The following is a 57,671-nucleotide window of genomic DNA, read 5'->3' on the forward strand; positions in this document are numbered from 1 at the left end:
GCTCGGTGCTGCATTCCGGTTCGCAGATTCCGCCGCTCACCCTGCGCCGCACCGTCGAACTCATCGGCGCCCGCATGGTCGAGTGCTACGGAATGACCGAGACCGGCGCACCCGTCACCACCACCGAGCCGGACGACTGGTCCGCGGACTGCCGCGCCGACGACATCTACGCCAGTGCCGGTCGGCCGATGCATCTGGCGGACGTGCGCATCATCGACCGCGACGGTGCGCAACTGCCGACAGGTGAGACCGGCGAGATCAGCGTCAGCTCGGAGACGCAGTTTCTCGGCTATCTCAACGACCCTGCCCTCACTGCGCAGACGCTCGTCGACGGACGCATCCGCACCGGCGACGTGGGCCGACTGGACGACGCCGGTTATCTGTATGTCACCGACCGGGCGAAGGACATGATCCTGTCCGGTGGCATGAACGTCTTCCCGGCCGAGGTGGAGTCCGCGATGGTGGATGTTCCGGGATTGCAGGAGATAGCGGTCTTCGGCATACCGCACGAGCGCTGGGGCGAGACCGTGGTCGCCGTGGCGGTGCGCACCGACGCCGACCTCGACGAGGCCGCGGTGATCGAGGCGGCGCGCGCCCGGCTCGCGTCATACAAGAAGCCCACGAGCGTGCGCTTCGTCGACGCGCTGCCGCGCACCGCGAGCCTGAAGATCGACAAGCCGGCGCTGCGCCGAGCCTGGGTGGACCTGCCGCCCGAGCCGGACAAGCACTGACCGGGCGGCACACGTCGGCCGGTGGGTTCAGTCCGGCTGACGCGCCAGCCCGCCCTCCCCCAACGGCGCGAAGGACGGCGGGCGGCGTTCCACGAAGCTCATGACCCCCTCATGGAAGTCCACCGACGCCAGCGCGGCGTGCTCGCGTCTCTCGGCATCGGCGACCACCTCCAGGAAGCTGCTCTCGCTGCCCTGGCGCAACTGCTGCTTGATGTGCTGCACCGACGCCGGCGAGCAGTTGAGCGCGAGGTCGCGGGCGTAGGTGAGCACCTCCGCCATGAACTCCGGTGCCGCGATGAGCCGGTGGACCAGTCCGATCCGCTCGGCCTCGGTGGTCGTGAAGGTGCGGCCCGACACCAGCAACTCGGTCGCGCGGCTCGCCCCGATCAGGCGCGGCAGCAGGTATGACGCAGCGTGCAGCGCGGGCAGTCCGCGACGTGCGAAGGCCGTGCTCAGCCGCGCATCCGGGACGGCCAGCCGGACGTCGCACATCATCGTCTGCACGAGGCCGAAACCCGCTGCGGCGCCGTTGATCGCGGCGATCATCGGCTTGGGGACCGTCATGGGATACCAGTCGGGTTGCTCGATGTCGGCCATCTCGGGGTTGAACTCCCCCGTCTGCGTGTAGACCTGCAACTCCTCGGTGTCGGCGCCGGGACAGAACGTGCTGCCGGCCCCGGTGATGACGATGCATCGCACAGAGGCATCCTCGACGCACTGCTGCAACCGGTCGTAGTACCTGCGCTGCAGGGGCACCGTCCAGGCGTTGCGACGGTGCGGCCGGTTCAGCGTGAGTATGGCGACGCCGTCGACGTCGTCGCGCAGGACCAGTTCATCGGACACGGCTGCGACCTCTCATCCATCGGCGCGCGATGCGCCGGAGTCGGGTGGGCACCTCACGGCCGGAAACGGGCTGCCTGGGCTGAGTCGATGTACTCGTCCAGCCGGGTGATCCGCCCGTCCTCGCCGACGAGCGCCACGACGCAGGCGTTCATGGCCAGCTCCTCGCCGCTCGCGCGGTGCGTGCCACGCAGGACGTGCTGTTGCACCACGCCCCCCTCGAACACGTGGATGCGACGGTCGGTGTAGCGCCGGTCGGCCACCCACTCGGCCATCCGGGTCAACAACCGGGCGTTCTGCTCGACCGTCTGCACCCGGTCGTCGTGGTTGTGCCAGATCTGGGCATCCGGAGCGTAAACCTCGAAAATGTCTGTCGCATCACCGGATTCGGCTGCGGCGATGATGCGGTCGAGGAGCTGGATGTACTCGTGTCGGTGCTCGTCGGTCATGCGATGCCCTTCTTCATGTCGCCGGTGCGCCGCGGGTCTGCAGCGTCATACGTCTGGTCATGGCCTCGCGGTATTCGCGCTCGAGACGGTCGACGACAGCAGCGGCGGGCTCGATCCCGTGGATCGTCTGCAGGCCCTGCCCCGCTGCCCAGATGTCCTTCCACCGCTTATGGCCGGCGTCGCTGCCGCTGTTGTAACTGCGGATCGCGGGGGCGCCCATGTCGCCCGGGTCGTAACCGTTGGCGGCGAGGCTCGGCCGCAGCCATGATGCGTCCGTGCCGGTGACGGCCGAACTGACGATCAGGTCGTCGAGTCCGTGGTCGACGACCATCTGCTTGTACTCCTGCACCGCCAGGCTCTCGGTCGTTGCAAGAAATCTCGTGCCGACGTACACCAGGTCGGCTCCTGCGGTGACCGCGCCGGCCACGCCGTAGCCGTCGCTGATCCCGCCACCGACAGCGATGATGCCGTCGAAGAACTCGCGGACCGCGCTGATGAAAGCGAACGGCGACAGGTGACCGGTGTGCCCGCCGGCGCCCGCGCAGATGCACGCGAGTCCGTCAACCCCGGCAGCGACCGCCTTCTGCGCCAGGCCCACGCTGACGACGTCGGCGATCACCAGTCCGCCGTAGCCCTTGACGACCTCCATCACCGGCTTCGGGGAGCCCAGCGCAGTGATGACCACCGGTGGCCGGTGCTCGGCGACGACCTTGAGGTCGGCGGCGAGGCGATCGTTGGTGCGATGCGTCACCAGGTTGACCGCCCACGGCAGCGTCGCGCCGTTGCTCGTGCGTAAGCCCGTGCGAATAGTGGACATCCACTCGTCGAGGTCGTCGACGGTCCGGGCGTTCGGCGCCGGGAAGGCGCCCAGTGCGCCCGCCCGACCGGCCGCAATGACCAGGTCGGGGCCGGTGATCAGGAACATCGGTGCGGCAACCACCGGCACACGCAACTGGCCCAGCACTTCTCTCACCCGACACATCCCCTTCGCGAACCGGATCCGAATGCCTAACACTACAACTAGCAGAGTAACCATGACTTGCGGAAGACCCTGATGTCATTCGGCGTCGACCCTTGCCGACAGCATGAGTGACTGCTACAACTGAAGTATGACGTCGTCGATCTCGGCCCCGGCTCCGGCCTACCGACACCTGGAGTATCTGGTGGACGACGGCATCGTCACGATCGCGCTCAACCGCCCGGAGCAGATGAACACCGTCGGCCCTGACATGCGCGACGAACTCGTCGCCGCGTTCGTCGCCGCCGATGAGGATCCCGAGGTGCGGGCGATCGTGGTGACCGGCCGCGGGCGCGCATTCTGCGCGGGGGCGGACGTGTCCGGCGGTGCCAGGACCTTCCACGCGGAGTCCGCCGGGTGGGGACCGGTCGAGGAGTTCCGCGACGGCGGCGGCCGGATCACCATGCAGATCTTCCGCAGCACCAAACCGGTGATCGGAGCAGTCAACGGCGTCGCGGCCGGACTCGGCGCGACGATGTTGTTGCCGATGGACATCCTGCTCGCCGCCGAAACTGCCCGAATCGGCTTCGTTTTCGCGCGTCGTGGGCTGGTACCGGAAGCATGCTCCACGTGGTTCCTGCCGCGCCGGGTCGGCATTTCACGCGCCGCGGAGTGGCTTTACACCGGCCGGATGATCCCGGCCGCGGATGCTGCAGCCGCCGGACTCATCGGCCGGGTGCTGCCCGCGGACGAATTGCTGCCGGCCGCCTACGCTCTGGCCCGGGAGATCGCCGACAACAGCGCACCCGTGGCCGTCGGCGTGATCCGTCAGATGATCTGGCGGGTCAGCGGAGCCGAGCATCCGATGGCCGCACACCGGGTCGACTCGGCGATGAACCACGCCCTGGGTCAGGGCCCTGACGTCGCCGAAGGCATCCAGGCATTCCTGGACAAACGGCCTCCCGAATTCACCGGACGTTTGCCGAGCGACGCGCCCGCCGGCTTCCCGTGGTGGGACGAGCCGGAGTTCGTCCCGGTGCTGCCACGCCAGGAGCAGCATCCGACGACAGGCTCCGACATATCCGAGGTGACTCAGCCGTGACCGCGCTCCCGGCACTGCGGCAGTTGGTCTTCCTCGCCGCCGACCTCGACACGACACTGGCGACCGCCAGGGCCGAGTTCGGCTTGCGCGAGGGCATCAGCGACGCAGCGGGTATGGCGCAACTGGGCTTCGTGCACCAGGTGCTGACCATCGGGCGCACCCACCTGGAGTTCACCGCGCCGCTCTCCCCCGACACCGGTCCGGGGCGGCTCGTCGCACACCGCGGCGACATCGGCTACATGGTCGTGATCCAGGTCGCCGACATCGACGCGACGATCCGTCGGGCCGCCGCCCTCGACCTGACCCCCGTGCTCGAAACGCCCTACGAGGACAACACGATCACCCAGTGGCATCCGCGCGACTTCGGCACGCTGCTGGAACTGGACCAGATCCGGCCGGCGGACTCGTGGCACATGGCCCCGCGCATCTTCGAGATCGGCAGCACCGACGTCGTCGGCGACGTCACCGGTATCGACATCGCGGTGGCGGATCCGCCAACTGTCGCGCAGACCTGGGCGACGGTCCTCGACATACAGCTGCGGAACCAGGACACGACACTGGACCTCGACGGGCGCACGATCCGCTTCGTTCGCGCGTGCCGGAGTGCCGAAACTGGCCTGGTTGCAGTCGAATTGCCGCTCACCGACCCGTCGGCACCGGCTCGGTCGGTCACCGTGTCCGGAGTGGACTTCCGACTCGTTCCGGCAGCCGCCCCCACCGACAACTCACTTCGTTTACTGTAGGAACATCGACACGAGAAATGAGGCACTGATGGCTGCTCACGGGACTCGGACCTGGGTGCTCGGCGGGTATCAGAGCGACTTCGCACGCAACCTCGCACGCGAAGGCACCGGCATCACCGAACTGTTCGCCGAAACCGTCCGCGGCACCCTGGACGCCTCCCCCGTGCCGGTCGGCGACATCGACGTCATACATGTCGGCAACGCCTTCGGGCAGTTGTTCACGGGGCAGGGCCAACTCGGCGGCATGCCCGCGACCGTCGAGCCCGATTTGTGGGGCCTCCCGGCGATGCGCCATGAGGCCGCCTGCGCATCCGGGTCGATGGCGATCCTGGCGGCGATGGCCGAGATCGAGGCCGGCAGGTATGACGTGGCGCTCGTCATCGGCGCCGAGATCGAGCGCAACGTGCCCGGCGATCTGTCCGCGACCTACCTCGGCGCCGCGGCACACATCGGTCATGAGGGCCAGCAGGCAAGGTTCATGTGGCCCCACATGTTCGACCGTCTCGCCGAGGAATACGACCGTCGGTACGGGCTCGACGACCGGCATGTGCATGCGATCGCAGAGCTCAACACCCGCAACGGCCGCGCGAATCCCCTTGCGCAGACACGGTCCTGGACCTTCACCGATGCCAGCTTCACCGACGACGACGCAGCCAACCCCAGCATCGAGGGTCGCGTTCGACGCACCGACTGCGGCCAGGTCACCGACGGTGCCGCCGGCGTCATGCTGGTCAGCGATCGCTACCTCGCGGCGCACGCCGACATCGCTGCGCGGCCGCGTGCCCAGATCCTCGGCTGGGGTCACCGGACCGTCGGACTGTCCCTGACGCAAAAGTTGCAGCGGTCCGGCGACGACCTCTACGTGCTGCCGCATGTGCGACGCACCATCCGCGACGCGTTCGACCGGGCGAAGATCAGCGACGTCTTCGATCTCGACGCGATCGAGACCCACGACTGCTTCTCGATGACCGAGTACGCCGCGATCGACCACTTCGGCATCACCGGTCCCGGCGAGAGCTGGAAGGCGATCGAGAACGGTGACCTCGAGATCGGCGGCCAGATCCCGGTCAACCCCAGCGGCGGGCTCATCGGTGGCGGACACCCGGTCGGCGCGACAGGTGTGCGGATGCTGCTGGATTCCTACAAGCAGGTGACCGGCCAGGCCGGGGACTACCAGGTCGACGGAGCGCGCCGCGTCGCGACCTTGAACATCGGCGGCAGCTCGACCACCACGGCCAGCTTCGTCGTCGGAGCGGAAACGGAGAACTGAGACATGGTCAAGACAATGGAGATTGAGGTCCTCGGCAGGGCGTTGTCCACGCTTCCCGCTGACGACGACCACCCCTACCGCACAGGACCGTGGCGGCCGCAGACCGTCGAGCGCCGCGTCGCCGACTGCGAGGTCATCGGTGATCTGCCGACCGACCTCGACGGCGTCTACCTGCGCAACACCGAGAACCCGGTGCATCCCGCTGTGTCGATCTATCACCCGTTCGACGGCGACGGAATGGTCCACGTGGTGGGATTCCGCGACGGAAAAGCGTTCTACTCCAACAGATTCGTGCGCACCGACGGCTTCGTCGCCGAGCAGAAGGCAGGTGGGCCGCTGTGGTCCGGGCTGGCCGAGGACCCGGCGAAATCGCCGACCCAGACCGGCTGGGGCGCGCGTGGCCGGATGAAGGACTCCTCCAGCACCGACGTCGTGGTGCACAACGGGGTCGCACTCACCAGCTTCTACCAGTGCGGCGACCTCTACCGGCTCAACCCCACCACCTTGGAGACCCTCGGCAAGGCCGGCTGGAACGGGCGCTTCCCCTCCGACGTGGGCGTGTCCGCGCACCCGAAGGTCGATGAGCACACCGGCGAGATGATGTTCTTCAACTACTCCACGCAGGCGCCGTTCATGCACTACGGCGTCGTCGACGACGAAGACAACCTGGTCCATTACGTCGACGTGCCGCTGCCCGGGCCGCGGCTGCCGCACGACATGGCGTTCACCGAGAACTACGCGATCCTCAACGACCTTCCGCTGTTCTGGGAGCCGGAGGCACTGGCGGCCGGCAAGTATGCCGCGCGCTTCCACAAGGACATCCCCTCGCGGCTGGCGGTGATCCCCCGCAAGGGCAACACCAGTGACATCAAGTGGTTCGAGGCCGATCCGACATACGTGCTGCACTGGGTCAATGCCTACGAGGAGGGCGAGGAGATCGTGCTCGACGGGTTCTTTCAGATGGACCCCGAACCTCCGTCGGGCGGCGGCACGATCTACCAGCGGATGTTCCGGTTCCTCGACAACGAGTTGATGGGCCCGAAGCTGCACCGGTGGCGGCTGAACCTGCGCACCGGTCAGACCAGGGAGGAGCGGCTGACCGAGACCACCAGCGAGTTCGGCATGATCAACGGCCTGCACGGCGGGCGGCGACACCGCTACGCGTATGCGGCCACGGCACTGCCGGGTTGGTTCCTGTTCAACGGCCTGGTCAAGCACGACGTCGAGACCGGCAACGAGGAGCACTACAAGTTCGGCGAGGGCGTCTTCGCCAGCGAGACCGCGATGGCGCCGCGCGTCGGTTCGACAGGTGAGGACGACGGCTACCTGGTCACCCTCGTGTCGGACATGAACCGCGACTGCTCTGAATGTCTGGTCTTCGATGCGGCACGCCTGGCCGATGGACCCATCGCCCGGGTGCAGTTGCCCGAGCGCATCAGCAGCGGGACCCACTCCACGTGGGCACCGGGCAGCGCCATACCGGACTGGGCGACCGCCGACGACCCGGCCACCGCCATCGGACTGTAAGGGAGTACGACGTGACTGCATGGGCTGTCCTGCGGCAGGTGGTGCTGGCGACCGGCACCATCAACGACGACGTCGCCGTGGTGCGCCAGGCCTTCGGATTCGGCGCCGGTTTCGCCGACCCGGAGCTGCGCAAACTCAACCTGGCTGATGCGACGATGCCGGTGTCGAGCACGCGATACCTGGAGTTCGTGGCACCGATCGAGGCCACCGGCCCGGTGCATGCCTGGTTGGCCAAGACCGGACCGCGGGGTGGATTCACCTTGTCGGTGCAGCACCCCGACCCCGACGGGGTCCGCGCCCGGTGCGCGGAAGCCGGTGTGCGGGTTCCGATCGACGACGTGGCCTTCGGCCGGACGGTCCTGCAGTTGCATCCCCGCGACGTCGGGCTGCTGCTGGAGGTGGACGGCATACCCGAGCCGGACGTGTGGTTCTGGGACGACGTCGACCCCGGACCCGAGCCGGGTGCCGGCGTCGACGAGATCGTCGGGGTCGACATCACGGTCGACGACCCGGAATCCATGACCGCTCTGTGGGCCCGGATCCTCGACGTGGAGCCGAGCGACTCCACCGCGTTCGACCTCGGCGGCTCGACCGTGCGATTCGTCGCCGGCGCACCCTCGGCCGACTGGAACATCCAGCTGCGCAGCAGCGGTGGATCGGATCTGCCGGACCTGCCCGGCATCACCTTCACCCTGGTCTGACGGCCATGACGACCATCACGCCCGTCACCGAGTCCGCGCACTTCCGGGCCGTCGAACTGTTCCCGCCGGTCGGCCTCGACGTCGAACGCCGACCGGACGGCGTCATACTTCTGCGCTCGACGACGCCCGGCATGCCGGTGCCGGTGACCTTCGCGGCCGGCTTCGCCGAGCGCGCGGTCAGCCACGCCGGTCAGACCCTCATCGCCGAACGCAACGCCGGCGGGGAATGGGCGCGGACCACGTATGAGCAGGCGTACGACCAGGCCCTGCGGATCGCCGGCTGGCTGCTCGACCAGGATCACCCGGACGAGCGCGTGATGATCGTGACCGAGAACTCCGTCGCCCACGCGCTGATGTTCTTCGGTGCGGCCGTCGCGGGCGTGCCGTTGTGTGCGGTCAGCGCCCAGCACGTGCTCGTCGCCCCGGAGCGGCTGGCCCATGCCGTCGACGTCGTGCGTCCCACGATCGTCTTCGCCGAGCAGGCCACATCGATCGCGGACACCCTCGCATCGGTGCTGCCGCCCGGCACGACCGTCGTCAGCACCGACGGAGCCGGCACCGTGACGTGGGAGCAGGTCCTCGCACACGATCCGCTGCCCGATGCCGAGGCACACATCGCGGCGCTCGACCCGCACGCGCCGTTTCGTTTCATGTTCACCTCGGGCTCGACGGGCATGCCCAAGGCCGTGGTCCACACCAACTTCGGCTGGTGCCGGTTGTTCTCCGGAGCCAACGCGCTGCTGGCCAAGGTCTCCGGCTGGGACGAGCGCACCCTGGACTGGATGCCGTGGAGCCACGTCGCCGGCTTCTCGGTGCTGATCGGCTCGGTGCTCAACGGCGGGGAGTACTACGTCGACGACGGTCGCCCGACTCCCGAGTTGTTCGGTCGCACCCTGCGCAATCTCGCCGAGGTGCAGCCGCTGTTCTTCGCAAATGTGCCGGCCGCGTTCAACATGCTCTGCGACGCGCTCGACGCCGACGAGGCGTTGTGCGCCCGCTTTTTCGAACACCTGCAGCTGTGCCTGTACGGCGGCGCCGGGTTGACCCAGCCGGTCTACGACCGCTTCCAGCAACTGGCCGAACACACCGTCGGCGAACGCATCATGTTCACCACCGGTTACGGCTGCACCGAGTCGACAGCGGGCTGTATGTCGATCACCTGGCCCACCACGCAGGTCGGCGTCGGCCTGCCCTGTCCGGGGTTGACGGTGAAGCTTCTGCCGCTGGACGACGACCGCTTCGAGGCGAGATTCCACGCCGACTTCGTGCTGTCCGGCTATCTGGACAATCCCGAGGCGACAGCCCGTGCCTTCGACGAGGAGGGCTTCTACCGCTCGGGTGACGCGCTGCGCTGGATCGACCCCGACCGTCCGGAGCTCGGCCTGGTGTTCGCCGGGCGGCTGGCCGAGGAGTTCAAGCTGAGCACCGGCACCTTCGTGCGCGGCGGCTTCGTTCATGACGCGCTGCTGGCCGCGACCTCTCCCGTCGTGGCCGAGGCCGTCCTGTGCGGCGAGGACCACACCGAGGTCGGCGCGCTGGTGTGGCTCAATCCGGCAGGCTGCTCGGCGGAGCTCGGCTCGTCATACAGCACGGACGACGCCCTGGACTGGATCGTCGACCGCGTGCGCCAGATGCCGGGAGCCGGATCGGCCGGCCGTGTTGCCCGGCTGGCGGTGCTGACCGATCCGCCGGACATCGCCAAGGGCGAACGCTCGGACAAGGGCACCATCAATCAGGCCATGGCCCGCCGCAACCGGTCGGCCGACATCGACGCGCTGTATGCCGCGGCACCGCACGTGCGGGTCGTGTCATGAGCCTGGCCCAGATCCTGCGCGACGCGATCGCGCGCGACCGCTCGGCGGTCGCACTCGACGGCGACAGTCGCACCGTGACCTTCGGCGAGCTCGACGCCACGTCCAACAGGGTGGCGAACGCGCTCATCGCAGCCGGCGTCGGCCGCGGTGACCGCGTGGTCTTCATCGACCGCAACTCGACCGCCTTCTGGGAGGTCTACCTCGGCTGCCTCAAGGCCGGGGCGGTCATGGTGCCGCTGAACTTCCGGCTCAGCGCCGCCGAGGTTGCGTGGGCGGTGCAGGACTGCGAGCCGACGGTCATCGTTGTCGATGCGACGTTCGCGGACCTCGTGCCTGCGGACTTCCCGACGGTCGTGGTGATCGCCGATGCCCCGGCGCCGGATCCTCGTGAGTCCGGCCGCCCGCGGTACGACGCCTGGCTCGAGGATGCCGCCGACACCGACCCCGGTCGCGATGCGACCGGGGGGGAGTATGTCGGCCTGCTCTACAGCTCCGGCACCACCGGCCGACCGAAGGGTGTGCTGGTCAGCGACGAGCAGCAGGAGTGGGCGGTCCCGGCGTTCGCGTCGTATTTCGACGTCGACTCCGATTCGCGCAGCCTGGTGCCCATCCCCTACTTCCACATCGCCGGTGGTGGCTGGGCGATGGTGACACTGTCGCGCGGTGGCACCGTCATACAGTCGCGTGAACCCACCGCGGAAAGCATGTTCGACCAACTCGTGCGGCACCGCGCGACCCACACGGCGATGGTGCCGGCCGTCATGCGGATCCTCACCCAGTCGCCGGAGGCGCGTGCCGCGGACTTCAGTGCCCTGCGCCAACTGGTGTATGGCGGTTCCCCCATCTCCGAGGCCCTCGTGCGTGCCAGCAGCGAGACCTTCGGCACTCAGTTGTTCCAGTCGTATGGCTTGTCCGAGACCACCGGTGTCACGACCCTGCTCGGCCCCGAGCAGCACCGCCCGGACGGCGACCTGTCGCGACTGCGCTCGGCGGGCCGGGCGGTCGATGGCATCGATCTGCAGATCCGTGATCCGTTCGACGGAAGCCTTCTGCCGGCGGGTGCCTCGGGCGAGATCGTCGTGCGCGGTCCCAGCGTCACGCCCGGCTACTGGCGGCTGCCGGAAGCGACGAAGCAGGCATTCACCGCCGACGGGTTCCTGCGGACCGGCGACGTGGGCACGCTTGACGAGGACGGCTTCCTCTACATCCGCGACCGGATCAAGGATCTGATCGTCTCCGGCGGGGAGAACATCTATCCGGCCGAGGTGGAGTCGGTGCTGGCAGATCATCCGCAGGTCGCCGACATAGCGGTGGTCGGCATACCGGACGAACGCTGGGGCGAGCGCCCGATCGCGTTCGCGGTGGCCAGTGGCGGCGAACTCGACCCGGCTGATGTCGTCGCCTTCGCGCGAGAGCGGATGGCGCACTTCAAGTGCCCGACCGAGGTGGTCGTGCTCCCGGAACTGCCGCGCAATGCCTCCGGCAAGATCCTCAAGCGCGACCTGCGTGAGCCGTACTGGCTGGGCCACGACCGCGCGGTGCGCTGACCGTCACCACACGTGCCGGTACGGCGTGCTCAGCGGTCGCATCACGATGCCGGCGGGAGCGTCGACGACATACGGCAGCGCGTTGACCACGACACCACCCACGCTGTACTGCTCGGCGCCCATGCGTGAGTGGTCGTCCGGGTTCTTGGTCACCTCGGTGCGCAATGTCACGCACGGCTGACCGTCGATCTGGACCGTCCACATCCCTTGGTCGCCACCGAGGTGCGCCTCTTCGACGAACCAGTTGATGGTGAGCACGATCATCGGCGCGCCGCCGACGTGCCCGATCCACCGCCACCGTGTGTGGCTGACCGTGCCCTGCGCGACCAGGCCGGCGGGAAGCGTCAGATCGGTGGTCGCGGGCAGGAATTCGTGCGCGGTCGTGACCGCGTCCAGTCGCATGCCGAGCCGAGCGGCCAGCACCGAGACGGTCTCCTCGTACATCGGGTTCAGCGCAGCAGTCGGCCCCCAGGCCGGGTCGTTCGGATCGTTGTCGACCGAACCGCCGAAACCCAGCATCTCGAACAGGTAGTGCGGATTGCGGATCTCCGCAGCGTCGAAGCACTCGGTGATCCGGATTGTGTCGACCCGGCTGCACAGGCCGCTGGCGGTGGCAGCCAGTTGCTCGACCACCACGCCCGGGTTCATGCCCGCACCCATGAAGGACGCGTCGCCGTCGAGGCAGGCCTGGGCGATCCGGCGGGAGTGTTCCTGGTCCCAGTACGCCGGATTGCTGTAGCCGTTGAGACAGATGACGTTCTTGTGAGACTCCAGCAGGGGCACGAAGTCGTCGGTGTGGTCGGTGTACGGCTTGAGCATGCCGGCGTGCACGACCACATCGGCATCCAGGGCAAGGATCTGCGACAGGTCGTCGGTGGCGAGCACACCCGTCTCCGCGCGACCGGCCAGCAGACCGATGTCCTGGCCCACCTTCTGCGGGCTGTAGGTGTAGACGCCGACGACCTCGACGTCCGGATGGTCGATCATCGTCCGCAGCACCGCCCGACCCATCGCGCCGGTCGCCCACTGGATCGCCTTGTAGGTCATCTGAGGATTCCTCGTCTCGGGAGAAGGGTGCCGACCCTTGCCAAGCTGCCCTGGCGGCGGGTAGAAACGTTCCTTGGAACTACAGTTAGCAGAGTAACTGCGGTCCCGGTCCACGACAACAGCTGGGGAAGGAAATCCATGGGCAGCGTCGATCTGGCTCGCTTCGGGCTCAACCTCGTGATGACCGCCGGCGTTCTCGCCGTCGTGCTGGGGCTGGTCATGTCGATCTCGGTGAAGCGATCCGACCACTCGTTCATCGACATCTTCTGGGGTCCTGGCTTCGCCGTCGTCGCGGTCTGCTCCTACCTGATGTCGATCGGCACCGGCGGCTCGCAGGCGCGCCGGCTGCTGGTGTTGATCACCACCTGCGTGTGGGCGCTGCGCCTCGGCGGTTATCTGGCCCGCCGCAATCTGGGCAAGGGCGAGGACAAGCGCTACACCGCCTTCTTGCGCCACCAGACCGGCAACAGATATTTCTGGCTGATCCGCAACATCTACGGCAAGCAGGGTGTGCTCATGTGGTGCATCTCGGTGCCGGTGCAACTGGCGATGTACGAATCGCGGGGCCTGGGTGCGATCGAGGGGATCGGCTTTGTGGTCTGGCTGATCGGGTTCCTCTTCGAGTCCGTCGGCGACTGGCAGCTGTCCGGTTTCAAGGCCGATCCGGCGAACAAGGGCCGGATCATGGACCGCGGCCTGTGGGCCTGGACGCGACACCCCAACTACTTCGGCGACGCCTGCGTGTGGTGCGCGTTCTGGCTGTTCGCACTCGGCAGCTGGTGGGGTCTGCTCACGGTCTTCTCACCCGTCCTGATGGCGTACTGCCTGGTCTCGCTCGGGGGCAAGAAGCTCACCGAGAAGGGCATGCGCCGCAGCCGTGGCGCCGCCTTCGAGGCATATGCCGCCCGCACCAGCGGGTTCTTCCCACGCCCACCCCGGCGGGTCGACGACCTCACCTCGCCGTCGCAGCGCTGAGCACGCCGGCCCCTCGCACAGAAAGGCACGACCGCAATGCCCGAAGCTCTGGTCTACGACGCCATCCGGACGCCCCGTGGGCGCGTCCGGCGAACCGGCGGCACGCTGGCGGAAGTCCCGTCATACGAGCTGTTCGCGGGTCTGCTGCGAGAGTTCGTGCGCCGTGGGCTGCAGCCGGGCGAGGTCGACGACGTGCTTGCCGGCGTGAGCACCGTGTATGGCGAACAGGCCGGCGACCTCCCCCGGCTGGCGGTGATGTGCGCCGGCTGGCCGGACAGTGTGCCCGGCGGCACCGTGTCGCGGATGTGCACCTCCGGTCTCGACGCGATCGCCACGGGCGCGGCTCACATCCGGGCAGGTATGACGCAGCTGGTGGTCGCCGGCGGCGCTGAATCCATGTCGCGAGTCCCGATGTTCGCCGACCGGCCGGCGTTCGCGATCGAGGACGATCTCGGTGAGCGATCCGGCTTCGTGACGATCGGCGTGTCGGCCGACCTCACCGCGGCCCGATACGGGCTCACCCGGGACGAGCTCGATCAATGGGCACTGCGCTCGCACCAGCGATCCGCGGCGAGCCCGGTGTGGGAGTCGGTCATCCCGGTCACCGTCGACGCAGATGTGGTGCTGGCCGCCGACGAGGGCGCCCGGGCCGACACCACCCTCGAATCGCTGGCAGCTTTGGCTCCGTTGTTCACCGACGACCCGTTGTGGGATCGCGTCGAGCGACGGTTCCCGGGGTTCACCCGACCAGCCGTCGGGCTGCACACAGTCGCGACCGCACCACAGCTGTGCGACGGAGCCTCCGCCGCCCTGATCGGGGGCGAATCCGCCGAGGCAGCAGTCGGGCATGCCCCGATCGGGCGCATCGCCGGGTGGGCGCGCAGCGCGGTCCGGTCACCGGGACTGGACGGCACCGTCGAGGCCGCACGTCGGGCGCTGGCTGTGGCGGGCATCGCCCTGGAACAGGTGGACGTCGCGGAGTTCAACGAGTCGTTCTGCGTGACACCGCTGGTGCTCATCCGCGAACTCGGCATCGACTCCGAGAAGGTCAACATCCGCGGCGGCGCCGTCGCACTGGGGCACCCGCTGGGCGCCAGCGGCGGCATCATCCTGGCCAACGCGTTGGAGTTGCTCGGCCGCACCGGCGGACGCTACGCGCTGCTGGTCATCCCGGCAGCGCTCGGCGTCTCGATGGCGATGGTGGTCGAACGGTTGTGATCGCCCGAGCGTTCGTGATGGGTGGGCGGTTCGTGATGGCTGGGCGTTCGTGACGATCGCGCGCCCACGGACGCGCGACGCGGTCACGGCACCCGGCGCACGGCTCCCACGTCGGCGGAGGTGGCGAGCGCGGCATACGCACGCAGTGCCTTGCTGACCTGACGCTCGCGATCGGCCGGCTGCCACGGGCGGGGCGAGGCTTCCATCGCGGTGCGCCGACGGTCGAGTTCGTCGTCGTCGACCAGCACCTTCAGCGTCCGCGAGACCACGTCGATGAGGATCTGGTCGCCGTCCTGCACCAGCCCGATGGCGCCGCCCGCGGCCGCCTCCGGCGACACGTGACCGACGCACAGCCCGCTGGACCCACCGGAGAACCGACCGTCGGTCACCAGAGCGCACACCTTGCCCAGGCCGGCGCCCTTGAGGAAGGCCGTCGGGTGCAGCATCTCCTGCATGCCCGGGCCACCCGCAGGTCCTTCGTAACGCACGACGAGGACCTCGCCCGGCTGCACCTTCTTGCCGAGGATCACCGACACGGCCTCCTCCTGCGACTCCACGACCCGAGCCGGGCCTTGGAAGTGCCACAACTCCTCCTCGACGCCCGCGGTCTTGATGATCGCGCCGTCGGTGGCGAGGTTGCCGCGCAGGACCGCGAGGCCGCCCTCGACGGTGTAGGCGTGCTCGAGGTCGCGGATGCACCCGTCCGCCTGGTCGGTGTCGAGATCGGACCAGCGGTTCTGCGTCGAGAAGGGTTCGACCGTGCGCACGCCGCCGGGAGCTGCGTGGAACAACTCGATCGCTTCTTCGGTGGCCGACCCTGAGCGGACGTCCCAGTCGTCGAGCCACTGCTCCATCGACGGCGAGTGCACGGTGTGGACACCGTCCTCGAGCAGCCCGGCGCGACGGAGTTCGCCGAGTATGGCGGGGATGCCTCCGGCGCGGTGCACGTCCTCCATGTGGAAGAACGAGTTCGGCGCGACCTTGGACAGGCACGGCACGCGTCGGCTGATCGCGTCGATGGTGGTCAGGTCGAAGTCCTTGACCTCACCCTCCTGGGCGGCGGCCAGAATGTGCAGCACGGTGTTGGTGGACCCGCCCATGGCGACATCGAGCGCCATGGCGTTGCGGAAGGCCGCGGTCGTGGCGATGTTGCGCGGCAGCACCGAGTCGTCGTCCTCGCCGTAGTAGCGCTTGGCCAGCTCGACGACGGTGCGCCCCGCGCGCTCGAACAGCGCGCGGCGCGCGGCGTGGGTCGCCAGGGTCGAGCCGTTGCCGGGCAGCGCCAGACCGAGGGCCTCGGTCAGGCAGTTCATCGAATTCGCGGTGAACATCCCCGAGCAGCTGCCGCAGGTGGGGCAGGCACTGCGCTCGACCTCGTCCAGCGCCTCGTCACCGACGTTGTCATTGGCCGACGCCGAGATCGAGGTGATCAGATCCGAGGACGGGTGGACGACGCCGTCGACCGACACTGTCTTGCCGGCCTCCATCGGGCCGCCCGACACGAAGACCGTCGGGATGTTCAGCCGCATCGCGGCGTTGAGCATGCCCGGGGTGATCTTGTCGCAGTTGGAGATGCACACCAGCGCGTCGGCGGTGTGGGCGTTGACCATGTATTCGACCGAGTCGGCGATGATCTCGCGACTGGGCAGCGAGTAGAGCATGCCGCCGTGACCCATGGCGATGCCGTCGTCGACGGCGATCGTGTGGAACTCGCGAGCCACCCCGCCGGCGGCCTTCACCTGCTCGGCGACGATCTCGCCCATGTTCTTGAGGTGCACGTGGCCCGGAACGAACTGTGTGTACGAATTCGCAATGGCCACAATGGGTTTGCCGAAATCGCTGTCGGTCATTCCGGTGGCTCGCCAGAGCGAGCGGGCGCCCGATGCTGCGCGGCCGACGGTGGTGGTGCGGGACCTCAGAGCTGGCATCGCACCAGTCTACGAGAGTGTCCGAACTATGGGACTGCTATCCCATCAGGCGGAATCGTCGGCGCGAGCGGTGTGCACGGCGACGACCCGGCCGGTGCCCGCGGACAGCTTGGACCACGGCACGTCGACCTCGATGACTGCGGCCGTGCACGTGGGGAAGCCCGACTCGACGGCGCGCGTAGCATCGTCATACGGCTGGCCCTCGCTGAGCACTGCGGCCAGGCCGGGTATGCCGGGTGAGTGGCCGACGAGCACGACCGTGCGGGCGTGACCGGCCTCCTCGCGCACCACCGACAACAGTGTGTCGACGGACGCGTTGTAGATCCGCTGGTCGTGCGCGACCAGCGCGCCCTCGCCGCTGGCGGCGACGATCGCTGCCCAGGTCTCACGGGTGCGGACGGCGGTGGAGCACAGCACGACGTCGGCGACGATGGTCCGCTCGCGCAGCCAGTGGCCCAGCGCGGTGGCGTCGGCGATGCCGCTGTCGACGAGCGGTCGCTCGTGGTCGGAGCCGTCGGGTGCGGCGGCCTTTGCATGCCGTATGACGACGAGTCGGCGGGGTGCGGAGCTCATGTGCGAAGCATGTCAGCCTGCTGTGACGATCGGTCGGTCGGGCGTCGTCCGGCCGTCGCGTTGCGGCCGCTTCGCGAGCGTTGACCTGGCGGCAGATGTCGTTATGACGGCCTCAGAAGGACACCTTCTGCCAGGTCAACGTGGGAAAAGCGGTCACGCGACGATCGCGCGGGTCACTCGCCACCGACCGCGACGACGTGGCGCAACTCCTCACCGGCCGCGAAGGCCGTCAACTCGCGACGCAACAGCGCGAGGGCCCGCGGCTCGAATGCCGTGCTCGCGCCACCCACGTGCGGGGTGACGAGCACACCGGGCGTGTGCCACAACGGGTGGTCCGCAGGCAACGGCTCGGGGTCGGTGACGTCCAGTGCCGCCCGCACCCGGCCACTCGCGCAGGCCGCGATCAGTGCCTCGGTGTCGACCACGCCGCCGCGGGCGACGTTGACCACCAATGCGTCGTCCGGCAGCGCTGCGAGGAACTCCGCATTCACCAGACCGCGCGTTGCGTCGGTCAGCGGCACGATGAGGAAGACCACCTCCGCGTCCGGCAGCAGAGTGGCCAATTCGTCGATTCCGTGCACCGATTCGACCAGTTCGTCGCCCGCGCGTGCTCGTGAGGCGACCGCCGTGACGTGCGCTTCGAAGGCCAGCAGTCGTCGCGCGATCGCGTGACCGATCGCGCCGTACCCGATGATCAGGCAGCGACGGTCGGCCAGCGAGGGGCGACCCGCCATACGTAACCAGTCGCCGTCGTCCTGGGCGTGCACCGCCTGCGGGATCCCCCGCTGCGACGCGAGCGCGAGGGTGACCGCGAGTTCGGCGGTCGACGTGTCGTGAATCCCGTGGCCGTTGGCCAACTGCACACCCGGCGGCAGATAGTGCAGGGCGTGTTCGTAGCCGGCGGTGACCAGTTGCACCGCGCGCAGCCCCGGCACATCGGCCAGCCGGGCAAGGATCGTCGGCTTGCTCAGGTATGGCGGCACGACCACGTCGATGTCGCGACGTGGCGGATCGCTCTTGAAATCCCAGACGACGAATTCGCATCCGTCGATGTCGGCAAGTTCGTGGGCCCAGTTCTGCTGCGGGACGGAGACGATCGCCATGGTCATCGACCGTAGCAACCGCGACTGAGACGACTTCTGCCGCGCACGATGTCGTCATCGTGCGCGGCAGAAGCAGGGTCGCTGAGAGCGAGTGGGGCCGAAGCCGGTACCCGTCAGGACGTGAGTTTGGCCAGGATGAGTTCGCGCGCCTTGGCCGCGTCGGCCTGGCCCTTCATCTCCTTCATCACCTGTCCGATGAGGGCGCCCGCAGCGTTGAGCTTGCCCTCGCGCACTTTGTCGGCGATGGGGCCGTTGGCCGCGATCACCGCGTCGACGGCGGCCTCGAGCGCGCCGGTGTCCTGCACGAGTTCGAGCCCGCGGGCGTCGGCCACGGCCGTCGGCGAGCCCTCGCCGTCGATCACTCCCTCGAGCACCTGGCGGGCCATCGAGTCGTTGAGACGGCCGCCTCGCACCATGCCGTCGAGTTCGGCGATGTATGCCGGTGTCACGCCGAAGTCGTCGACGCTGCGCCCTTCGACATTCGCGCGACGCGCGAGCTCACCGGTCCACCACTTGCGGGCAGCGGCCGGGGTCGCGCCTTCGGCCACGGTCTGTTCGATCAACTCGAGCGCGCCGGCGTTGATGACATCGCGCATCTCCAGATCGCTGTAACCCCAGTCGGATTGGAGTCGCTTGCGCCGCTGGGCGGGAGGCTCGGGCAGGGTGGTGCGCAGCTCCTCGACACGCTCGCGCGCGGGCGCGACCGGCACCAGATCGGGCTCCGGGAAATACCGATAGTCGTCGGCGTCGGACTTGGGCCGGCCCGAGGTGGTGATGCCGGTGTCCTCGTGCCAGTGCCGGGTCTCCTGGGTGATGTTGTGCCCGTCGTTGAGCAGCGCCGCCTGGCGGCTGATCTCGTAACGGATCGCGCGCTCGACCGAGCGCAGCGAGTTGACGTTCTTGGTCTCGGTGCGGGTGCCGAAGGCGTCGGCATCCTTGCGCATCAACGAGACGTTGGCGTCGCAGCGCATCGAGCCCTGCTCCATCTTCACGTCGCTGACGTCGAGGGCCTTGAGCAGATCGCGCAGCGCGGCGACATACGCGCGGGCCACCTCAGGTGCGCGCTCCCCTGCACCGACGAGCGGCTTGGTCACGATCTCGATGAGCGGGATGCCAGCACGGTTGTAGTCGACCAGGGAGTATTCCGCGCCCTGGATCCGGCCGGTGGATCCACCGACGTGCAGCGACTTGCCGGTGTCCTCCTCCATGTGCGCGCGCTCGATGTCGACGCGGAAGGTGGACCCGTCGGCCAGTTCGACGTCGAGATAGCCCTCGAACGCGATCGGCTCGTCATACTGACTGGTCTGGAAGTTCTTGGGCATGTCCGGATAGAAATAGTTCTTCCGGGCGAACCGGCACCACTGCGCGATCTGGCAGTTCAGCGCCAGCCCGATGCGGATCGCCGACTCCACGGCCGTCGCATTGACCACCGGCAGCGCGCCGGGCAGCCCCAGACAGACCGGACACACCTGGGTGTTGGGCTCGGCCCCGAATCCGGTCGCGCACCCGCAGAACATCTTGGTCGCGGTGCCGAGCTCGACGTGCACCTCGAGTCCCATCACCGGGTCGTATGTCGCAAGCGCCTCGTCGTAGTCGACCACTGCGTCGGCCATCACATTCCTGCCTTCCCGGCGAGTGCCGGCGCTTTGTCGAGGATCGGTCCGCCCCACTGCGCGAGCAGGGCGGCTTCGAGTGCGGCGCCGACTTCGTAGAGCCGCTCGTCCTTGGCCGCAGGGGCCAGGATCTGGAAGCCGCTGGGCAGACCGTCCTCGTCCGCGAGACCGTTGGGCAGCGACATGCCCGGCACCCCGGCCAGGTTCGCCGGGATCGTCGCGACATCGTTGAGGTACATCGCCATCGGATCGTCGAGCTTCTCGCCCAGCTTGAACGCAGTGGTCGGTGCGGTCGGCGTGACCAGCACGTCGGCCTGCTCGAAGGCGCGCTCGAAGTCGCGCGCGATCAGGGTGCGGACCTTCTGCGCCTGCCCGTAATAGGCGTCGTAGTAACCCGCCGACAGGGCGTAGGTGCCCAGGATGATGCGGCGCTTGACCTCGTCGCCGAAACCGGCGTCGCGCGTCGCGGCCATGACCTGCTCGGCGCTCGGGCTGTCGACACCCTCCGGCCCGACCCGCAGGCCGTAACGCATGGCGTCGAACTTGGCGAGGTTCGAGGACGCCTCGCTGGGCAGGATCAGGTAGTACGCCGCCAGACCCTTCTCGAAACTCGGGCAGCTGACCTCGACGACCTCTGCACCACGGTCGACCAGCAGCTGCACGGACTGGTCGAACAGCTTCTTGATGCCGGGCTGGAATCCCTCGCCGGAGATCTCTTTGATGACACCGATCTTCATGCCGGAGACGTCGGCGCGCGTGGCCGCCTCGACCACCGGCGGGACCGGCGCGTCGATGGACGTGGAATCCATCACGTCGTGTCCGCCGATGACCGCGTGCAGCAGGGCGGCATCGAGCACCGATCGGGTGCACGGGCCGGCCTGGTCCAGCGAGCTGGCCAGCGCGATGAGGCCATAACGCGAGACACCGCCATACGTGGGCTTGGTGCCGACGGTGCCCGTCACTGCGGCGGGTTGGCGGATCGAGCCACCGGTGTCGGTGCCGATCGCTAGCGGCGCCTCGAAGGCGGCGACCGCGGCGGACGAGCCTCCGCCGGATCCACCCGGGATGCGCTCCAGATCCCACGGGTTGTGGGTCGGTCCGTATGCCGAGTGCTCGGTCGAACTGCCCATGGCGAATTCGTCCATGTTGGTCTTGCCCAGGATCGGCATGCCGGCGGCGCGCAGGCGGGTGACCAGGGTGGCGTCATACGGCGGGACCCAGCCCTGCAGGATCTTGCTGCCGGCCGTGGTCGTGAGGCCCTTGGTGACCACGACATCCTTGACGGCGATCGGCACGCCGGCGAGAGGTCCGAGCGACTGGCCCGCGGCAAAGGCATCGTCGACCGCCCTGGCAGCAGCCAGGGCACCCTCTGCGTCAACTTCGAGGAAGGCGTGAACAGCACTGTCAACACTGGCGATTCGGTCGAGGTGCGCCTGAGTCACGGCGACCGAGGTGGTCTCGCCGGAGGCGATCGCGGCAGCGATCTCGGCAGCGGTGGATCGGGTGTAGTCGGTCATCGGTGCGTCTTCACTCACTCTTCGTCCAGGATGCGCGGCACCGCGAAGCGGCCGGCTTGGGCATGCGGTGCCGCTGCGAGCGCCGCGTCCGCGGTCAGGCTCGGGCGCACCTCGTCGGCGCGGGTCACGTTGACCAGCGGCAGCGGGTGCGACATCGGCGGGATGTCGTCGGCGGCGATTTCACCGACTGTGGCCACGAAGCCGACGATCTGGTCCAACTGGGCGGCGAGCTTGTCCAACTCGGCGTCGGACAACTGGATTCGGGCGAGCATGGCGACGTGGGCGACCTCGTCGCGGGACAGCGCAGACATGCTCGAAAGTCTATGGGCAGCCGGCCGGGGCGCTGACCCCGATGGGGCTTGTCCCCGTGCGGACGGCGCCGGCTTGCATCTCAGTCGCCGAGTGCTGCGCGCACCAGCATCGGGTTCGGGTTGGTGTGCGGGGTGCCGTCGATGACGACCGTCGGCACGACCTCGTTGCCGTTGTTGACACTGCGCACGTATGCCGCAGCGTCCGGGTCCTCCCAGATGTTGCGCCACTGCGCCTTGTCGCCGCGTTTGCCCACGATGCCTTTGAGACTGGAACAATACGGGCAGCCCGGCCGCCAGAAGATCGTCACGTCACTCGCACTCATGGGCAGGTCAACACGTTCGCCCGGTGCGGCATTCCGCGGCCGGAAGTGGTAGAAATGCATTTAGATAGCTTTTCTAACTTAAGGAGGAAGCATGCCAGGCATCACCATCTCCTCGGCGTACGGCGCCGGCGGGGAGCAGGTCGCACCGTTGGTGGCGGAGCAGTTGGGCTTTCAACTGCTCGACCGCGCGATCAGCGCCAAGATCGCGGCCGATCTCGACGTTTCGGTGAACGAGGCCGAGGAGGGCGAGCGGAAACGGACCTTCGCCGACCGATTCTTCGCGGCCCTCGCGCCGATGGCGGACACCGTCGTCGGAAATCAGGATTTCGCGATCAGCGATCCGACGGAGTTCCGCCGCGAGGCCGAGAAGATCATGAACGAAGCCCTCACCGACGGCGCCGTGATCCTCGGCCGCGCCGGTGCCTCGGCCCTGCACGACAACAAGGAGATCTTCAAGATCCGGCTGTATGGCGATCCGGACGAACGCGTCGCCTGCGCAGTGCGCTATATGGGCGTCGACGAAGAGACCGCTCGCCGACAGATGCCCGCGGTCGACCGGGCCCGCGCGAAGTACACCCACCACCTCTACGGCCGCGACATCGACGACCCGCGCTTGTACGACCTGCAGGTCAACACTCCCGCACTCGAACTCAACGAATGCGCCGACATGATCGTCGCGGCATACCGCGCGATCGTGGCCGCGCGCGGCAAGCGCACTGCCGACACCGTCACCGCCGACAGCTGACGCCGCACGCCGCCCGCGCCGTCAGTCCTCCTGCGGCGCGGGCGCCGGACCGTCCTGCAACAACTGCACGAAGCCGGCCTCGTCCAGGGTGGGCACGCCGAGTTGCTCGGCCTTGTCCGCCTTGGAGCCGGCATTGGCGCCCAGCACCACGTATGACGTCTTCTTCGAGACCGAACCAGCCGCCTTTCCGCCCCGCGACAGGATCGCTTCCTTGGCCTCGTCCCGGGAGAACGCCTCGAGCGAGCCGGTCACCACGACGGTGAGCCCCTCGAGAGTCTGCTCGATCGACTCGTCGCGCTCGTCGGCCATCCGCACGCCGTCCTGTGCCCAGCGCTGCACGATCTGCTCGTGCCAGTCGACCTCGAACCACTCGATCACGGCCTGCGCGATGATGTCGCCCACGCCGTCGGTCGCTGCCAACTGCTCACGGGTGGCGGCACGGATCGCGTCCATGGATCCGAACTCCGCGGCCAGCGCACGTGCCGCCGTCGGGCCGACATGGCGGATCGACAACGCGACGATGACGCGCCACAGCGGCTGCTGCTTGGCGGCCTCGAGGTTGTCAAGCAGTCGAACACCGTTGGCGGAGAGGATTTTTGCGTCATACACCTCGTCTTCGGGGTCGGTCTTCTTGGCGGCGCGGGTGTAGACCGGCACCCGCGACAGCTCGCTGCGGGTCAGCCGGAACAGCGTGGACTCGTCGCTCAGCACGCCGGATTCGAGCAGCCCGATGGCGCCTTCCCAGCCCAGTGCCTCGATGTCGAACGCACCGCGGCCGGCCAGACTGAACAACCGCTCGCGCAATTGCGACGGGCAGGTTCGCGCATTCGGGCAGCGGATGTCTTTGTCGCCGTCCTTTTCGTATGCCAACTGTGCGCCGCAGGCCGGGCAGTGCGTCGGCATCACGAACTCGCGCTCGCTGCCGTCGCGCAGGTCGACGACGGGGCCGACGATCTCGGGTATGACGTCACCGGCCTTGCGCAGCACCACCGTGTCGCCGATCAGCACACCTTTGCGCTTGACCTCGAAGGCATTGTGCAACGTGGCATTGGCGACCGTTGAACCTGCGACGACAACCGGCTCCATGACGCCGTACGGCGTGACGCGGCCGGTGCGGCCGACGTTGACCGCGATGTCGAGCAGCTTGGTGTTGACCTCCTCCGGCGGGTACTTGTAGGCGATCGCCCACCTCGGCGCGCGCGAGGTGGCACCCATCGCTCGCTGCACCGCGATCTCGTCGACCTTGACCACGACCCCGTCGAGCTCGTGTTCGACGGCGTGCCGGTTGGCACCCGCCCACTCGACATAGGCCTGCACTTCGGCGGCCGTGCCGACCACCCGCGCGTGTGTCGTGACGGGCAGGCCCCAGGCGCTCAACAGCTCGTAGGCCTGCGACTGCCGCTCGATCTCGAACCCGCGACGCGCACCGATGCCGTGCACGAGCATGCGCAGCGCTCTGCCGGCCGTGACCCGCGGGTCCTTCTGCCGCAGTGACCCGGCGGCGGTGTTGCGGGGGTTGGCGAAGGGCGCCTTGCCGGCCTCGACCAGGTCGGCGTTCAGCTGCTCGAAGTCGGCCATTCCCATGAAGACCTCGCCGCGGATCTCGACCAGCTCGGGCAGGTCGTCACCGTGCAGCTGCTCCGGAATGCCTTCGATGGTGCGGACATTGGAGGTGACGTCCTCCCCCGTCGTGCCGTCGCCGCGAGTCACTCCGCGCACCAGACGGCCGTTCTCGTAGAGCAGGTTGATCGCCAGGCCGTCGATCTTGAGCTCGCACAGAAAGTGCAGCTCGGCACCCCCGGCATCGCGCTCTACACGAGCGATCCACGCAGCGAGTTCTTCGGCGGTGAAGACGTTGTCGAGGCTGAGCATGCGCTCGACATGGCGCACCGCGGCGAAATCGGTGTTGAACGACATACCGCCCACCTGCTGGGTCGGACTGTCCGGCGTGCGCAGGCCCGGATGGGCATCCTCGAGGTCGTTCAGCCGGCGGACCAGCACGTCATACTCCCCGTCGCTGACCGTCGGAGCATCCTTGACGTGATACGCGAACTGATGAGCGCGCACCTGTTCGGCCAGGTCGGTCCACTCGTGTCGGGCGTCGGCCGGGATGTCGGTCTCAGTCACGCCGCCATCTTCTCGCACACCACCGACAGGTCACTGTCACCTGCCACTGCGAGCCACCTCGGTGAGTGCGGTGTCGAACCGCCGCGGCGAGTGCCGCGTCGATGTCCACGACCCCAGGACCGACTCGCCGCATCGGCGACTTCCGCGACGACCCCACGAACAAGCCGCCGCATCGGCGACTTACGGGTGACGCACGTGACCAACTCGCCGCATCGGCGACTTACGGGTGACGCACGTGACCAGACAGACCAGTGTGACGGAAGTGGCACACAAATTGACCGCATCGGCGACTTTCGTTCGGACCTGAGACCACGAAGTGACAGACCTTCACCCTCAGGATCCGCGGTGAATGCACACCCCACACGACTCAGCGACAGTTCGGCGGAGGTGGGCCATCGTCGGGCAGCGGCGGCAGACCGAGACGCCTCAAGGCATCCACCACCCAGTCACCCTTGTCCATCGAGTAGCGCAGCGGATCGACGACTCCCGCGTCGATAACCCGCTTCTTCACTGCCGCGTAATCGAATCGGAGCGTCGGATCCGTTCGCAGGGCCGCGGCGAACCCGCGTTGCGTTGTCGCTTCGTCCGAACCGGCGACGACGACGTGAATATGAACGAAGTGGGCGTTCCCGTCGTCATCCGTCACCGCGCCAAGAAGAAACGGACGCTCCGCCCGAGATCCGCGCGCATGACAGAGACCGAGGCCCTCGAGCGCGGATGTCGCCGGAGATATCTCACCGACAGACTGCGGCAGGACCATCACATCGACGGTGTTCTTGCCGGCGAGTCCGGGCACCGACGTGCTCCCGATGTGTTCGACACCGGCTCGTGGATGCACCCCGATGATCTGGTCGCGCACGAAACCGAAGACTTCGCGCGTGACGGGGTCCCAGTTTCGAATCTGTACCTCTGTGCGTCGGTAGGCGGCCCACTGCATGAAGCCAGTCTGCGGTCGGTACCACCGCAGATCAAGGATTGGGACAAGACGAATTGGACTGCCACTTATGCCGATTCGTCGTTGAGGAACTGGGCGCCCTGCAGCGTCAGTCGTTGGATCGCGAGCGCCTGCGCGGGGCTGCGACCGGCCAAACCACACGCCGGTGTCACGACCACCTGGCCTAGCAGCTCGTTGCCGAGACCGACCCGGCGCCACATCTCCACGAAAGGACCGAGCGCCTCTCGCGGATGCCGAGCGGCCGAATCGGTCGGTATGACGCCGGCCCAGATCCGCCGACCACTCTCGACCAGTTCAGCAATTCCGTCCCACTGGCCGGCCCGCAGCAAAGACACGTCGACGGCGGGCTCCAGCTCTGGGACATCACGCACCAGTGGCAGTGGCACATCGGGCGCACAACAATGCAGCACCAGCGAATCCGTAATCCCAGCAACGGCATTCACGACATACGTCAATGCGTCGCGCACCACCGAAACCTCGACCGCGCGCGTCCGCCCGAACCCCGAAGCGGTCGGCAAGCGGCCCGCCAACACCGCCGGCAGACCGGGCTCGTCCAGTTGCAGCACGATCTGCGCACCAGGCACGAGCGCACGCACTGCCGCAACGTGCGATGCAGCGCCGTCCGCGAGCGATTGCACCAGATCACGAGTCGCCCCAGCGTCGGTCACGACTCGCTCACCACGCGGCAGCCACATCGACCCTGCGAGCGTCCACGGACCGCACACCTGCAGCTTCAGCGGGCCGTCGTACCCGTCATACGCCTCGGCGAGCTCGTCGAGATCCTCCCGCAGGTAGGCGCGCCCGCGAGCAGCATCCCGCCCGGACCCGTCGGCGAGCCGCCACCCCGAAGGCTGCAGATCCACCGGTAACTCGGTGAGGTGGGATGCCGCGCGCCCGATCAGGTCGGCGCCCGGCCCTCGGGCGGGCAGCTCGGGCAGATACGGGATGCCCTCGCCGACGAACAAGTCACGCACCTGACGCACCGCATCGCGGGCTCCGGTGCCAGGCAGCGAGCCGACTCCGGATGCCTGAACACCACTCATGAACAACAGCCCGAATCCGTTGGCGGACAGAAGCTCCCAGACGTCACGAAGCGACCCTTGCCGACGATCGATCGGTGCCGGTGATCGTCGCCGAACCGATGACGCGCGTCCCGTCATACAGAACGACGGACTGCCCGGGCGAGACGCCGCGCGTGCGCTGCCGGAGGCGCACTTCGACGCTGTCACCGGTGGCGGTGGCGACGGCAGGGATCTCTTCGCCGTGCGCGCGCAGCTGGGCACCGACACGCACCTCACCCGCGGGCGGCGGACCGCACCACCGGGTGTGATCGCCACGGACGATGTCGACCCCGAGCAGATCCTCGGTGCCCACGACGACGGTGTTGGTCGACGGCTGCACATCGACCACGAAGCGTCGGGCACCATCAGCGCGCGGCACCTTCAGCCCCAGCCCACGCCGCTGCCCGACGGTGTAGGCGAAGGCGCCCTCGTGCCGACCGACGACCTCGCCGTCGGTGTCGACGATGTCACCGGGCTGCTCGCCGAGCCGGCGTGTGAGCCACCCCTTGGTGTCACCGTCGGCGATGAAGCAGATGTCATGGCTGTCGGGCTTCTTGGCGACCGAGAAGCCGCGCTCGGCCGCCTCCTGCCGGATCTGCGGCTTCGTGGTGTCCCCGAGCGGGAAGAAGGACCGGGCGAGCTGATCGGCATCCAGCACCCCGAGCACGTACGACTGGTCCTTGGCCATGTCGACCGCGCGGTGCAACTCGCGGCGGCCGTCGCGCTCGACGATCTGGGCGTAATGACCCGTGGCAACAGCGTCGAAGCCGAGTGCGAGCGCCTTGTCCAGCAAGGCGGCGAACTTGATGCGCTCATTGCAGCGCAGACACGGGTTCGGCGTGCGACCGGCGGTGTATTCGGCGACGAAATCGGCGACGACGTCCTCCTGGAAGCGCTGCGCCATGTCCCAGACATAGAACGGTATGCCGACCTTGTCGGCCACCCGTCGCGCATCACCCGCGTCCTCGATCGTGCAACAACCACGGGCGGATTCGCGCAAGGTGGCAGCCGACTGCGACAGCGCCAGGTGCACGCCCACCACCTCATGACCGGCGTCGACCATGCGGGCTGCGGCGACAGCCGAGTCCACTCCCCCGCTCATCGCGGCGACGACCCGCATCAGCGACCGGCTCCGGTTGCGACACGCGCCCGTTGCGCCCGCTCGACCGCCGCGGGAAGCGCGTCGAGGAACGCAGCCACGTCGGCCTCGGTGGAGGTGTGACCCAGGGTCAACCGCAACGCGCCACGCGCCTGCGACTGCGGGATCCCCATCGCAAGCAGCACATGGCTCGGCTGCGGCACCCCGGCCTGGCACGCGGAGCCGGTCGAGCATTCGATGCCCGCAGCATCCAGCAGATAGAGCAGCGAGTCACCGTCGCACCCCGGAACTCGCAAGTGCACATTGCCCGGCAGGCGCTGTATGACGTCACCGGGCTCGTGCGGGCCACTGACTTCGATACCGTGGCCGATGGCCAGCGCACCGCGAATCACCTTGTCGCGCAATGACATCAGCTGCTGCTGGGTGGCGAGAAGGTTCGCAGCGGCGTGCTCGCATGCAACGGCCAGTCCGCGGATGCCCGGCACGTCGAGGGTGCCGCTGCGCAACTGTCGTTCCTGACCGCCGCCGTGAGTCAGCGGCACCAGCTTCACATCGCGCCGGGCGAGCAGCACCCCGACTCCGAGCGGACCACCGAACTTGTGGCCGCTCAGCGACAAGAGGTCGGCGCCGCTGGCAGCGAAGTCGACCGGCAACTGGCCGACCGCCTGCACGGCATCGGTGTGGAACGGGATCTCGAATTCGTGCGCCACCGCGGCCACGTCGGCGACCGGTTGCACTGTGCCGACCTCGTTGTTCGCCCACATCATCGACACCAGCGCCACCGATTCGGGATCACGCTCGATGAGTTCACGGACTTGCGACGGGTCGGCCCGACCGAATGAATCGACCTCGATCCAGTCGACGGTCGCACCCTGCGTGGCGACGAGATATTCGACCGGGTCGAGCACCGCGTGGTGCTCGACAGCGCTGACGATCAACCGTGTGCGGCGCGGATCCTGCGCGCGGCGCTGCCAATAGGTGCCCTTGATCGCGAGGTTGTCCGACTCGGTGCCGCCGGAGGTGAAGATCACCTCAGAGGGTCCGCAGCCAAGGGCTCCGGCGATGATCTCGCGGGATTCCTCGACCACTCGACGGGCAGCCCGACCGGCGGTGTGGAGCGACGATGCGTTGCCGGCGACAGCGGACTGCTGCGCCACCGCGGCGATCACCTCGGGCAACGCAGGCGTGGTGGCCGCGTGGTCGAGGTAGTGGTGTTCTGGCACCGGTCAAGCCTACGCGCCGATCCAACTGGCGCCCCATTCGCCGGATTTGTCAGACTTGCGGGTGCCACCTGGCACATCGCGAGAAGGAGATTCATGAAGCACTACCGGCCCGTCACCGTCGCCGCGGCAGCAGCGACCCTGGTCCTCGCCGGCTGCAGCTCCAGCGGATCCCGCTCAGCGGCGTCATCCGCATCGCCGTCCGTCACACCTCCCGCGACCTGCTCCTCGACGCCCGCTGCGGCATACAGCTCGACCCCGATTGCGTATGGCGCGCAGGCCGCCATCGGCACCGGTGGTCCGCTCGGGGTCAGCATCGGCAAGCCCGCCGTCACGGCAACGGCTGCCGGCAAGGCCGGTTTCGAGATCGTTCAGGTGCCCGTGCGGGCAGCCGTCATCACCAATGGCACCTTCGCTGTCGACCAGACACAGGTCGAGTTGGTCGACGGATCGGGGCACTCGTGCTCGCAGCCGAGCGTGAACACGTTGCCGCAGGGTTTCAGCGCGCTGACCATCGACGAGAGCAAGCCGGGCTCAGGCTCGGTGGCTTTCCTCGTCCCGCGCGGCGCCGATCTGAGCCGTTACAAGGTGCTGTACCTGCCGGCAGCCGGCTCCAAGACCGCAGCTGCGGAGTGGACGGCCACCGCAGCGTCCCCGTCGGTTGCCACTCCCACCGGCTGCGACGGCGGAACCGCCAGGGTGAGCACCAGGGGCGCTACCGACAGGTCGTTCGGGTCGAGTGCGACCGTCGGCGACTCGACGGTCTCGCTGTCGATCAACGCGGGCACGCCCACCCGCCGCAAGTTCACTCCCGGCACGACCCAGCCGAACAACGTCGATGCGCTGGCCATCTCGCTGAAGGTCACTGCGTCCGGCGCCGACGGCTTCGTCGAGCGTTCGCAATTCGCTCTGGTCGACGGCAACGGCAACGTATGCCGCTATTCGCAGCTCGGCAGTCAGGGTGAAAACCTCACGAGCGCGCTGATCAAGAAGGGCCGCACGGGCAGCTACACGATCGTGTTCTGGGTGCCGAAGACCGCGAAAGTCAGCGGCTTGAAGTTGCTCTACACGCCGTCGTCGGCGACCAAGGCGACCATCGTGTGGTCCGGCGGTAAGACGCTCGCCCCGCTCTCGTGACAACAGTCGACGCCGGGCGGATATTGCCGCCCGGCGTCGACTTCAGAACCACGCGTTGTCGAGAGCGCGTCAGCCCTTCGCGGCCTTGACCGCGTCGTTGGCCTGCGGCAGCACGGTGAACAAGTCGCCGACGACGCCGAAGTCGACGAGTTCGAAGATCGGCGCCTCCTCGTCCTTGTTGATGGCGACGATCGTCTTCGAGGTCTGCATGCCGGCCCGGTGCTGGATGGCGCCGGAGATACCGCACGCGACATACAGCTGCGGCGACACCTGCTTGCCGGTCTGACCCACCTGGTTGGAATGCGGATACCAGCCGGCGTCGACCGCGGCACGCGAGGCGCCCACGGCAGCGCCGAGGGTGTCGGCGAATGCCTCGACCGGTGAGAAGTCACCACCGGTGCCGCGACCGCCGGACACCACGATCTGCGCCTCGGTCAGCTCCGGCCGCCCGGACTTCGCCTTCGGCTGGGTGTCGGTGATGCGCGCCGCCTTGGCCAGATCGGACACGGTGACCTCGACCGGCACGACCGTCGCGCCGGCCTGCGAGGCCTGCGGCGGAGTGGTGTTGGGCTTCACGGTCACGATCGCGGTGCCCTTGGTGACCTTCGCCGTGACGGTGTAGTTGCTCGCGAACGCCGACTGCGTGGTCTGCACTGCGCCACCGTCACCGGCCTGCACGTCCGTCGCGTCGGTGATCAGGCCGCCCTCGATCTTGACCGACAGGCGTGCAGCGGCCTCCTTGTTGACGCCGCTGGTCGGCAGCAGGACCGCTGCCGGGGACGACTGCTCCACGATCGCAGCCAGCGCCTCAGCGAGCGGGGCCGCGAGCGCACCGGTCACATCGGCGTTGTCGACGACGTAGACCTTTTCGGCGCCGAACTGCGCCAGCCTCGGACGGGCCGCCTCGGCGTTGCCACCGATGAAGACCGCGGACGGTTCGCCGATGCGACGTGCGAGGGTGAGCAGTTCGGCGGTGTTCTTCTTGACCTGACCATCGACGTGGTCGACGAGGACCAGAACCTCAGCCATGTTGAATCTCCTTGGTATCGAACGACGTCGGGCTCAGATGAGCTTTGCCTTGGACAGGAACTCGGCCAGCTTGGTGCCGCCGTCACCTTCGTCCGTGACGATCTCGCCCTGTTCACGCGGGGGGCGGGCGGTGAAGGTCTCGACAGCGGTCCATGCGTTCGCCAGACCGACCTGGCCGGCGTCGACACCCAGGTCGGCCAGCGACCAGGTCTCGACCGGCTTCTTCTTGGCGGCCATGATTCCCTTGAACGAGGGATAGCGCGGCTCGTTGATCTGGTCGGTCACCGACACCAGCGCCGGCAAACTCGTCTCGATCGTCTCGGATGCCGCATCGTTGTCGCGACGCCCCTTGACTTGGTCGCCGCTGATCTCCAGCGTCGACAGCTGGGTCGCCTGCGGCAAGCCCAGACGCTCCGCCACCATTGCCGGCACGACGCCCATCGTGCCGTCGGTCGAGGCGAGGCCCGTCAGCACCAGCTCGGGCTTGCCGTCGGTGATCTTCTTGATCGCCTCGGCCAGCACCAGGGAGGTCGCAGGGGCATCAGAGCCGTGCAGCGCGTCATCCAGCACGTGCACGCCCTTGTGAGCACCCATCTGCAGCGCCTTCTTGATCGCTTCGGCCGCGTCGGCCGGTCCGATGGTCAGCACGGTGACCTCACCGTCGCCGCCCTCGGTCAGCTTCAGAGCTTCCTCGACTGCGTACTCGTCCAGCTCCGACAGCAGGCCGTCGATGGCCCGGTCGGTGGTGTTGTCTTCAGTGAACGTGCGGTCGCCCTGAGCGTCCGGCACGTACTTGACACAGACCACGATGTTCATGTGTCGATCGTCCTTTTCGATGGTGCGAACTGTTGTCAGGTGAAGCTTCCCGATCGCGTATGACGCGGGCCCCAGCCATGCTACCGGTGAGTAACAAACGCTGGATCGGGTGGTTCGGTGCAGCGGCGCTCCGGGCGAACAGCACCGCAGGTCAGCGGCCTTCGAATACAGCCTTTCCCGGTCCCTGTTCAACGAACGACGTCATGCCCGTTGAACGGTCTTTCGTTGCGAACAGCGATGAGAACAGCATGGATTCGATGGCCAGACCGGTCTGCAGGTCGACCTCGAGACCCCGATCGATGGCTTCCTTCGCGGCGCGCAGCGCGAACGACGGGCCTCCGACATACGGCCGGACCAGCGCGAGAGCTGTCTCCAGCACCTGACCGGGCTCGGCGAGGCGATCGACGAGTCCGATCTGCAGCGCCTCGTCGGCGTCGACGAAGCGGCCGCTGAAGATGATGTCCTTCGCCTTGGCCGGGCCGACCAGCCGGGACAGACGCTGGGTGCCGCCGGCACCGGGGATGATACCGAGCAGGATCTCGGGCTGCCCCAGCTTGGCGTCGCTTGCGGCAACGCGGAAGTCGCACGTCATCGCCAGCTCGCAACCGCCGCCGAGGGCGTAACCGGCGATCGCTGCGACCGTGGGCTTGGGGATACGCGCGATCGCGGCGAAGCACTCCTGCAGCCGAGTGGAGCGCGACACCATGTCGGTGTACCCCAGCTGCTGCATCTCCTTGATGTCGGCGCCCGCGGCGAAGACCTTCTCGCCGCCGTAGACGACGACGGCGGCGATGGAGTCATCAGCGCCCGCATCGATCGCTGCGTCGCGTAACGCTTCCTGAATCTGCGCGTTGAGTGGGTTCATCTTCGGCCGGTCGATGCGGATGACACCGATGCCGTCGGTGACCTCCAGCGAGACGAACTCGCCGTAGGACGAACTCACGCTTCGCCGTTCGCTTCCGGTGCCGGCTGCTGGATGGCGGGCGGCTCGGCAGAGGTGGCAGCGTGCGGACCGTCGCTGGTGACCGCCCGGTGCCACAATTGAACTGCCTGCAGCACCATCTGGGTGGTCGACTGCACGAGCTGCTTGACGTCGTCGTGCTGGGAGACCAGGTGCTCGCCGGTGACCACGAGGGTGCCGTTGGCGATGCCTGTCTTGATGATGTTGAGGCTGAGGGTGACGTCATTGGCCGCGAGCAGGTGCTTCAGGACGTCCTGCGGGAGGTCTTCGGTGATCTGCCACTGGCCGAAGATGCGCATCATCGCCGGCTCACCCTCCATGCATCGCACGAAGAGCTGCTGGCCCTCGACCTTGAAGCTCACATCGCCGTCGGTGTCGATGTCGGGACGGAATCCCTCGTCCTGCAGAACGTCCAGCACGCGACCGCGCAGCGGGCTCTCACCTGCGGGCGGAGGGAAGTTGGGGATGGAAGTCGGATCAGTCATGTGAGCCACGCTACTTCACCGTTACATAGGCTGTCCGCCATGCCCATCCAGGCCACGGCCGCCGCTCGGCGCTCCCTCGACGACCCACCGCCGCTCGGCGCCACCATCGACTCCGACGGCACCGAGTTCAGCGTCTTCAGCGCCTCGGCAACAGCCGTCGACGTGTGCCTGTTCGACGACGCCGGAGCCGAGATCCGCGTGCCTCTCACTCCCCACGCGCACGGCATCTGGGCCGGTCACGTGGCGGGTGTCGGCGCCGGCCGGCGCTATGGCTTCCGCACCGACGGACCGTGGGCGCCGAGCGCCGGTCACCGCCACAATCCGGCCAAGTTGCTGCTGGATCCCTACGCACGCGGCATCGTCGGCGACGTGCAGTGGCGTCCGGAGGTTTTCGGCCATGTGGTCGACGAACAGCTGTCCGGTGACGGGGATGTGCGCGACACACGGGACTCTGCGGCATACGTGCCGCGCAGCGTCGTGGTCGGCAACGGATTCGACTGGGGGGTCGACCGCCCACTGCGTACGCAGTGGGATCGCACGGTGATTTACGAGACGCACGTGCGAGGGCTGACCCGGCAACTGAGCTCCGTGCCCGACCATCTGCGCGGCACGTATGCCGGGCTCGCGCATCCCGCGACGATCGCGCATCTGCAACAGCTCGGGGTCACCGCCGTCGAACTGCTGCCGGTGCATGCGTTCACGTCCGAGCCACGGCTCGTGCAGCACGGCCTGGTGAACTACTGGGGATACAACACACTCGGGTTCTTCGCGCCGCACGGCGGGTATGCCGCAAGCGTAGATCCGCAGGAGCGCATCCATGAGTTCAAGGGCATGGTCAAACTGCTGCACGCGGCGGGCATCGAGGTGATCCTCGACGTCGTCTACAACCACACGTGCGAGCAGGGCGCCTCCGGTGGAGCAACCCTGTCGTGGCGGGGCTTGGACAACGCGACCTACTACCGGCTCGACGAGCGGGGCAACGACGTCGACGTAACCGGGTGCGGCAACACCCTCGACATGCGTCAGCCGGTGCCCATCCGGATGGTGCTGGACTCGTTGCGTTACTGGGTGAGCGAGATGCACGTCGACGGTTTCCGCTTCGACCTGGCGCCGGCGCTGGCCCGCGGGCTGGACGACGCCTTCCACCCCGACCACCCGTTCCTGATGGCGTTGCGGACGGATCCCGTGCTGGGCCAGGTGAAGCTGATCGCCGAGCCGTGGGACGTCGGCTCGCACGGCTGGCGGACCGGTCAGTTCCCGGCGCCCTTCGCCGAGTGGAACGACCGGTTTCGTGACACCGTGCGCGACTTCTGGCTCGGCGACGTCGCCGCCGACCTCGCCGGGCACCCCGGCCACGGGGTCAGCGATCTGGGCACCCGGCTGGCGGGATCACGGGACCTGTTCGGATCTCGGTCACCCATGTCCTCGATCAACTTCGTCACGGCTCACGACGGCTTCAGCCTCGCCGACCTGACGGCATACAGCCGCAAACACAACGGCGCCAACGGCGAGGGCAACCGCGACGGCAGCGACAACAACCGGTCGTGGAACTTCGGCGTCGAGGGCCACGAAGGTGCGTCCGCGGAGACCGAGAAGCTGCGCCGACGCGCGATCCGCAACCAGTTGGCCACCCTCGTGCTCGCGTGCGGTGTACCGATGCTGACCGGTGGCGACGAGTTCGGCCGCAGTCAGCGCGGCAACAACAACGCCTACTGTCAGGACAACGACATCAGTTGGTACGACTGGTCGTTGGAGCAGTGGCAGCGAGATTTGGTCGAGACCACCGGCTTTTTGGTGGCCTTGCGGGCCGCGCATCCTGTGTTGCGGCAGCGCACGTTCTTCCCCGGTGAGCCGACCGACGGCGACGCGCTGGCTGCCCTGCACTGGCACGGCATCGACGGCTCGATCCTGACCGCCGAGCAGTGGAACGACGGCACCACACGCACGGTGCAGGTGGTCTTCGACGGCGCCGATGTCGGGGACGACCGGTTGCTGCTGGTGCTGCACGGCTCGGCGCACGACAGCGTTGTGACCCTTCCGGCGAACACCGGGGTGACGCACTGGGAACTGATGTGGGACAGCGGCTGCGAGCGACCGGATGCTGTGGACAGCCGCACCGTCTCGGTCGGCGAGGCGCTGCCGGTCGAGGCGGCGTCCTTCGTCATACTGCGCGGGGTCGGTTCCGACATCGACTGATCCCGCGACATTCGACGCCAGGGCTGTCATTGGCGCCCTGGCGTCGAATATCGCCGGTCAATCGCGCGCCGGTCAATCGCGCAGCAGGTCAGTCGAGCTGGCGCGTCGCCACCAGGTTGCGGTACCACTCGAAGCTGGCCTTGGGCGTGCGCTTCTGCGTGCCGTAGTCGACATGGACCGCGCCGAACCGCTTGGCGTAGCCCTCTGCCCACTCGAAGTTGTCCAGCAACGACCACAGGTAGTAGCCGCGCACGTCGACGCCCTCGCCACGAGCGGCAGCCAGCGCAGTCAGGTGAGTGCGCAGATACTCGATGCGGTCCTGGTCGTCGATGCTGCCGTCCGACCGCACCTCGTCGACGCTGGCACGACCGTTTTCGGTGATGTAGATCGGCGGTAGACCCGGGTAGGTGTCCTTCAGCCAGTGCATCAGCCTGTTCAGCCCGTCGGCGTCGATCGGCCAGCCCATTTCGGTCAACGGTTCGCCGTCCGGGATCACCAGCTTGGCACCGATGTCATCGGCAGTGCGACGCGAGGCATCCGGCTCGTCATTGGGCACGGCCTTGACGTTGCTCGGGAAGTAGTAGTTGACGCCCAGGAAGTCCAGCGGTGCCCCGATCGTGGCCAGATCACCGTCGCGGATCCACCCGAAGTCGCTGAGCTCGCCCCACGTCTGTCGCGCGAGCTGCGGATAACGACCGGCCAGCACCGGGTCGGTGAACAACAGGTTGCTCAGCAACAGAGACCGATCGGCGGCCGCCACATCAGCCGGATCATCCGAAACAGGTTGCACCGGTTGCAGATTGAGCGTGATGCCGATCTGGTTCTTGATGTCTGTTGCGCGCAGCGCGGCCAGAGCGAAACCGTGCCCGAGCAGCAGGTGGTGCGCCGCCGCGAGGGCGCCGTCACCCTCCTTGGCACCGGGCGCGTGACGCCCCTCGGCATACCCGAGGATCGAGGAGCAGAACGGCTCGTTCAGGGTGATCCACCGGTGCACCCGGTCACCGAGGTGATCGTGCACGAGTGCGGCGTAGTCGGCGAACCGGTGGGCGGTGTCGCGGTTGCGCCAGCCTCCGGCATCCTCCAGCGCCTGCGGCAGGTCCCAGTGGTAGATCGTCGCGCATGGGTCAATTCCGTTGTCCAGCAACGAATCCACCAGGCGGTCGTAGAAATCGAGACCGGCTTTGTTTGCTTCTCCGGCGCCGTCGGGCTGGATCCGCGGCCAAGCGATCGAAAAGCGATAGCTGTCGAGGCCGAGTCGCCGCATGAGCTCGATGTCCTCGGGGTAGCGGTGATAGTGGTCGCACGCGACATCGCCGGTGTCACCACCGACGACGGCGCCGGGCGTGTGGCTGAACGTGTCCCAGATCGAGGTGCCGCGGCCGTCCTCGTCGACTGCCCCCTCGATCTGGTATGACGCTGTCGCAGCGCCGAAGACGAAGTCGGCGGGGAACTGAACACTCATTGATTTCACTCTCTTTCACAAATGCATAGGTGTGACGGTCAGTGCGGCCCACCCTTCGGGCGCGGTCGGAATCGGCAGGATCGACGAGGATGCGGTCGGCGCCCTCAGGCACCGATCACCGCAACAGGCGTCGCCGGCAACTGGACGACGGCCACGGCGTACGGCGGTAACTGCGCGACGCCGTAGGCCGACAGATCGATCTCGTCGGCGGATCCGTTGACGAACCAGGCGAACTCGCGGCCGTCGTCATGGGTGACCCCGTCGACGACGACGCGTGGGTCGGCGATGCTTGCTCGACGCTCGACGTGGGCTTCGGCCGCGAGTGCGGCATACAACCGCCAGGTGTCCTCGGGGTTCACCCGTGGGCGACGAGCCGCGAAATACTCGACAGGCAGGGTGCATAGCACCGCCTGGCCGTCACCGTGTCGTCGGCGCACGAGCACCGGTCGGTCGTGCTGATCGACCGCGACGATCTGTGCACCAGCGTCGTCGCCGACGAGCTCGACCGGCAGGATGCTGCGCCCACCGGCTGAACCAGCCGCTTCGAATCGAAGCGTTTCACCGACCTCGAAGCCGCCGAACGATGCGAGGAAGCGCACCTCGACCACATCGTCGTCGACCGGCTCGACCATTCCGTAGCGCAGCGTGTGCCGCACACCGAACAGCTCCTCGAGACCTGTCCACCACGGCCCACGTTGCACCGGCGAATCACCGAGTCCGTAGGAAACATAGACCGTTCGGCCGGCTGCGGCCGCCCGCTCCAGGCCATGCCAGGTCGGCACGGTCAGCGCCTTCACCGACGGCACCAGCACCAGGTCGGCGCCGTCCGGCAGAACCTCCGGTTCACGCACGAACACCGGCCCGAGGTCGGCCTCGCGACAGGCGACATACGCCTGCTCGAGCACGTCGACGATGTGCGTGCGTTCCTGCTCGCCGAAGGTCCAGTGTTTCGGCGCGTCGATGTATGCCGGGACCAGCAACGCTGTCTGCGTCGACCAACGACGGCACGCGGGCAGGTCGACAGCTTCGACGACCTCCCGCAGACGAGTCATCTCATGCAGTTGCGGTTTGCACGAACCGTCGACCCGGGTGAGCCCGAAGTGCAGCTCGAAGGGATGGTGACGGTAGGGATCCTGCTGCGGCAGATTGTCGAAATCGGTGTTGTTCCAGGCCAACCAGCCGGTCGCACCGGCAAGCAGCGTCGAATGCAGCACCTGCCGGTAGTACTGCGCTGCGTGTTCGTCGGAGGCGAAATCGGAGCTGACCCCGAACTCCTCCAACACCGTGGGCAGCCCCGCGACGTTCGCCATCTCGCAGACGAAGGCCGCACGAAGGTGCTGCCGCACGACGTCGTCGCCCATCGGATAGACGTGTGGGCCGACGAAGTCGGTGACCTTCGCCAGATCGCGGACGCTGAAGCCGTTGTCCTTGCCGGTCACCTCCTCACCCCAGGCGCCGTCGCCGATCGAGATCGGCTCGGTCGCACCACCGGCCCGTATGGCGGTGACCATCAGTTGTGCCCACGCTGTCACGGCGGCGCGATCGCCCGCGCCGCCGTAGATGGGCATCTCGTTGGACACCAGCCAACCGGCAACGGCGGCGTCGCCGGCGAAGCGACGAGTCACCTCGGTCAGGTAGTGGGCCTGCTGGGCGACCATCCAGACGTCCGTATACAGATCCCGCCCGCCCCGCCAGGCGGGGTCCCAGTTCTCCCCCGACATGTGACCGACGAGAAACGTTGGGATCGTGCGCATTCCGAGCTCTCGATGAAGCGTGAGGAACTGTGCGAATCGCTCCATGACTGCTTCGTCGAGAACGCCCGGCTCGGGCATGGCGTGTGGCCAGAACAGGAAGGACCTGGTCACGTCGAGGCCGTTGTCGCGCATGAGCGTGAGCTCCTCGCGGACCAGTTGCTCGTCATACGACTGCCACATGAACGGACCGCCGCCGCGAGACCAGAAGTTGCAGCCGAACCACACCTGCTTGCGACCGTCGCTGCGCAGGAAACGCAGCGGTCGCTCGACACCGCGGCTCACTTGACAGCTCCCGCCGTCAAACCGGCGACCAGGTATCGCTGCAGCAGCAGGAAGATCACCACGATCGGCAGGCTGACGACCAGTGAGGCAGCCATGACCTGGTTCCAGTAGACGTTGATCTGCGTGGAGTAGCTCTGCAGACCGATCGCCAGCGTCTCGGTGGACGGATTAGTCATCTGCGACGCAAAGAGGATCTCGCCCCATGAGGTCATGAACGAATACACAGCAACCGCAATGACTCCCGGCCGAGCCGCCGGCAACACGACCCGCAGCAGCGTGGTCATGGCCGATGCGCCGTCGATGCTCGCAGCCTCATCGAGGTCTCGAGGAATGCCGTCGAAGTAGCCTGCGAGCATCCAGATCGCGAACGGCAACGAGAACGTCAGGTAGGTGATGATCAGTCCGGTGCGCGTCTGATACAGCAGGGTGAAGCCCAGCGCCTTGTCGATGTTGACGAAGATCAGGAACAACGGCAACAGGAACAGGATGCCGGGGAACATCTGCGTGGACAGGATCGTGGTGGTGAACACGCTGCGACCGCGGAAGGTCCACCGCGACACCGCGTATCCGGCGAAGATCGCGACGAGCACGCTCAGCACCGTCGAGATGGAACTGACGATGACGCTGTTCAGGAAGTACTTGCCCAGCGGCACGGTGCTCCAGATGTCCTTGAACGGCTCCAGCGTCATGTGCGTCGGCCACCAGTGGAAAGCGCCTTGCACCTCGCCCAGTGGTTTGACCGAACTGGTCAGCAGCACCCACATCGGCACCAGCACGAACAGGCTCAGCACAACGAGGACGATCACGCGAAAGACTCTGAAGGACAAAGGTTCACGCACGACGAGACCTCCGGTTGAAGATGAGCAGGTAGGCCCCGGTAACCACGAGCAGGAACAACAACAGCAGCACCGACATGGCCGAACCGAAGCCGAAGTTCCAGTTGACGAAGGACGCCCCGTAGATGTGCACCGAGACCAGGTCGGCGGACGTCGGCGGTTGCGCGCCGAACAGCACGAAGGGCGTGTTGAAGTCGTTGAACGTCCAGAGGAACATCATCAGCACCAGCACCAGGTTGACCGGTCGCAACGCCGGCAGGGTGATGTAACGGATCTGCCGCCAGATCCCGGCGCCGTCGACTGCGGCAGCGTCATACACGTCTTCAGGGATGTTCTGGAGGCCGGCGAGCAGCATGAGGAAGGCGAACGGCCAGGTCCGCCAGATCGCGATGACCACCATCGACCAGAACGCATTGCCACCGATCAGCCAGAACGTCTGACCGTCGGTGATGCCCAGCGACTTCAGCACATGGTTCACCAGGCCGTTGTCGCGCTGGAGCATGAAGTTCCAGGTCATGATCCCGGCGTAGATCGGCATGGCGTACGGCACCAGGAACAGCGTGCGGAACAGCCCGCGGCCGCGGAACTTGCGGTGGAGCACCAGCGCAGCCGACATACCGAAGAACCACGAAATGGCAACGACGACAACGGTGTACAGACAGGTGATCTTGAACGAGTGCAGCAGGCTGTCGCCGACCGGTGACGAGAAGTTCAACGCCACCTTGTATGCCGAAAGACCCTGCCACGGCGCCGAAGACCAGTTGGCGATGTAGTACTGGGTGAGCTGGACGAACGACATCCAGACGCCGACCAGCATCGGGATGATGTGGATCAGCAGCTCCAGCACGATCGCCGGCGCGATGAGCAGATACGGCGTGAGCCGGCGGGCGTGGCGCCCGCCGGCTCGACGCGTCGTAGGGTGTGCCGCCATCAGCCGGCGGCGGCCATCTTGTCCTGCGCCTGCTGCAGCGCGGCCTTGATCTGCGCCGACGTGGGTGCGCTACCGGTCGCCGCCTGTGCGATCAGCTGGTTGACCGCGTTGCCGACGTTGGTCTCGAACTCCGACTCGTTGGCCACCAGCGGCAGCGGCACCGAACGAGTCGCCAGGATCTGCTGGAAGGTCTGCGCCTCCTGGGTGTTCGTGGTGAAGTTCGGCGTGACGCCGCTGATCACCGGCAGCGCGGCGAAGGGCACGTCGAAGATCTGCTGCTCCGCCGGGCTGGTCATGAAGTTGACGAACTTCAGCGCGGCGGCCTTGTTCTTGGAGTTCTTGAAGATCGAGATGTTGATACCGGCCACGAAGCTCGCGGTGTTCTGGGCAGCACCGGTCGGGGCGGGGATCGGCACCACGCCGTACTCGCTGGTCTTCATGCCGTCGGCGACCAGCGTGTTGTCAGCGTTGTTCTGGCTCATCAGCATCGCGGCTTTGCCGTTGGCGAAGTCGCCCGGCGCCTCGGGGCCGTTCTTGTACTGAACGCTGCTGGGGTTGACGACCTTGTCGCTCATCAGGTCGACGTACTGCTTGACGCCGGCGACCATACCGGGCGAGGTGAAGTCTGGCTGTCCCTGCGCGTTGAATGGGTCGGCGCCCTGCTGCTGGCCGAAGATGAACGCGAAGTGCACGCTCTCGGTGTAACTGCCACCCTCCATCGCCATGCCGTAGGTGCCGGTCGAGGGATTGGTGAGCTTCTTGGCGTCGGCCTGCAGCTCCTGCCACGTCGTCGGCGGCTGGAGTCCGGCATCGGCGAACATCTTCTTGTTGTAGTAGAGCCCGTAGGCGAGGGCATACAGCGGCACGGAAGTCGGGTCCTGACCCTTCACACCGCCCGTCGCGTATGACGCCGCCACGAACTTGTCCTTGCCGCCGATGGCGCTGAGCGCGCTCGCGTCGAACGGCATGAACGCCCCGGTGGCCTGCAACGAGGGTGCCCAGGTGTTGCCGATGTTGACCACGTCGGGGCCCTGCCCGCTGCTGGTTGCGGCCAGGATCTTGTTCAGCAGATCCGGCCAGCCGATCACCTGCAGCTTGACCTTGATGCCGGTCTCCTTCTGGAATTTTTCCAGTTCCGGGGTGAGCACCTTGACGTCGTCCTGGATGGTGGCACCCTGGTTGCTCGCCCAGTACGTGAGCGTGGTGCCGGATCCGCTGGATCCGCCGGAGCTTCCGGCGCTCGACCCCGAACTTGAACTCGAACCGCAGCCGGCTGTCCCGGCAATTGCTGCGACGACCACGATCGCAGGGATAAGACGTGTTTTCACTCTGGAACCTCCGGACAGGGGACCGCGACCACTCGTCGCGACGACAATGTGAATCACACCACTTACCCGATTAAGTTAACAGCCGAGTTATCGAATCGTTACACAGCGATTCGACCGCTCAGGGAGCAATCGCTGTGCTGCTGCGGACCCGCAGAGCAGACCTGGGCACAGCAATCCGACCACGGTGCCTGCCTGCGACAAGATCCAACAGGGCCTCCGCAGCTTGCCGGCCGTAACCCTGGGTGTCCCGGGCGAGCGCCGTGAGCGGCGGGTCCACTGCTGTCGTGAGGGGCGAATCGTCCCAGCTGACAACGGATATCTGCTCTGGAACGGCAATCTCCAGCTCGCGCAGGGTTCGCAGACCTGCCACCGACATGTGATCGTTGCCGAAGATGAGCGCCGTGGGTGGCTCGCCCTGCTGGACCAGTCGCCGGGTCAGTTTGTCGGCGTCCGCGGCTGCATACGACCCCTCGAGGGTGATGACTTCCATACCGTGCCGCGCCGCTGCCGCCCTGACACCCCGCTGCCGGGCGCGTTCGTGCGCGAAAATCCGCGGGCCACTGATGTGCGCGATACGACGATGTGCGAGGTCGGCGAGATGCTCGACAACGAGGGCACCGTCCCCGGCCTGATCGGTCCACAGACACGGCATTCTCACGTCTTTCCGTGGCCCCCCACACAGCACCGCCGGAAGCTCCATCGCCTCGATCGCGGCAATGCGCTCGTCGTGATGACGTTCGTCGACGACGATCACACCGTCGATCCGCCCCTCCCCCCACCAGCGCCGATAGGTCTCGACCTCCAGATCGGTGTTGTCACCCACGACACGTAGCAACAAGCTCCAACCACGTTCAACAAGAACACTTTCCACGCCTGCGAGAAACCGGAAGAAGAACGAGTCGACGGCGAAGGCATCAGTCGGCCGAGACAGCGCCAGACCGATGACGCGCAGTTCTGAGCCAGTGAGCGCGCGCGCGCTCGCGCTGGGATGCCAGCCGAGATCCTGTGCTACCGCGAGCACGCGTTCTCGGGTGTCGGCGGCGACGCCGGGCTGACCGTTGAGCGCGTACGACACCGCAGCCTTGGAGATTCCCAGTTGCCGCGCAATGTCCGCCATCGTCGCCCTGCTCGCCATCGGCGCCCCCTCGGGATCGGAGAATGTGGCGCGAGTCTACTTAACCCGTTCAGTTCTGTCGCCCCTCACGCTGATCCCGTTGTGCCGCAGCCACCACAACCCGAGCACCGGAAGCACCAACGGCACGTATCCGTACCCCTGACCGAATTTCGACCACACCGTGGTGTCGCCACCCTGACCACCGACGGCGAACGCAGCGGAGTCGAGATACGACCACAGTCCCACCGCGACGACACCGAAAAGCTCGAAGCTGATGGTCAGCAACGCGATTCGCCCACTGGTCCGGTCCCCTCGGGCAATCGCGACAGTGGCGACGCAGTAGACGACGGCGGCCACAGCCGACAGCCAGTAGGGCAGGTGCTGGTGTGGCCAGGTCTGCACGATCTGCATGATCGAGCGTCCCGTAGCTGCGAGGGCAAACAGCCCGTAGACCGCCACGAGCATCCGCCCGGGCCCGGTGTTGGTGCGCATCAGCCCTGTCCGTTCCACAGTTGAACCAGTCGCACGACCATGACCAGAAGTCCTAGTGTTGCGATGAGCAAAACCCCTGTCCCCCAACGAGTTCGACGCTCAGCTATCGCCCAGAAGCCGGCTATCGGCAGCACGCAGACCAAACCCGCGAGGTAGGCGATGAACAACGGCCGGGACATGTGGCTGCTCGCGTGCCCGAGACGCAACACCCCCACCAGCAGCTGTATGACGATCGCCGCCTCGCCGACACAGGCCAGGTAGAACATCGGATTGTCGATGGGCTTACCCGCAAGGGTGAGGTAGGCGGCATACAACGCCAGCAGACTCAACACGGAGATGAGTACGGCTGTGAGAGGCAGAAGCACGCGGACATTCTACGAACCCTTTCCTGCCAGCCACTTCACAGCCACCGCTGCAACGTTGACGTGAAAGCCGCCACAGAAAAGAGAACACGTTCATGGGGAAATGGCAGACCACCGCAGGTGTTGCAGGCAGCGCCGTCGCGGCGTTGGCCGCACGGGATCTGATCCAGCGCAAGCACTCGATCCTTCGCAACTATCCCGTCATCGGACACATGCGGTATCTCCTCGAGGGCATCCGTCCGGAACTGCAGCAGTACTTCATCGAACGCAACTGGGACGGCCGACCATACGACCGCGACACCCGCTCGGTGATCTACGAGCGCGCCAAGGGCATCCACGGCGAGCAACCCTTCGGCACCGAGCGCGACGTGCACGCGGCGGGCTACGAGAACCTCGTGCACTCGACCGCGCCGCTGGAAGAACCGGACGAACCACCACGCGTGCTGGTCGGCGGTCCCGACTGCAGCAAGCCGTACAGCATGGCGTTGCTCAACGTGTCGGCAATGAGCTTCGGAGCTTTGTCCGCCAACGCGATTCGCGCCCTCAACAAGGGAGCTGCGCTCGGCGGTTTCGCGCACGACACCGGCGAGGGCGGGTTGTCGTCATACCACTTGGAGAACGGCGGCGACCTGGTCTGGGAGATCGGCTCGGGGTACTTCAGCACCCGCACCAAGGACGGCGACTTCGACCCGGAGATGTTCCGCGACAAGTCCGCTCACGACCAGGTCAAGTGCGTGTCACTGAAGTTGAGCCAGGGTGCGAAGCCCGGCATCGGTGGTGTGCTGCCTGCTTCCAAGGTCACCAAGGAGATCGCCGACATCCGCGGCGTGCCACAGGGGAAGAAGTGCGTCAGCCCCGCTTCGCACAAGGTCTTCCACACCCCCACCGAGCTCATCGAGTTCATCGCGCGCATGCGTGACCTGAGCGGCGGCAAGCCCGCCGGCTTCAAGCTCTGCGTCGGCTCGCGACGAGATGTGCTCGCGATGTGCAAGGCGATGATCGAGGTGGGCACGACACCCGACTTCATCATCGTCGACGGAGCCGAGGGCGGAACCGGTGCGGCGCCACTGGAGTTCGAGGACCACGTCGGTATGCCGCTCACGTCCGGCCTGCTCACCGTGCACAACGCACTCGTCGGAGCCGGTCTGCGCGACACGATCAAGATCGGTGCCAGCGGCAAGGTCGCCGGCGGAGCAGATCTGGTCAAACGGCTCATCCAGGGCGCCGATTACACCAACGCCGCCCGCGCAATGATGATGGCCGTGGGGTGCATCCAGGCCCAGCAGTGCCACACGGACAAGTGCCCGGTCGGCGTGGCCACGCAGAGTCACGCCCGCGCTCGCGCGATCGACATCGGTGACAAGAGCGAGCGTGTGCGTCGCTACCAGGAGGCGACGGTCAAGCAGGCCGCCCAGTTGATGGCGAGCCTGGGCGCGCGCGAGCCGCATGAGCTCAGCCCGCATATGCTTCGTTACAACGTCGCCGAAAACCAAAGTCGTTCGTACGCAGAGCTTTTCACCTGGCTCGAGCCGGGTGAGCTGCTCAGTGGTGGCCCCCACGACTGGGCCGCCGACTGGGCAGCAGCCAGCGCCGACGCCTTCTCACCGCAACTGAGTCGTCACCGCACCGCCAACCCCGGAGGAGCCGCATGACCACCGTCGCAGAAATGCTCGTCGAAGCCCTCGCCGAACACGGCGTCACCCAGGTCTGGGGTGTCGTGGGAGACGCCCTCAACCCGGTCACCGACGCGATTCGGCGCGACGACCGGATCGAGTGGATCGGCGTGCGCCACGAGGAGGCCGCCGCCTTCGCCGCGGGCGCGCAGGCGCAGCTGACCGGCCGCATCGGCGTGTGCATGGGGACCGTCGGGCCGGGTTCGATCCACCTGCTCAACGGGCTGTATGACGCAAAGAAGTCGCACGCTCCGGTCCTCGCGATCTGTGGCCAGGTCCCGAGCCCGGAGATGGGCACCGACTTCTTCCAGGAGGTCAACAACGACGTCCTGTTCGCCGACGTCGCGCAGTTCGCCCAGACCGTGACCGCGGCCAGCCAGATGCCGCAACTGCTGGAACAGGCTGTCAATGCTGCCTATTCGGGCCAAGGCGTCGCAGTCCTGACGATGCCCGGAGACATCGGCGACGAGGAGGTCGCCAAGGACGCGCGCAACCCGAAGTTCGCTCCGGCCGCGGCAGAAGCAGCGGCGCCAGACGATCAGTTGGCTCTGGCGGCCAAGGTCCTCAATGACGCTTCGGCGGTGACGCTGTTGGTCGGTCAGGGCGCACGCGAGGCGCGCGCCGAGATCCTGCAGCTCGCGCAGACCCTGCAGGCACCGATGGTGCTGACGCTGAAGGGCAAGGAGACCCTGGAGCAGGACAACCCGTTCCAGATCGGCCAGTCGGGGCTCATCGGCAATCCGTCGACCAAGAAGGCCTTCGACGACTGCGAGGTGCTGTTCATGATCGGCACCGACTTCCCCTACCGCGACTGGTATCCAAAGGGAAAGACAGTCATCCAGCTGGACGCCCGCGCCGAGCACATCGGTCGGCGCACCCAGGTCGATCACGCCGTCGTGGGGCACACCAAACCCAGCCTGCAGGCACTTCTGCCGCACCTGACCGCCCGCACCGACGACAAGCACCTGCGCGAGGCGACCAAGGCCTACGGCGAGTGGCACGAGCGCCAGCAGAAGCTCACGAGTCCCGATCACGACTCGACCTTCCTCGGCCGGTTGCGCGGCAAGGCCGACAACCCCGACGAGCGCATCCGGCCCGAAGCCGTGGCGGCCGCCCTCGATCGTCACGCCGCTGCGGATGCCATCTTCACCTCCGACACCGGTATGTCGACGGTCTGGATCTCGCGATTCGTCGAATTCCGTGGCACCAGAAGGCTGCTCGGGTCATACAACCTGGGCTCGATGGCCAACGCGATGCCGCAGGCACTCGGCGCACAGGCACTCGACCGCGGCCGTCAGGTGATCGCCAACTGCGGCGACGGCGGACTGATGATGCTGCTCGGTGACCTGCGCACGGCGGTGAGCTATCAGTTGCCGGTGACCTTCGTGGTCTACGACAACGGTCGCCTGGGCATGGTCAAGCTCGAGCAGGAGCAAGGCGGGTTGCCGGAGTTCGGCACGAAGCTGGACAACCCGGATCTGGCCGCCGTGGCAGCCGCGATGGGCCTGAAGTCGACCCGGGTCACCTCGGCGGACGCGCTCGACGAGGCGGTGCGAACTGCCCTGACGTCCGGTGAGCCGTATCTGCTCGACATCGTGACCAACCCCGACGAGATCGCGCTGCCGCCCAAGCCCAGCGTGCACCAGGCGTGGGGGTTCGCCATCGCCAAGACCAAGGAGACCCTCGAAAGCGCCTGAGCACGCTGTCGCGGCGTGACGACCGCAGACACGAATGCGGGGCAGTGGTGAGATTGCACCACTGCCCCGCATTGTTGTCAGCAGCCCGGTCGGATCAACGACGGTCAGGCGTTGACGACGAGTCCGAGTTCGGCAGCGCTGGCCAAACCCTCATGCGCGGGCAGCACCCGCACGCTGTAGCCGAAGGCTCCTGTGCGGGTCATCGCGAACGTCCCGTCGAAACGGAACCTGCCGTCGCCGAGGTCCTCGGTCGCGCTCATCTGCACGATCTCGACGTCGGTCAGTTCATCGGTCTCGCCCGCGCGACCGTGCACGACCTGCACCGCGACCTGCTCCGGACGCAGCTCGCCGAGGCGGACGTAGGCGCGCACGACCAGTTCGTCGCCGAACAGCGGTGCATCGCCGACGCCATCGGACTCGACGTGCTCGACCTGCACGTTGTGGAACTGCGCGCGAGCGACTTCGCCATACGCCGCAAGCTGTTTCGCCAGTTCGAACTGGTCGGCTGCCGCGGCACGACCGGCGATCGCGGCCGGCGTGTAGAGCAGTGAGGTGTAGTCCTGCACCATCCGCGTCGCCAGGACCTTCGGGCCGAGCGACTTCAGCGAGTGCTCGACCATCTCGAGCCAGTGGTGCGGCACGCCGTCCTCGTCGACGTCGTAGAAGCGGGCCGCGACCTGCGTCTCGATCAGGTCGTACAGCGCCGCCGATTCGATGTCGTCGCGGCGGTCTTCGTCCTCGATGCCGTCGGCCGTCGGGATCGCCCAGCCGTTGTTGCCGTCATACCACTCGTCCCACCAGCCATCGAGAATCGACAGATTGAGGGCGCCGTTCAGCGCGGCCTTCATGCCGGATGTGCCGCAGGCCTCGAACGGGCGCAACGGGTTGTTCAGCCACACGTCGACGCCGGGGTAGAGCTGCTGCGCCATCGCGATGTCGTAGTTGGGCAGGAAGACGATGCGGTGCCGTATGGCGGGGTCGTCGGCGAAGCGCACCATCTGCTGGATCAGTTTCTTGCCGGTCTCGTCGGCGGGGTGCGACTTGCCGGCGATGACCAACTGGATCGGACGATCCGGATCCAGCAGCAGTGCCTTGAGCCGGTCAGGGTCACGCAACATCAGCGTGAGCCGTTTGTAGGTCGGCACGCGGCGGGCGAACCCGATCGTGAGGACGTCCGGGTCGAGGATGCTGCGGGTCCAGCCGACTTCGGCCAGCGTCGCACCGCGGTGTCGGGCGGACTTGCGCATCCGCTCGCGCACGTCGGCGATCAATTGCTCGCGAAGCTCCCGCTTGACCGCCCACAGCTCGTGGCGCGGAATCCGGTGGACCTGATCCCAACCGAAGACCTCGCGCACCCCGTCGATGCCCAAGTGTTTGCGACCGAGGTCGACGACCTTGCGGTCCATCCACGTCGGAGCGTGAACGCCGTTGGTGATGCTGGTGATCGGCACTTCGCTGTCGTCGAAGCCGGGCCACAGTCCGTCGAACATCTCGCGGCTGACGACACCGTGCAACTGCGAGACACCGTTGCAGCGCTGTGCCATGCGCAGGCCCATCACGGCCATGTTGAAGATGCCGTCGCTGCCACCCTCGTAGGATTCGGCACCGATCGGCAGGATCGAGGCTGCAGGCACGCCGGCGATTTCGGCGCTGCCGGAGAAGTGGATCCGGACGAGTTCGGCGTCGAATCGGTCGATTCCAGCGGGCACAGGCGTGTGAGTGGTGAACACATTGCTGGCACGCACGACCTGCGCGGCCTGCTCGAAGCTCAGACCGGACCCGGTGACGAGCTCGCTGATGCGTTCGACGCTGAGGAACCCGGCATGCCCCTCGTTGCAGTGGTAGACCTCCGGCGCCGGCGCACCCGTGAGACGCGACCAGATGCGCAGCGCACGCACGCCACCGATGCCGAGCAGCATCTCCTGCTGCAGCCGCTGGTCACCACCACCGCCATACAGCCGGCCGGTCAGCTCTCGTCCGGCCTGGTCGTTGGCGACGACATCGGAGTCGAGTAGCAGCAGCGGCACCCGGCCGACCTGCGCCTTCCAGATGTGCGCGTGCAAGGTGCGGCCCTCGGGCAGCGCCAGCTGCACCTGGGCGGGAGTCCCATCGGCCTCTCGCACCAACGACAACGGCAGGTCGTCGGGGTCGAGCAGGGGGTACTGCTCCTGCTGCCACCCGTCTGCGGACAGCCGCTGCTTGAAGTAGCCCGACTTGTAGAACAGCCCGATGCCGACGATCGGCACGCCCAGGTCACTGGCCGATTTGAGGTGATCGCCGGCCAGGATGCCCAGGCCACCTGAGTATTGCGGCAGCACGTGAGTGATGCCGAACTCCGCGCTGAAGTAGGCGATGGACGCTGGTGCGAGCTGATCGCCGTTGAATCCGTCGAACCACACGGGCTTGCGCAGGTAGTCGTGCAGTCGCTCGCTGGCGTGGTGCACGCGTCCGACGAAGCCGGGGTCATTCGCGAGGGCATTGAGCCGGTCCGGGGTCAGCGCCGCGAGCAGCGCGACAGGATCCTGGTGCACGCGGCTCCAGGCCTGCGGATCCATGTCGTGGAAGATCTCGCGGGTGCGGCTGTCCCAGGACCAGCGCAGGTTCGTCGCGAGCTCGGACAACGGCGTCAGCGCCTCGGGCAGGGCGGTTCGGACGTGGAAACGTCGGATGGCTCTCACGCGGCAAAATGGTAAGGCCCCGGGCTGGCCGCGTCCGGTACATCCCGAAGCCCGATATGAGCAGGCGGTCGCCCGGATCGATGCAAGACCCGCATCCGGACCCTGCATCTTGTAGCGTCGGTGTGGTGACTGATCCGGATCCGATCGCCCACCGTCTGCCGACGACACTCGCCCCCTCAACCGACCCACGATCCACAGCATCACCCATTGGCCGTATCCCCGTGCGAGATGTCGGACCGTCCGTCGACGGCGGCGAGTTGCCAACGAAATCCGTTGTGGGTGAAGAGTTTTCGATCACCGCGACTGTCTTCCGCGAGGGCCACGACGCGGTGAACGCAACCGTCGTGGTCACCGATCCGACGGGCACCGTCACGCCATTGCCGATGCACTGCACCAATCCGGGGCTGGATCTGTGGGAGTGCACGGTCAGCGCCGATCGGGCCGGTTTCTGGACCTATCGGGTCGAAGGCTGGTCCGATCCGTACGGCACCTGGGCGCACGACGCCGTGATCAAGATCGCAGCCGATGTCGACGTCGACGTCATGCTCGAGGAGGGCGCACGCATCCTTGAACGGGCAATCGGCGAGGTGCAGCGGCCGGCTGCCGATCGCGCGACCCTCACCACCGCGATCGCCGGTCTGCGCGACACGAAGCAGCCGCCTGCAACCCGCATCGCCGCAGGCACCGACGTCGGCGTGGCGCGGGTCCTCGCCGCGGCACCGTTGCGCGACCACGTCACGGCCGGTGCGACATACACCTGGTGGGTTGAGCGGCAACGCGCGCTGACCGGCGCGTGGTACGAGATCTTCCCGCGCAGCGAGGGCGCGCACTTCGACGACGAGACCGGCGAATGGGTCTCCGGGACGCTGCGCACCGCCGCCGAACGTCTGCCCGCGATCGCCGACATGGGCTTCGACGTTGTCTACCTGACACCGGTGCACCCGATCGGCACGACCAACCGCAAAGGCCCCAACAACACCCTCACCGCAGGCCCGGGAGACCCCGGATCGCCATACGGCATCGGCAGCCCGGACGGCGGGCACGACGCCATCCACCCCGACCTGGGCACCTTCGACGATTTCGACGCCTTCGTCGCCCGCGCCCGCGAACTCGATCTGGAGGTCGCGCTCGACCTGGCGCTGCAGTGCTCCCCCGACCACCCGTGGGTGACCGAGCATCCGGAGTGGTTCACCACGCGCGCCGACGGCACCATCGCCTACGCCGAGAACCCGCCGAAGAAATATCAGGACATCTATCCGGTCAACTTCGACAACGACCCGGCCGGCATCTACGCCGAGGTCCGCAGGATCGTGCAGGTGTGGATCGACCACGGGGTCACGATCTTCCGTGTCGACAACCCGCACACCAAGCCGGTGGAGTTCTGGCAGTGGCTGATCGCCGACGTCGCCCGCTCACACCCCGAGATCATCTGGCTGGCCGAAGCATTCACCCGGCCTGCGATGATGGCGACCCTTGGGAAGGTCGGCTTCCAGCAGAGCTACACCTACTACGCCTGGCGCAACGGGGCCGAGGAACTCCAGGAGTATGTCGAAGAGCTCGCGTTCGACTCAGCGGCGTACATGCGGCCGAGCTTCTGGCCGACCACACACGACATCCTGACGCCGTACATGCAGTACGGCGGACCGACCGCGTGGAAGCTGCGCGCAGCCCTCGCCGCGACGCTGGTGCCGACATACGGCATCTACGCGGGATACGAGCTCATCGAGCACGTCGCGCGACCGGGCGCCGAGGAACAACTCGACAACGAGAAGTATCAATACAAGGACCGTGAGTGGTCCAGATACGCCGAAGGTGGCGATCGCGCCGGGCAGAGCCTGGCTCCATTCCTGAAGCATGTCAACGAGATTCGGCGGGCGCACCCGTCGTTGCAGTGGCTGCGAAACATCACCTTCCACCGCGTCGACGACCCGGCGATGCTGGCGTTCTCCAAGCGCAGTGGCGACGACGTGATCATCGTGGTTGCCAACACCGACCCGCACTCCACCCGCGAGTCCACAGTGCACCTCGACCTCACGGCGCTGGGTCTGCAGGCCGAGGAGGCGTTCACCGCGCACGATCTGCTCACCGATGCCAGCTGGCATTGGGGGGCCGACAACTACGTCCGACTCGGCCCCGACGCCGAACCGTTGCACATCATCCACGTCCGGAGGTTCTGACCGGTGGCACCGCCGAATTTCAGTCTTCAACAACCAGGCCTGCGGCACGACCCGCAGTGGTTCCGCAAGGCCGTGTTCTACGAAGTGCTCGTGCGCGCCTTCGGCGACTCGACGGGCAACGGGTCCGGCGACTTCTCCGGCCTGATCAACCGTCTCGACTATCTGCAGTGGCTCGGTGTCGACTGCCTGTGGTTGCCGCCGTTCTACGCATCGCCGCTGCGCGACGGTGGTTACGACATCGCCGATTACAAGGCTGTGCTGCCGGAGTTCGGCACGCTGCCGGAGTTCACCGAGTTGGTCTCGCAGGCGCACGCCCGCGGCATCCGGATCGTCACCGACCTGGTCATCAATCACACCAGCGATCAGCACCCGTGGTTCCAGGCGTCCCGGTCCGACCCCGAGGGCCCGTTCGGCGACTACTACATGTGGTCCGACACCGACGAGAAGTATGCCGACGCGCGCATCATCTTCATCGACACCGAGGTGTCCAACTGGACCTTCGACCCGGTCCGGCGGCAGTTCTTCTGGCACCGGTTCTTCTCCCACCAGCCGGACCTGAACTTCGAGAACGAGAAGGTCCACGAGGAAGTCTTCGACATCGTCCGCTTCTGGATGGACCTGGGAATCGACGGTTTCCGCCTCGACGCGATCCCCTACCTGTATGCCGAGGAGGGGCACAACTGCGAGAACCACCCCAAGACACACGAGTTCCTCGCCAAGCTGCGAGCGATGGTCGACGAGGAGTACCCCGGCCGGGTGCTGCTCGCCGAGGCCAACCAGATGCCGCGGGAGGTCGTCGACTACTTCGGCACCGAGGAGGCCCCCGAGTGCCATATGTGCTTCCACTTCCCGATCATGCCGCGGCTCTACTACGCCCTGCGTGACGAGAAGGCCACGCGCATCATCGAGGTGATGGACGACACCCCCGCCATACCGCAGGGGACGCAGTGGGGCACCTTCCTGCGCAACCACGACGAGTTGACGCTGGAGATGGTCACGCCGGAGGAGCGCGCCGCGATGTACGGCTGGTACGCCCCGGATCCGCGGATGCGCGCCAACGTCGGGATCCGCCGCCGGCTGGCCACGCTGCTCGACAACTCCCGGGCCGAGATCGAGTTGATCCATGCGCTGCTGCTGTCCCTGCCCGGCTCACCGTGCCTGTACTACGGCGACGAGATCGGGATGGGCGACAACATCTGGCTGGACGACCGCGATGCGGTGCGCACCCCCATGCAGTGGTCGCCGGACCGCAACGCCGGGTTCTCCACCTCAGACCCCGGAAAGCTTTATCTGCCAGTCATTTCCAGCCTGGTACACCACTACAACAACGTCAACGTCGAAGCCCAGATGGGGTCGGGTTCGTCGCTGCTGCACTGGGTCCGCGAGATGCTCGCGATCCGCTCCCGGTATCCGGTCTTCGGCCTCGGCGACTACGTCTCGGCGCCGAGCGACAACGAGGCGATCCTGGCGTTCACCCGATCGGTGAGCGATGCCGACGCCTCCGACGCCGACGAGGAGTTGGAGGTGCGCGACGTGCTGTGCGTGAACAACCTGTCGAGCCGGCCGCAGTCGGTGACGGTCACGCTGCCGGAGCGCTTCAGCGGTGCCCGGCTGCGAGATCTGTTCGGTGGCAGTCGTTTTCCCTCGGTCGGCGACGACGGGACGGTCACCCTGACCCTCGGCTCGCGCGACTTCTTCTGGCTGTCCATCCGCTCCACGACGGGAGACTGACTCGCCATGGCCATCATCTTTCAGGCCGAACTGACGCCCGGCAAGGTCGACCTGCTCGCGGGATGGATCGGCAACCGGCGGTGGTATGTCGGCAAGGGCAGCGCGCCGCAGCTGCGCCGTCTCGGCAGCTACCGCTTCGATGACCCGGACGGCGAGGTCGGCATCGAAGTGCTTGTCGTTGCTGACGATTCGGGCACCGATCCGGTGGTCTACCAGGTGCCGGTCACCTACCGCGGCGAGCCATTGCCTGATGCCCTCGACGATGCGCTCGTCGGCACGATGGAGCATTCGGTGCTGGGCACCCGCTACGTGTACGACGGTTGCCACGACCCGGTCTTCGTTGCCGCGTTGCTGCGTGCGATGGTCACCGGCGCACGCGGCGCCGCGATGGTCGTGCACGCTGCTGACGGCACGGCGACCGGTGTCGAGTTGCCGGCGTCGGTGACGGTGCGCGGCAGTGGCTTCCGTCATGCGGCCGTGCCGCAGGTGGTTCGCAGCCACGTATTGCGTGGCGAGCAGTCCAACACCTCGGTGATCGTCGACGTCGCCGACGACGAGCCGTTGATCATCAAGGTGTTTCGCGTGCTGCACGACGGCGCCAATCCCGACGTCGAACTGCAGACGATCCTCAGCGACGCCGGCAGCGAGCGCATCGCGGTCATGGTCGGATCACTGACCGGCGAGTGGCCCTCCGGCATACCCGACGCACCGGCCCGCGGTGACCTGGCGTTCGTGCAGACGTTCTTCCCGGGGGTGCGCGATGCCTGGCGCGAGGCGCTCGACGCCGCCACCGCAGACCGTGACTTCAGTGCGCCCGCCGCCGCTCTCGGTGCCGCCACCGCCGACGTCCACCGGCAACTCGCTGCGCTGTGCCCCACAGCCGAACCACTGCAGCAGGACGTCGCCGACACCGTCGCGGCGATGCGCCGCCGGTTCGCCGACGCAGTCCGCGAGGTGCCCGAACTCGCCGAGCGCGAGGATGCTTTCGAGGCACTGCTCGCACGCGCCAGCGAGGACGCCTGGCCGCAGCTGCAACGGATCCACGGCGACTACCACCTCGGCCAGGTGCTCGATGTGCCCGAAAAGGGTTGGATCCTGCTGGATTTCGAGGGTGAGCCGCTACGTCCGCTACACGAGCGCACGGTGCTCGACGAGCCGCTGCGCGACGTGGCAGGCATGCTTCGCTCCTTCGACTACGCCGCAGGCACGGTGGAGCACGAGGGCGGCGGCGACCGCACCACGTGGGCACAGACCGCCCGGGCCGGCTTCCTCAGCGGCTACGCCGCCGAACTCGGCATCGACGTGGCCGATCACCAGGCCCTGCTCGACGCATTCGAGGTCGACAAGGCCTGCTACGAGGTCGTCTACGAGGCCCGCAACCGACCGGACTGGCTGCCCATCCCCCGAGCGGCGATCCTGCACCTGCTACCCACCACGAGGAGCACCGAGATGACCGCCGCCCCCTCCATCGCGCTCGGCCACGACGTGGCGCAGGCGCTGCTGACCGGTCGCTACGGAGACCCGCACCAACTGCTCGGCCCCCACGAGGACGACGCGGGTGTGGTGATCCGGGTGTTCCGCCCGTTCGCCTCCACCGTCGCGGTGCGCCTGCAGGACGACACCCGGCATTCCCTCACGCACGAATACGAGGGCCTGTGGAGCGCCCGCCTCGATGGTGTCACCCAGGTGCCGGACTACCGGGTCATCACCACGTATGACGACGGCGTCGAGCACGTGGCCGACGACCCGTACCGATTTCTGCCGTCGCTGGGCCAGATCGACCTGCACCTGATCGGCGAGGGCCGTCACGAGCAGTTGTGGAGCGTGCTCGGCGCGCACGTGCGCGCGTACGACGGCCCGCTCGGGCTGGTCCGCGGCACGTCGTTCGCCGTCTGGGCGCCTAACGCACGAGGAGTGCGCGTCGTCGGCGATTTCAACCAGTGGGACGGCCAGGGCCACCCCATGCGGCAGCTGGGCACCAGTGGTGTGTGGGAGTTGTTCGTGCCGTCGGCGGAAGCCGGCACGCGGTACAAGTTCGACGTGCTGTGCGCCGACGACGTATGGCGCAAGAAGGCCGACCCGATGGCCCGGCAGTCCGAGACGGCACCGGCAACGGCGTCGGTCGTGACCGAGTCCAGCTACGAGTGGGGTGACGAGGAGTGGCTCCAGCGCCGCGCGTCGGTCGACGCGCACGGCCAGCCGATGAGCATCTATGAGGTGCACCCGATGTCGTGGCGGCAGGGGCGGTCCTACCGCGAACTTGCCGACGAGCTTGTGGGCTACGTCAAGGAGCTGGGTTTCACCCACGTGGAGTTCATGCCGGTGATGGAGCACCCGTACCCACCGTCCTGGGGCTACCACGTCACCGGTTACTACGCCCCGAACTCACGCCTGGGGCACCCGGACGACTTCCGCTATCTCGTCGACCGGCTGCACCAGGAGGGCATCGGCGTCATCCTCGACTGGGTGCCCGGCCATTTCGCGACCGACGAGTGGGCGCTGGCCCGGTTCGACGGCACCGCGCTCTACGAGCACCCCGACCGCCGACGCGGCTGGCACCCCGAATGGGGTTCGTACATCTTCGATTTCGGCCGTCCGCAGGTGCGCAACTTCCTGGTCGCCAACGCGGTCTACTGGATGCAGGAGTTCCACGCCGACGGTCTGCGCGTCGACGGTGTTGCCTCAATGCTCTACCTCGACTACTCCCGCAACGACGGCGAGTGGCTGCCCAACCGGCACGGTGGCCGCGAGAACCTCGAAGCGGTGCAATTGCTGCAGGAGACGAACGCCACGACATACCGCCGCTTGCCGGGCACGGTGATGATCGCCGAGGAATCCACCTCGTGGCCGGGTGTCACCAAGCCCACCGACGCCGGCGGTCTCGGCTTCGGCTTCAAGTGGAACATGGGCTGGATGCACGACTCGCTGGACTACGTGGCGAACGCGCCGATCTACCGCCGCTACCACCACGACAAGCTCACCTTCGCGCTCGTCTACGCCTGGAGCGAGCAGTTCGTGCTGCCGATCAGCCAC

At 67.2% G+C, this 57,671-nt stretch carries 47 protein-coding genes (2 of these 47 only partly in view); 18 read left to right on the forward strand and 29 right to left on the reverse strand.

Annotated features, from left to right (window positions below):
- Nucleotides 1–731 carry the 3' end of a class I adenylate-forming enzyme family protein gene (locus BKA23_RS15995; RefSeq protein ID WP_145230326.1) on the forward strand. The gene continues 841 nt to the left of window position 1, outside the view, so the window shows 731 of its 1,572 coding nt (coding positions 842–1,572); its start codon lies beyond the left edge, outside the window; the stop codon is at nt 729–731.
- A gap of 27 nt (nt 732–758) precedes the next feature.
- Here the strand turns inward: BKA23_RS15995 and BKA23_RS16000 are convergent, their stop codons facing one another.
- From BKA23_RS16000 to BKA23_RS16010, 3 genes are read right to left on the reverse strand one after another with little or no spacing between them, the layout of a single operon-like run.
- A complete protein-coding gene (locus BKA23_RS16000; protein WP_145230328.1) occupies nt 759–1,574 on the reverse strand; it encodes an enoyl-CoA hydratase-related protein in 816 nt (271 codons plus the stop codon).
- Between the two features lie 53 nt (nt 1,575–1,627).
- The gene (locus BKA23_RS16005) at nt 1,628–2,020 is read right to left on the reverse strand and encodes a nuclear transport factor 2 family protein (protein WP_145230330.1); all 393 of its coding nucleotides are present in this window, start codon (nt 2,018–2,020) and stop codon (nt 1,628–1,630) included.
- 13 nt (nt 2,021–2,033) lie between these two features.
- Entirely contained in the window at nt 2,034–2,993 is a 960-nt protein-coding gene (locus tag BKA23_RS16010) for an NAD(P)H-dependent flavin oxidoreductase (RefSeq protein ID WP_246104704.1), read from the reverse strand.
- Nucleotides 2,994–3,129: 136 nt separating this feature from the next.
- Here BKA23_RS16010 and BKA23_RS16015 point away from each other — a divergent pair, with 136 nt between their 5' ends.
- Genes BKA23_RS16015 through BKA23_RS16045 form a run of 7 tightly spaced genes read left to right on the forward strand, consistent with a single transcriptional unit; the run spans nt 3,130 to nt 11,682 of the window.
- Nucleotides 3,130–4,080 carry an enoyl-CoA hydratase-related protein gene (locus tag BKA23_RS16015; RefSeq protein WP_145230334.1) on the forward strand — a complete coding sequence of 317 codons (951 nt, stop codon included), beginning with the start codon at nt 3,130–3,132 and terminating at the stop codon, nt 4,078–4,080.
- Nucleotides 4,077–4,823 carry a VOC family protein gene (locus tag BKA23_RS16020; protein WP_145230336.1) on the forward strand — a complete coding sequence of 249 codons (747 nt, stop codon included), beginning with the start codon at nt 4,077–4,079 and terminating at the stop codon, nt 4,821–4,823. Before BKA23_RS16015 ends, BKA23_RS16020 begins: the two co-directional genes overlap by 4 nt.
- Before the next feature lie 28 nt (nt 4,824–4,851).
- Nucleotides 4,852–6,093, forward strand: a complete 1,242-nt coding sequence (locus tag BKA23_RS16025; protein ID WP_145230338.1) for an acetyl-CoA acetyltransferase — start codon at nt 4,852–4,854, stop codon at nt 6,091–6,093.
- Between the two features lie 15 nt (nt 6,094–6,108).
- Nucleotides 6,109–7,620, forward strand: coding sequence for a carotenoid oxygenase family protein (locus BKA23_RS16030; protein WP_145230340.1), 1,512 nt, complete (start codon nt 6,109–6,111; stop codon nt 7,618–7,620).
- Nucleotides 7,621–7,631: 11 nt separating this feature from the next.
- Complete coding sequence (locus tag BKA23_RS16035) at nt 7,632–8,321, forward strand: VOC family protein (RefSeq protein WP_170226633.1); 690 nt, start codon at nt 7,632–7,634, stop codon at nt 8,319–8,321.
- Nucleotides 8,322–8,326: 5 nt separating this feature from the next.
- A complete protein-coding gene (locus BKA23_RS16040; protein WP_145230344.1) occupies nt 8,327–10,135 on the forward strand; it encodes an AMP-binding protein in 1,809 nt (602 codons plus the stop codon).
- A complete protein-coding gene (locus BKA23_RS16045) occupies nt 10,132–11,682 on the forward strand; it encodes a long-chain-fatty-acid--CoA ligase (protein ID WP_145230346.1) in 1,551 nt (516 codons plus the stop codon). Before BKA23_RS16040 ends, BKA23_RS16045 begins: the two co-directional genes overlap by 4 nt.
- 3 nt (nt 11,683–11,685) lie before the next feature.
- Here the strand turns inward: BKA23_RS16045 and BKA23_RS16050 are convergent, their stop codons facing one another.
- Complete coding sequence (locus BKA23_RS16050) at nt 11,686–12,729, reverse strand: NAD(P)H-dependent amine dehydrogenase family protein (protein WP_145230348.1); 1,044 nt, start codon at nt 12,727–12,729, stop codon at nt 11,686–11,688.
- A 138-nt stretch (nt 12,730–12,867) separates the two neighbouring features.
- Here BKA23_RS16050 and BKA23_RS16055 point away from each other — a divergent pair, with 138 nt between their 5' ends.
- Nucleotides 12,868–13,704 carry a DUF1295 domain-containing protein gene (locus BKA23_RS16055; RefSeq protein ID WP_145230350.1) on the forward strand — a complete coding sequence of 279 codons (837 nt, stop codon included), beginning with the start codon at nt 12,868–12,870 and terminating at the stop codon, nt 13,702–13,704.
- A gap of 36 nt (nt 13,705–13,740) precedes the next feature.
- A complete protein-coding gene (locus tag BKA23_RS16060) occupies nt 13,741–14,922 on the forward strand; it encodes a thiolase family protein (protein WP_145230352.1) in 1,182 nt (393 codons plus the stop codon).
- An 83-nt stretch (nt 14,923–15,005) separates the two neighbouring features.
- On the opposite strand, the gene ilvD is transcribed toward BKA23_RS16060, so the two are convergent.
- The 7 genes from ilvD to BKA23_RS16095 all read right to left on the reverse strand — a co-directional run bounded on the left by ilvD (nt 15,006) and on the right by BKA23_RS16095 (nt 22,290).
- Nucleotides 15,006–16,850 (reverse strand): dihydroxy-acid dehydratase, encoded by a 1,845-nt coding sequence (gene ilvD, locus BKA23_RS16065; RefSeq protein WP_145230354.1) that lies wholly within the window; start codon nt 16,848–16,850, stop codon nt 15,006–15,008.
- A 45-nt stretch (nt 16,851–16,895) separates the two neighbouring features.
- The gene (locus tag BKA23_RS16070; RefSeq protein WP_145230356.1) at nt 16,896–17,423 is read right to left on the reverse strand and encodes a SixA phosphatase family protein; all 528 of its coding nucleotides are present in this window, start codon (nt 17,421–17,423) and stop codon (nt 16,896–16,898) included.
- A gap of 173 nt (nt 17,424–17,596) precedes the next feature.
- Nucleotides 17,597–18,526, reverse strand: a complete 930-nt coding sequence (locus BKA23_RS16075; RefSeq protein ID WP_342783626.1) for a 2-hydroxyacid dehydrogenase — start codon at nt 18,524–18,526, stop codon at nt 17,597–17,599.
- A gap of 113 nt (nt 18,527–18,639) precedes the next feature.
- Nucleotides 18,640–20,139: an Asp-tRNA(Asn)/Glu-tRNA(Gln) amidotransferase subunit GatB gene (gene gatB / locus BKA23_RS16080; RefSeq protein ID WP_145230360.1), complete on the reverse strand. Its 1,500-nt coding sequence runs from the start codon at nt 20,137–20,139 to the stop codon at nt 18,640–18,642.
- Complete coding sequence (gene gatA / locus BKA23_RS16085) at nt 20,139–21,656, reverse strand: Asp-tRNA(Asn)/Glu-tRNA(Gln) amidotransferase subunit GatA (protein WP_145230547.1); 1,518 nt, start codon at nt 21,654–21,656, stop codon at nt 20,139–20,141. Before gatA ends, gatB begins: the two co-directional genes overlap by 1 nt.
- Before the next feature lie 14 nt (nt 21,657–21,670).
- The gene (gatC, locus tag BKA23_RS16090; protein WP_145230362.1) at nt 21,671–21,967 is read right to left on the reverse strand and encodes an Asp-tRNA(Asn)/Glu-tRNA(Gln) amidotransferase subunit GatC; all 297 of its coding nucleotides are present in this window, start codon (nt 21,965–21,967) and stop codon (nt 21,671–21,673) included.
- Nucleotides 21,968–22,047: 80 nt separating this feature from the next.
- Nucleotides 22,048–22,290 carry a glutaredoxin domain-containing protein gene (locus tag BKA23_RS16095; protein WP_145230364.1) on the reverse strand — a complete coding sequence of 81 codons (243 nt, stop codon included), beginning with the start codon at nt 22,288–22,290 and terminating at the stop codon, nt 22,048–22,050.
- 91 nt (nt 22,291–22,381) lie between these two features.
- Here BKA23_RS16095 and BKA23_RS16100 point away from each other — a divergent pair, with 91 nt between their 5' ends.
- Nucleotides 22,382–23,035, forward strand: coding sequence for a cytidylate kinase-like family protein (locus BKA23_RS16100; RefSeq protein WP_145230366.1), 654 nt, complete (start codon nt 22,382–22,384; stop codon nt 23,033–23,035).
- A gap of 21 nt (nt 23,036–23,056) precedes the next feature.
- On the opposite strand, the gene ligA is transcribed toward BKA23_RS16100, so the two are convergent.
- The 5 genes from ligA to BKA23_RS16125 all read right to left on the reverse strand — a co-directional run bounded on the left by ligA (nt 23,057) and on the right by BKA23_RS16125 (nt 29,500).
- Nucleotides 23,057–25,162 carry an NAD-dependent DNA ligase LigA gene (ligA, locus tag BKA23_RS16105; protein WP_246104705.1) on the reverse strand — a complete coding sequence of 702 codons (2,106 nt, stop codon included), beginning with the start codon at nt 25,160–25,162 and terminating at the stop codon, nt 23,057–23,059.
- Nucleotides 25,163–25,529: 367 nt separating this feature from the next.
- Nucleotides 25,530–26,099 carry a GrpB family protein gene (locus BKA23_RS16110; protein ID WP_145230370.1) on the reverse strand — a complete coding sequence of 190 codons (570 nt, stop codon included), beginning with the start codon at nt 26,097–26,099 and terminating at the stop codon, nt 25,530–25,532.
- 65 nt (nt 26,100–26,164) lie between these two features.
- On the reverse strand, nt 26,165–27,160 hold the full coding sequence (locus tag BKA23_RS16115; protein ID WP_145230372.1) for a uroporphyrinogen decarboxylase/cobalamine-independent methonine synthase family protein: 996 nt from the start codon (nt 27,158–27,160) through the stop codon (nt 26,165–26,167).
- Nucleotides 27,161–27,203: 43 nt separating this feature from the next.
- On the reverse strand, nt 27,204–28,298 hold the full coding sequence (gene mnmA, locus BKA23_RS16120) for a tRNA 2-thiouridine(34) synthase MnmA (RefSeq protein WP_145230374.1): 1,095 nt from the start codon (nt 28,296–28,298) through the stop codon (nt 27,204–27,206).
- Nucleotides 28,298–29,500, reverse strand: coding sequence for a cysteine desulfurase family protein (locus tag BKA23_RS16125; RefSeq protein WP_145230375.1), 1,203 nt, complete (start codon nt 29,498–29,500; stop codon nt 28,298–28,300). The genes mnmA and BKA23_RS16125 overlap by 1 nt, the downstream gene beginning before the upstream one ends.
- Nucleotides 29,501–29,593: 93 nt before the next feature.
- Between BKA23_RS16125 and BKA23_RS16130 the strand changes: the two genes are divergently transcribed.
- Nucleotides 29,594–30,634, forward strand: a complete 1,041-nt coding sequence (locus tag BKA23_RS16130; RefSeq protein WP_145230378.1) for a DUF4352 domain-containing protein — start codon at nt 29,594–29,596, stop codon at nt 30,632–30,634.
- A gap of 69 nt (nt 30,635–30,703) precedes the next feature.
- Here BKA23_RS16130 and BKA23_RS16135 read toward each other — a convergent pair whose 3' ends face one another.
- The 4 genes from BKA23_RS16135 to BKA23_RS16150 all read right to left on the reverse strand — a co-directional run bounded on the left by BKA23_RS16135 (nt 30,704) and on the right by BKA23_RS16150 (nt 33,925).
- Nucleotides 30,704–31,663 carry an electron transfer flavoprotein subunit alpha/FixB family protein gene (locus BKA23_RS16135; RefSeq protein WP_145230380.1) on the reverse strand — a complete coding sequence of 320 codons (960 nt, stop codon included), beginning with the start codon at nt 31,661–31,663 and terminating at the stop codon, nt 30,704–30,706.
- A gap of 33 nt (nt 31,664–31,696) precedes the next feature.
- Nucleotides 31,697–32,479, reverse strand: a complete 783-nt coding sequence (locus BKA23_RS16140) for an electron transfer flavoprotein subunit beta/FixA family protein (protein ID WP_145230382.1) — start codon at nt 32,477–32,479, stop codon at nt 31,697–31,699.
- A 151-nt stretch (nt 32,480–32,630) separates the two neighbouring features.
- A complete protein-coding gene (locus BKA23_RS16145; RefSeq protein WP_246104706.1) occupies nt 32,631–33,422 on the reverse strand; it encodes an enoyl-CoA hydratase/isomerase family protein in 792 nt (263 codons plus the stop codon).
- Nucleotides 33,419–33,925, reverse strand: a complete 507-nt coding sequence (locus BKA23_RS16150; RefSeq protein ID WP_145230384.1) for a hypothetical protein — start codon at nt 33,923–33,925, stop codon at nt 33,419–33,421. The genes BKA23_RS16145 and BKA23_RS16150 overlap by 4 nt, the downstream gene beginning before the upstream one ends.
- A gap of 39 nt (nt 33,926–33,964) precedes the next feature.
- Here BKA23_RS16150 and glgX point away from each other — a divergent pair, with 39 nt between their 5' ends.
- Complete coding sequence (gene glgX, locus BKA23_RS16155; protein ID WP_145230386.1) at nt 33,965–36,121, forward strand: glycogen debranching protein GlgX; 2,157 nt, start codon at nt 33,965–33,967, stop codon at nt 36,119–36,121.
- An 88-nt stretch (nt 36,122–36,209) separates the two neighbouring features.
- Here the strand turns inward: glgX and BKA23_RS16160 are convergent, their stop codons facing one another.
- From BKA23_RS16160 to BKA23_RS16195, 8 genes are all read right to left on the reverse strand, one after another.
- Complete coding sequence (locus BKA23_RS16160; protein ID WP_145230388.1) at nt 36,210–37,583, reverse strand: GH1 family beta-glucosidase; 1,374 nt, start codon at nt 37,581–37,583, stop codon at nt 36,210–36,212.
- A 104-nt stretch (nt 37,584–37,687) separates the two neighbouring features.
- The gene (locus tag BKA23_RS16165; protein ID WP_211841772.1) at nt 37,688–39,619 is read right to left on the reverse strand and encodes a glycoside hydrolase 5 family protein; all 1,932 of its coding nucleotides are present in this window, start codon (nt 39,617–39,619) and stop codon (nt 37,688–37,690) included.
- Nucleotides 39,616–40,425, reverse strand: coding sequence for a carbohydrate ABC transporter permease (locus BKA23_RS16170; RefSeq protein WP_246104707.1), 810 nt, complete (start codon nt 40,423–40,425; stop codon nt 39,616–39,618). The genes BKA23_RS16165 and BKA23_RS16170 overlap by 4 nt, the downstream gene beginning before the upstream one ends.
- Nucleotides 40,426–40,450: 25 nt before the next feature.
- Nucleotides 40,451–41,386 (reverse strand): carbohydrate ABC transporter permease, encoded by a 936-nt coding sequence (locus tag BKA23_RS16175; protein WP_145230392.1) that lies wholly within the window; start codon nt 41,384–41,386, stop codon nt 40,451–40,453.
- The gene (locus BKA23_RS16180) at nt 41,386–42,714 is read right to left on the reverse strand and encodes an ABC transporter substrate-binding protein (protein WP_145230394.1); all 1,329 of its coding nucleotides are present in this window, start codon (nt 42,712–42,714) and stop codon (nt 41,386–41,388) included. Before BKA23_RS16180 ends, BKA23_RS16175 begins: the two co-directional genes overlap by 1 nt.
- Nucleotides 42,715–42,832: 118 nt before the next feature.
- Nucleotides 42,833–43,831: a LacI family DNA-binding transcriptional regulator gene (locus BKA23_RS16185; RefSeq protein WP_170226635.1), complete on the reverse strand. Its 999-nt coding sequence runs from the start codon at nt 43,829–43,831 to the stop codon at nt 42,833–42,835.
- A 54-nt stretch (nt 43,832–43,885) separates the two neighbouring features.
- Entirely contained in the window at nt 43,886–44,320 is a 435-nt protein-coding gene (locus tag BKA23_RS16190; protein ID WP_145230398.1) for a hypothetical protein, read from the reverse strand.
- Nucleotides 44,320–44,685 carry a hypothetical protein gene (locus tag BKA23_RS16195; protein WP_145230400.1) on the reverse strand — a complete coding sequence of 122 codons (366 nt, stop codon included), beginning with the start codon at nt 44,683–44,685 and terminating at the stop codon, nt 44,320–44,322. The genes BKA23_RS16190 and BKA23_RS16195 overlap by 1 nt, the downstream gene beginning before the upstream one ends.
- Before the next feature lie 92 nt (nt 44,686–44,777).
- Between BKA23_RS16195 and BKA23_RS16200 the strand changes: the two genes are divergently transcribed.
- Nucleotides 44,778–46,334, forward strand: a complete 1,557-nt coding sequence (locus tag BKA23_RS16200; RefSeq protein ID WP_145230402.1) for an FMN-binding glutamate synthase family protein — start codon at nt 44,778–44,780, stop codon at nt 46,332–46,334.
- On the forward strand, nt 46,331–48,052 hold the full coding sequence (locus BKA23_RS16205) for a thiamine pyrophosphate-dependent enzyme (RefSeq protein ID WP_145230404.1): 1,722 nt from the start codon (nt 46,331–46,333) through the stop codon (nt 48,050–48,052). The genes BKA23_RS16200 and BKA23_RS16205 overlap by 4 nt, the downstream gene beginning before the upstream one ends.
- A gap of 104 nt (nt 48,053–48,156) precedes the next feature.
- On the opposite strand, the gene glgP is transcribed toward BKA23_RS16205, so the two are convergent.
- The gene (glgP, locus tag BKA23_RS16210) at nt 48,157–50,730 is read right to left on the reverse strand and encodes an alpha-glucan family phosphorylase (protein ID WP_145230406.1); all 2,574 of its coding nucleotides are present in this window, start codon (nt 50,728–50,730) and stop codon (nt 48,157–48,159) included.
- A 56-nt stretch (nt 50,731–50,786) separates the two neighbouring features.
- Between glgP and BKA23_RS16215 the strand changes: the two genes are divergently transcribed.
- The 3 genes in view from BKA23_RS16215 to glgB are tightly spaced (at most 6 nt apart) and all read left to right on the forward strand, a layout consistent with a single transcriptional unit that may run on beyond the window.
- Nucleotides 50,787–52,907: an alpha-1,4-glucan--maltose-1-phosphate maltosyltransferase gene (locus BKA23_RS16215; protein WP_425473783.1), complete on the forward strand. Its 2,121-nt coding sequence runs from the start codon at nt 50,787–50,789 to the stop codon at nt 52,905–52,907.
- A 3-nt stretch (nt 52,908–52,910) separates the two neighbouring features.
- Nucleotides 52,911–54,638: a maltose alpha-D-glucosyltransferase gene (gene treS, locus BKA23_RS16220; RefSeq protein WP_145230408.1), complete on the forward strand. Its 1,728-nt coding sequence runs from the start codon at nt 52,911–52,913 to the stop codon at nt 54,636–54,638.
- A 6-nt stretch (nt 54,639–54,644) separates the two neighbouring features.
- Nucleotides 54,645–57,671, forward strand: partial view of a 1,4-alpha-glucan branching protein GlgB gene (gene glgB / locus BKA23_RS16225; RefSeq protein ID WP_145230410.1) — the 5' portion only. The gene runs 687 nt beyond the window's last position; 3,027 of the gene's 3,714 nt are visible here — the first part of the coding sequence; it begins with the start codon at nt 54,645–54,647; its stop codon lies off the right edge, out of view.

This window comes from Rudaeicoccus suwonensis (assembly GCF_007829035.1).
GTDB classification, from domain to species: Bacteria; Actinomycetota; Actinomycetes; order Actinomycetales; family Dermatophilaceae; genus Rudaeicoccus; species Rudaeicoccus suwonensis.

Coding starts and splice junctions, on each gene's coding strand:
- BKA23_RS16110 (WP_145230370.1), bottom strand. CDS start 26,099: ATGCAGTGGGCCGCCTACCGACGCACAGAGGTACAGATTCGAAACTGG.
- BKA23_RS16150 (WP_145230384.1), bottom strand. CDS start 33,925: ATGACTGATCCGACTTCCATCCCCAACTTCCCTCCGCCCGCAGGTGAG.
- gatC (WP_145230362.1), bottom strand. CDS start 21,967: ATGTCTGCGCTGTCCCGCGACGAGGTCGCCCACGTCGCCATGCTCGCC.
- BKA23_RS16140 (WP_145230382.1), bottom strand. CDS start 32,479: ATGAACATCGTGGTCTGTGTCAAGTACGTGCCGGACGCTCAGGGCGAC.
- gatB (WP_145230360.1), bottom strand. CDS start 20,139: ATGGCCGACGCAGTGGTCGACTACGACGAGGCGCTTGCGACATACGAC.
- glgX (WP_145230386.1), top strand. CDS start 33,965: ATGCCCATCCAGGCCACGGCCGCCGCTCGGCGCTCCCTCGACGACCCA.
- ilvD (WP_145230354.1), bottom strand. CDS start 16,850: ATGCCAGCTCTGAGGTCCCGCACCACCACCGTCGGCCGCGCAGCATCG.
- BKA23_RS16030 (WP_145230340.1), top strand. CDS start 6,109: ATGGAGATTGAGGTCCTCGGCAGGGCGTTGTCCACGCTTCCCGCTGAC.
- BKA23_RS16185 (WP_170226635.1), bottom strand. CDS start 43,831: ATGGCGGACATTGCGCGGCAACTGGGAATCTCCAAGGCTGCGGTGTCG.
- BKA23_RS16095 (WP_145230364.1), bottom strand. CDS start 22,290: ATGAGTGCGAGTGACGTGACGATCTTCTGGCGGCCGGGCTGCCCGTAT.
- BKA23_RS16060 (WP_145230352.1), top strand. CDS start 13,741: ATGCCCGAAGCTCTGGTCTACGACGCCATCCGGACGCCCCGTGGGCGC.
- gatA (WP_145230547.1), bottom strand. CDS start 21,656: ATGACCGACTACACCCGATCCACCGCTGCCGAGATCGCTGCCGCGATC.
- BKA23_RS16175 (WP_145230392.1), bottom strand. CDS start 41,386: ATGGCGGCACACCCTACGACGCGTCGAGCCGGCGGGCGCCACGCCCGC.
- BKA23_RS16200 (WP_145230402.1), top strand. CDS start 44,778: ATGGGGAAATGGCAGACCACCGCAGGTGTTGCAGGCAGCGCCGTCGCG.
- BKA23_RS16055 (WP_145230350.1), top strand. CDS start 12,868: ATGGGCAGCGTCGATCTGGCTCGCTTCGGGCTCAACCTCGTGATGACC.
- BKA23_RS16115 (WP_145230372.1), bottom strand. CDS start 27,160: ATGAGTGGTGTTCAGGCATCCGGAGTCGGCTCGCTGCCTGGCACCGGA.
- BKA23_RS16040 (WP_145230344.1), top strand. CDS start 8,327: ATGACGACCATCACGCCCGTCACCGAGTCCGCGCACTTCCGGGCCGTC.
- BKA23_RS16005 (WP_145230330.1), bottom strand. CDS start 2,020: ATGACCGACGAGCACCGACACGAGTACATCCAGCTCCTCGACCGCATC.
- BKA23_RS16190 (WP_145230398.1), bottom strand. CDS start 44,320: ATGCGCACCAACACCGGGCCCGGGCGGATGCTCGTGGCGGTCTACGGG.
- BKA23_RS16135 (WP_145230380.1), bottom strand. CDS start 31,663: ATGGCTGAGGTTCTGGTCCTCGTCGACCACGTCGATGGTCAGGTCAAG.
- BKA23_RS16070 (WP_145230356.1), bottom strand. CDS start 17,423: ATGAGCTCCGCACCCCGCCGACTCGTCGTCATACGGCATGCAAAGGCC.
- BKA23_RS16050 (WP_145230348.1), bottom strand. CDS start 12,729: ATGACCTACAAGGCGATCCAGTGGGCGACCGGCGCGATGGGTCGGGCG.
- BKA23_RS16045 (WP_145230346.1), top strand. CDS start 10,132: ATGAGCCTGGCCCAGATCCTGCGCGACGCGATCGCGCGCGACCGCTCG.
- BKA23_RS16215 (WP_425473783.1), top strand. CDS start 50,787: ATGAGCAGGCGGTCGCCCGGATCGATGCAAGACCCGCATCCGGACCCT.
- BKA23_RS16015 (WP_145230334.1), top strand. CDS start 3,130: ATGACGTCGTCGATCTCGGCCCCGGCTCCGGCCTACCGACACCTGGAG.
- mnmA (WP_145230374.1), bottom strand. CDS start 28,298: ATGCGGGTCGTCGCCGCGATGAGCGGGGGAGTGGACTCGGCTGTCGCC.
- BKA23_RS16075 (WP_342783626.1), bottom strand. CDS start 18,526: ATGGCGATCGTCTCCGTCCCGCAGCAGAACTGGGCCCACGAACTTGCC.
- BKA23_RS16130 (WP_145230378.1), top strand. CDS start 29,594: ATGAAGCACTACCGGCCCGTCACCGTCGCCGCGGCAGCAGCGACCCTG.
- BKA23_RS16205 (WP_145230404.1), top strand. CDS start 46,331: ATGACCACCGTCGCAGAAATGCTCGTCGAAGCCCTCGCCGAACACGGC.
- BKA23_RS16100 (WP_145230366.1), top strand. CDS start 22,382: ATGCCAGGCATCACCATCTCCTCGGCGTACGGCGCCGGCGGGGAGCAG.
- BKA23_RS16160 (WP_145230388.1), bottom strand. CDS start 37,583: ATGAGTGTTCAGTTCCCCGCCGACTTCGTCTTCGGCGCTGCGACAGCG.
- BKA23_RS16025 (WP_145230338.1), top strand. CDS start 4,852: ATGGCTGCTCACGGGACTCGGACCTGGGTGCTCGGCGGGTATCAGAGC.